Source organism: Lysinibacillus sp. 10T31 (assembly GCF_056394365.1).
Genome location: NZ_JBFTHS010000001.1, coordinates 57,672 through 115,342 on the forward strand (window position 1 = coordinate 57,672; position 57,671 = coordinate 115,342).

At 37.1% G+C, this 57,671-nt stretch carries 57 protein-coding genes and 1 riboswitch (1 of these 58 only partly in view); of the genes, 12 read left to right on the top strand and 45 right to left on the bottom strand.

The annotated features are described in order from the left end of the window. Positions 1-651: the 5' portion of a manganese-dependent inorganic pyrophosphatase gene (locus AC1DCY_RS00310; protein ID WP_477346403.1), read on the bottom strand. Its footprint begins 276 nt before the window's first position; the window shows 651 of its 927 coding nt (coding positions 1-651); the start codon lies at positions 649-651; its stop codon lies off the left edge, out of view. A 388-nt stretch (positions 652-1,039) separates the two neighbouring features. Here AC1DCY_RS00310 and AC1DCY_RS00315 point away from each other — a divergent pair, with 388 nt between their 5' ends. Then, the gene (locus AC1DCY_RS00315) at positions 1,040-1,840 is read left to right on the top strand and encodes an N-acetyltransferase family protein (protein WP_477346405.1); all 801 of its coding nucleotides are present in this window, start codon (positions 1,040-1,042) and stop codon (positions 1,838-1,840) included. Between the two features lie 107 nt (positions 1,841-1,947). Here AC1DCY_RS00315 and AC1DCY_RS00320 read toward each other — a convergent pair whose 3' ends face one another. From AC1DCY_RS00320 to AC1DCY_RS00330, 3 genes are all read right to left on the bottom strand, one after another. Continuing rightward, entirely contained in the window at positions 1,948-2,814 is an 867-nt protein-coding gene (locus AC1DCY_RS00320; RefSeq protein ID WP_477346407.1) for a MurR/RpiR family transcriptional regulator, read from the bottom strand. 140 nt (positions 2,815-2,954) lie between these two features. Then, positions 2,955-3,080 carry a hypothetical protein gene (locus AC1DCY_RS00325; RefSeq protein WP_477346409.1) on the bottom strand — a complete coding sequence of 42 codons (126 nt, stop codon included), beginning with the start codon at positions 3,078-3,080 and terminating at the stop codon, positions 2,955-2,957. A gap of 436 nt (positions 3,081-3,516) precedes the next feature. Further along, on the bottom strand, positions 3,517-4,746 hold the full coding sequence (locus tag AC1DCY_RS00330; protein WP_477346411.1) for an MFS transporter: 1,230 nt from the start codon (positions 4,744-4,746) through the stop codon (positions 3,517-3,519). A gap of 205 nt (positions 4,747-4,951) precedes the next feature. Here AC1DCY_RS00330 and thrC point away from each other — a divergent pair, with 205 nt between their 5' ends. Genes thrC through AC1DCY_RS00345 form a run of 3 tightly spaced genes read left to right on the top strand, consistent with a single transcriptional unit; the run spans position 4,952 to position 7,626 of the window. After that, positions 4,952-6,004: a threonine synthase gene (thrC, locus tag AC1DCY_RS00335; protein WP_477346413.1), complete on the top strand. Its 1,053-nt coding sequence runs from the start codon at positions 4,952-4,954 to the stop codon at positions 6,002-6,004. Next, positions 6,001-6,915, top strand: a complete 915-nt coding sequence (gene thrB, locus AC1DCY_RS00340; RefSeq protein WP_477346415.1) for a homoserine kinase — start codon at positions 6,001-6,003, stop codon at positions 6,913-6,915. Before thrC ends, thrB begins: the two co-directional genes overlap by 4 nt. Before the next feature lie 27 nt (positions 6,916-6,942). Next, positions 6,943-7,626, top strand: coding sequence for a 2-hydroxy-3-keto-5-methylthiopentenyl-1-phosphate phosphatase (locus AC1DCY_RS00345; RefSeq protein WP_477346417.1), 684 nt, complete (start codon positions 6,943-6,945; stop codon positions 7,624-7,626). 109 nt (positions 7,627-7,735) lie between these two features. On the opposite strand, the gene AC1DCY_RS00350 is transcribed toward AC1DCY_RS00345, so the two are convergent. The 7 genes from AC1DCY_RS00350 to AC1DCY_RS00380 all read right to left on the bottom strand — a co-directional run bounded on the left by AC1DCY_RS00350 (position 7,736) and on the right by AC1DCY_RS00380 (position 13,977). Further along, positions 7,736-8,341, bottom strand: coding sequence for a phosphatase PAP2 family protein (locus AC1DCY_RS00350; protein WP_477346419.1), 606 nt, complete (start codon positions 8,339-8,341; stop codon positions 7,736-7,738). A gap of 179 nt (positions 8,342-8,520) precedes the next feature. After that, complete coding sequence (locus tag AC1DCY_RS00355) at positions 8,521-8,649, bottom strand: hypothetical protein (protein WP_477346732.1); 129 nt, start codon at positions 8,647-8,649, stop codon at positions 8,521-8,523. A gap of 29 nt (positions 8,650-8,678) precedes the next feature. After that, the gene (locus tag AC1DCY_RS00360; protein ID WP_477346421.1) at positions 8,679-9,578 is read right to left on the bottom strand and encodes a hypothetical protein; all 900 of its coding nucleotides are present in this window, start codon (positions 9,576-9,578) and stop codon (positions 8,679-8,681) included. Positions 9,579-10,005: 427 nt separating this feature from the next. Further along, positions 10,006-10,620, bottom strand: coding sequence for a response regulator (locus AC1DCY_RS00365; protein ID WP_232733125.1), 615 nt, complete (start codon positions 10,618-10,620; stop codon positions 10,006-10,008). Beyond that, positions 10,604-12,868, bottom strand: a complete 2,265-nt coding sequence (locus AC1DCY_RS00370; RefSeq protein ID WP_477346719.1) for a sensor histidine kinase — start codon at positions 12,866-12,868, stop codon at positions 10,604-10,606. The genes AC1DCY_RS00365 and AC1DCY_RS00370 overlap by 17 nt, the downstream gene beginning before the upstream one ends. 35 nt (positions 12,869-12,903) lie before the next feature. Beyond that, complete coding sequence (comX, locus tag AC1DCY_RS00375; RefSeq protein WP_477346423.1) at positions 12,904-13,062, bottom strand: competence pheromone ComX; 159 nt, start codon at positions 13,060-13,062, stop codon at positions 12,904-12,906. Between the two features lie 12 nt (positions 13,063-13,074). After that, positions 13,075-13,977, bottom strand: a complete 903-nt coding sequence (locus tag AC1DCY_RS00380) for a polyprenyl synthetase family protein (protein ID WP_477346424.1) — start codon at positions 13,975-13,977, stop codon at positions 13,075-13,077. Between the two features lie 505 nt (positions 13,978-14,482). On the opposite strand from AC1DCY_RS00380, the gene AC1DCY_RS00385 reads away from it, so the two are divergent. From AC1DCY_RS00385 to AC1DCY_RS00395, 3 genes are all read left to right on the top strand, one after another. Further along, positions 14,483-15,136 carry a hypothetical protein gene (locus AC1DCY_RS00385; RefSeq protein WP_477346426.1) on the top strand — a complete coding sequence of 218 codons (654 nt, stop codon included), beginning with the start codon at positions 14,483-14,485 and terminating at the stop codon, positions 15,134-15,136. Between the two features lie 89 nt (positions 15,137-15,225). After that, the gene (locus tag AC1DCY_RS00390; RefSeq protein ID WP_477346428.1) at positions 15,226-15,390 is read left to right on the top strand and encodes a hypothetical protein; all 165 of its coding nucleotides are present in this window, start codon (positions 15,226-15,228) and stop codon (positions 15,388-15,390) included. Then, positions 15,387-15,758, top strand: a complete 372-nt coding sequence (locus AC1DCY_RS00395) for a hypothetical protein (RefSeq protein WP_477346430.1) — start codon at positions 15,387-15,389, stop codon at positions 15,756-15,758. The genes AC1DCY_RS00390 and AC1DCY_RS00395 overlap by 4 nt, the downstream gene beginning before the upstream one ends. A 158-nt stretch (positions 15,759-15,916) precedes the next feature. Here AC1DCY_RS00395 and AC1DCY_RS00400 read toward each other — a convergent pair whose 3' ends face one another. The 13 genes from AC1DCY_RS00400 to putP all read right to left on the bottom strand — a co-directional run bounded on the left by AC1DCY_RS00400 (position 15,917) and on the right by putP (position 30,471). Then, the gene (locus AC1DCY_RS00400) at positions 15,917-16,231 is read right to left on the bottom strand and encodes an antibiotic biosynthesis monooxygenase family protein (RefSeq protein WP_477346432.1); all 315 of its coding nucleotides are present in this window, start codon (positions 16,229-16,231) and stop codon (positions 15,917-15,919) included. 1 nt (position 16,232) lies between these two features. Beyond that, complete coding sequence (locus AC1DCY_RS00405; RefSeq protein WP_477346434.1) at positions 16,233-17,240, bottom strand: siderophore ABC transporter substrate-binding protein; 1,008 nt, start codon at positions 17,238-17,240, stop codon at positions 16,233-16,235. A gap of 57 nt (positions 17,241-17,297) precedes the next feature. Further along, complete coding sequence (locus AC1DCY_RS00410; protein ID WP_403005291.1) at positions 17,298-18,059, bottom strand: iron ABC transporter ATP-binding protein; 762 nt, start codon at positions 18,057-18,059, stop codon at positions 17,298-17,300. Beyond that, positions 18,056-19,009: an iron chelate uptake ABC transporter family permease subunit gene (locus AC1DCY_RS00415; RefSeq protein ID WP_477346436.1), complete on the bottom strand. Its 954-nt coding sequence runs from the start codon at positions 19,007-19,009 to the stop codon at positions 18,056-18,058. The genes AC1DCY_RS00410 and AC1DCY_RS00415 overlap by 4 nt, the downstream gene beginning before the upstream one ends. After that, positions 19,002-19,952, bottom strand: a complete 951-nt coding sequence (locus AC1DCY_RS00420; RefSeq protein WP_100544944.1) for an ABC transporter permease — start codon at positions 19,950-19,952, stop codon at positions 19,002-19,004. Before AC1DCY_RS00420 ends, AC1DCY_RS00415 begins: the two co-directional genes overlap by 8 nt. Before the next feature lie 548 nt (positions 19,953-20,500). Beyond that, entirely contained in the window at positions 20,501-21,553 is a 1,053-nt protein-coding gene (locus tag AC1DCY_RS00425) for a YkvI family membrane protein (RefSeq protein WP_477346439.1), read from the bottom strand. A 36-nt stretch (positions 21,554-21,589) separates the two neighbouring features. After that, complete coding sequence (locus AC1DCY_RS00430) at positions 21,590-21,826, bottom strand: hypothetical protein (protein ID WP_477346440.1); 237 nt, start codon at positions 21,824-21,826, stop codon at positions 21,590-21,592. Between the two features lie 150 nt (positions 21,827-21,976). Then, positions 21,977-23,080 carry an o-succinylbenzoate synthase gene (gene menC, locus AC1DCY_RS00435; RefSeq protein ID WP_477346442.1) on the bottom strand — a complete coding sequence of 368 codons (1,104 nt, stop codon included), beginning with the start codon at positions 23,078-23,080 and terminating at the stop codon, positions 21,977-21,979. A 22-nt stretch (positions 23,081-23,102) separates the two neighbouring features. Next, positions 23,103-23,927 carry a GNAT family N-acetyltransferase gene (locus tag AC1DCY_RS00440; protein ID WP_477346444.1) on the bottom strand — a complete coding sequence of 275 codons (825 nt, stop codon included), beginning with the start codon at positions 23,925-23,927 and terminating at the stop codon, positions 23,103-23,105. After that, positions 23,927-25,072, bottom strand: coding sequence for a M20 peptidase aminoacylase family protein (locus AC1DCY_RS00445; protein ID WP_477346446.1), 1,146 nt, complete (start codon positions 25,070-25,072; stop codon positions 23,927-23,929). The genes AC1DCY_RS00440 and AC1DCY_RS00445 overlap by 1 nt, the downstream gene beginning before the upstream one ends. Before the next feature lie 596 nt (positions 25,073-25,668). Further along, positions 25,669-27,156: a peptide MFS transporter gene (locus AC1DCY_RS00450; RefSeq protein ID WP_477346448.1), complete on the bottom strand. Its 1,488-nt coding sequence runs from the start codon at positions 27,154-27,156 to the stop codon at positions 25,669-25,671. A 407-nt stretch (positions 27,157-27,563) separates the two neighbouring features. After that, positions 27,564-28,850 carry a GTPase HflX gene (gene hflX, locus AC1DCY_RS00455; RefSeq protein WP_477346450.1) on the bottom strand — a complete coding sequence of 429 codons (1,287 nt, stop codon included), beginning with the start codon at positions 28,848-28,850 and terminating at the stop codon, positions 27,564-27,566. Between the two features lie 133 nt (positions 28,851-28,983). After that, positions 28,984-30,471, bottom strand: a complete 1,488-nt coding sequence (putP, locus tag AC1DCY_RS00460; protein WP_477346452.1) for a sodium/proline symporter PutP — start codon at positions 30,469-30,471, stop codon at positions 28,984-28,986. Between the two features lie 218 nt (positions 30,472-30,689). On the opposite strand from putP, the gene AC1DCY_RS00465 reads away from it, so the two are divergent. Continuing rightward, positions 30,690-31,850, top strand: coding sequence for a class I SAM-dependent methyltransferase (locus AC1DCY_RS00465; protein WP_477346454.1), 1,161 nt, complete (start codon positions 30,690-30,692; stop codon positions 31,848-31,850). On the opposite strand, the gene AC1DCY_RS00470 is transcribed toward AC1DCY_RS00465, so the two are convergent. Genes AC1DCY_RS00470 through AC1DCY_RS00480 form a run of 3 tightly spaced genes read right to left on the bottom strand, consistent with a single transcriptional unit; the run spans position 31,841 to position 34,137 of the window. Continuing rightward, the gene (locus AC1DCY_RS00470; RefSeq protein ID WP_477346456.1) at positions 31,841-32,071 is read right to left on the bottom strand and encodes a hypothetical protein; all 231 of its coding nucleotides are present in this window, start codon (positions 32,069-32,071) and stop codon (positions 31,841-31,843) included. The genes AC1DCY_RS00465 and AC1DCY_RS00470 overlap by 10 nt on opposite strands. Before the next feature lie 58 nt (positions 32,072-32,129). Then, positions 32,130-33,449, bottom strand: coding sequence for an ABC transporter permease (locus AC1DCY_RS00475; RefSeq protein ID WP_477346457.1), 1,320 nt, complete (start codon positions 33,447-33,449; stop codon positions 32,130-32,132). A 1-nt stretch (position 33,450) separates the two neighbouring features. Next, on the bottom strand, positions 33,451-34,137 hold the full coding sequence (locus AC1DCY_RS00480; protein ID WP_477346721.1) for an ABC transporter ATP-binding protein: 687 nt from the start codon (positions 34,135-34,137) through the stop codon (positions 33,451-33,453). Between the two features lie 490 nt (positions 34,138-34,627). Between AC1DCY_RS00480 and AC1DCY_RS00485 the strand changes: the two genes are divergently transcribed. From AC1DCY_RS00485 to AC1DCY_RS00495, 3 genes are all read left to right on the top strand, one after another. After that, positions 34,628-35,248, top strand: a complete 621-nt coding sequence (locus AC1DCY_RS00485) for a DUF47 domain-containing protein (RefSeq protein WP_079562474.1) — start codon at positions 34,628-34,630, stop codon at positions 35,246-35,248. 19 nt (positions 35,249-35,267) lie between these two features. Further along, a complete protein-coding gene (locus AC1DCY_RS00490) occupies positions 35,268-36,284 on the top strand; it encodes an inorganic phosphate transporter (protein WP_477346460.1) in 1,017 nt (338 codons plus the stop codon). A gap of 112 nt (positions 36,285-36,396) precedes the next feature. Beyond that, positions 36,397-38,508: an MMPL family transporter gene (locus AC1DCY_RS00495; RefSeq protein WP_477346462.1), complete on the top strand. Its 2,112-nt coding sequence runs from the start codon at positions 36,397-36,399 to the stop codon at positions 38,506-38,508. 54 nt (positions 38,509-38,562) lie between these two features. Here AC1DCY_RS00495 and AC1DCY_RS00500 read toward each other — a convergent pair whose 3' ends face one another. From AC1DCY_RS00500 to AC1DCY_RS00570, 15 genes are all read right to left on the bottom strand, one after another. Continuing rightward, positions 38,563-39,174: an alpha/beta hydrolase gene (locus tag AC1DCY_RS00500; protein WP_460014005.1), complete on the bottom strand. Its 612-nt coding sequence runs from the start codon at positions 39,172-39,174 to the stop codon at positions 38,563-38,565. 18 nt (positions 39,175-39,192) lie between these two features. Then, a complete protein-coding gene (locus tag AC1DCY_RS00505) occupies positions 39,193-39,384 on the bottom strand; it encodes a hypothetical protein (RefSeq protein ID WP_477346464.1) in 192 nt (63 codons plus the stop codon). A 22-nt stretch (positions 39,385-39,406) separates the two neighbouring features. Beyond that, positions 39,407-39,871 (bottom strand): hypothetical protein, encoded by a 465-nt coding sequence (locus AC1DCY_RS00510; RefSeq protein ID WP_477346465.1) that lies wholly within the window; start codon positions 39,869-39,871, stop codon positions 39,407-39,409. A gap of 575 nt (positions 39,872-40,446) precedes the next feature. Continuing rightward, positions 40,447-41,058 (bottom strand): NUDIX hydrolase, encoded by a 612-nt coding sequence (locus AC1DCY_RS00515; protein ID WP_477346467.1) that lies wholly within the window; start codon positions 41,056-41,058, stop codon positions 40,447-40,449. Between the two features lie 11 nt (positions 41,059-41,069). Further along, the gene (locus AC1DCY_RS00520) at positions 41,070-42,149 is read right to left on the bottom strand and encodes an AI-2E family transporter (RefSeq protein WP_477346468.1); all 1,080 of its coding nucleotides are present in this window, start codon (positions 42,147-42,149) and stop codon (positions 41,070-41,072) included. A 528-nt stretch (positions 42,150-42,677) separates the two neighbouring features. After that, positions 42,678-44,375: a M3 family oligoendopeptidase gene (locus AC1DCY_RS00525; RefSeq protein ID WP_477346469.1), complete on the bottom strand. Its 1,698-nt coding sequence runs from the start codon at positions 44,373-44,375 to the stop codon at positions 42,678-42,680. Between the two features lie 74 nt (positions 44,376-44,449). Next, positions 44,450-45,025, bottom strand: a complete 576-nt coding sequence (locus tag AC1DCY_RS00530; protein WP_477346471.1) for a YdcF family protein — start codon at positions 45,023-45,025, stop codon at positions 44,450-44,452. Positions 45,026-45,113: 88 nt separating this feature from the next. Continuing rightward, a complete protein-coding gene (locus tag AC1DCY_RS00535; RefSeq protein ID WP_477346473.1) occupies positions 45,114-46,856 on the bottom strand; it encodes a methyl-accepting chemotaxis protein in 1,743 nt (580 codons plus the stop codon). Positions 46,857-47,117: 261 nt separating this feature from the next. Then, entirely contained in the window at positions 47,118-48,413 is a 1,296-nt protein-coding gene (locus AC1DCY_RS00540) for an arsenic transporter (RefSeq protein ID WP_477346475.1), read from the bottom strand. A gap of 59 nt (positions 48,414-48,472) precedes the next feature. Further along, positions 48,473-49,192 carry a YebC/PmpR family DNA-binding transcriptional regulator gene (locus AC1DCY_RS00545; RefSeq protein WP_477346477.1) on the bottom strand — a complete coding sequence of 240 codons (720 nt, stop codon included), beginning with the start codon at positions 49,190-49,192 and terminating at the stop codon, positions 48,473-48,475. A 200-nt stretch (positions 49,193-49,392) separates the two neighbouring features. After that, complete coding sequence (locus AC1DCY_RS00550) at positions 49,393-49,857, bottom strand: low molecular weight protein-tyrosine-phosphatase (protein WP_477346478.1); 465 nt, start codon at positions 49,855-49,857, stop codon at positions 49,393-49,395. 153 nt (positions 49,858-50,010) lie between these two features. Then, a complete protein-coding gene (locus AC1DCY_RS00555) occupies positions 50,011-50,619 on the bottom strand; it encodes a lysophospholipid acyltransferase family protein (RefSeq protein WP_477346480.1) in 609 nt (202 codons plus the stop codon). A 78-nt stretch (positions 50,620-50,697) separates the two neighbouring features. Then, positions 50,698-51,534, bottom strand: a complete 837-nt coding sequence (locus tag AC1DCY_RS00560; RefSeq protein ID WP_477346482.1) for a putative RNA methyltransferase — start codon at positions 51,532-51,534, stop codon at positions 50,698-50,700. Further along, entirely contained in the window at positions 51,534-52,919 is a 1,386-nt protein-coding gene (locus AC1DCY_RS00565) for an MATE family efflux transporter (RefSeq protein ID WP_477346484.1), read from the bottom strand. Before AC1DCY_RS00565 ends, AC1DCY_RS00560 begins: the two co-directional genes overlap by 1 nt. Positions 52,920-53,104: 185 nt before the next feature. Then, positions 53,105-53,872, bottom strand: a complete 768-nt coding sequence (locus AC1DCY_RS00570) for a tyrosine-protein phosphatase (RefSeq protein ID WP_477346486.1) — start codon at positions 53,870-53,872, stop codon at positions 53,105-53,107. A 155-nt stretch (positions 53,873-54,027) separates the two neighbouring features. Here AC1DCY_RS00570 and AC1DCY_RS00575 point away from each other — a divergent pair, with 155 nt between their 5' ends. Beyond that, positions 54,028-54,405: a hypothetical protein gene (locus AC1DCY_RS00575; RefSeq protein ID WP_477346488.1), complete on the top strand. Its 378-nt coding sequence runs from the start codon at positions 54,028-54,030 to the stop codon at positions 54,403-54,405. A 94-nt stretch (positions 54,406-54,499) separates the two neighbouring features. On the opposite strand, the gene AC1DCY_RS00580 is transcribed toward AC1DCY_RS00575, so the two are convergent. The 3 genes from AC1DCY_RS00580 to AC1DCY_RS00590 all read right to left on the bottom strand — a co-directional run bounded on the left by AC1DCY_RS00580 (position 54,500) and on the right by AC1DCY_RS00590 (position 57,196). Next, positions 54,500-55,462: an ABC transporter substrate-binding protein gene (locus AC1DCY_RS00580; RefSeq protein WP_477346489.1), complete on the bottom strand. Its 963-nt coding sequence runs from the start codon at positions 55,460-55,462 to the stop codon at positions 54,500-54,502. Position 55,463: 1 nt separating this feature from the next. Next, positions 55,464-56,006, bottom strand: a complete 543-nt coding sequence (locus AC1DCY_RS00585) for a hypothetical protein (RefSeq protein WP_477346491.1) — start codon at positions 56,004-56,006, stop codon at positions 55,464-55,466. Positions 56,007-56,207: 201 nt separating this feature from the next. Next, a riboswitch (cobalamin riboswitch) is annotated at positions 56,208-56,413 on the bottom strand. A gap of 234 nt (positions 56,414-56,647) precedes the next feature. Further along, entirely contained in the window at positions 56,648-57,196 is a 549-nt protein-coding gene (locus tag AC1DCY_RS00590) for a hypothetical protein (RefSeq protein WP_477346493.1), read from the bottom strand. Positions 57,197-57,671: the final 475 nt, after the last annotated feature.

A 57,671-nucleotide genomic window follows, 5' to 3' on the forward strand; every position in this document is an offset into this window, starting at 1 on the left:
AGCTACTACAGATTTATATTCACCAAATTGGAATTCTTTTGCATCTAATGATAAAAGATCTTCTAATGATTTGTCTGAAAGGTCAGCACCTGCTTTAAGCATTGCTAAACCGTATTCAGCGGCATCAACACCTGCAATTTTCGCTAGTTCCTCACCAGCTTTTACATCTTGCTCTGTGCAAGTTGGAGATTTGAATAATAATGTATCAGAAACAATAGCAGAAAGCATTAATCCAGCAATGTTTGCAGGAATTGCTACGCCATGTTCTTTGAAGATTTTGTTTAAAATCGTTGCAGTACAGCCTACAGGTTCTGCACGATAGTATAGTGGATCAGCCGTTTGGAAGTTTGCAATACGGTGATGATCAATTACCTCTGTAATTTGTACTTCTTCAATGCCATCAGCTGATTGTTGGAATTCATTGTGGTCTACGAGGATTACTTTTTCTGCTTCTCCAACTACTGATGAAATTAATCGAGGTGCCTCAAAGCCAAATTTATCTAAAGCAAATTGTGTTTCGTTATTTACTTCTCCAAGGCGTACCGCTTCAGCATTAACGCCAATTTGCTGTTTTAAATATGCATATACAATTGCAGATGTAATTGTGTCTGTATCTGGATTTTTATGACCAAAAACTAAAACTTTACTCATTGAATATATTCCTCCTGAATGGCAATAACATTTATATTTTATTTTATCATACCTTATGAGCAAACATCATATAAAGTGAAAGTTTATCTATAAAGGATCTTCTACCAATACCCCAGGAAAGTGCACAGTCAAACGGAGATCAACCTCACTTTATCGAGATGATCTAAAAATTACTCTAATACTAATTATGGATTATTATTAAATTTAATATATTTATCTGTTAATAACATCCTATTTATAACATTTAATAATAATAATGCATATTTTATAAAAAATATTTACTTTAAATAGATATATAGTTGTGTTTTTATATTTAAGAAACCATAATTTTATGCTATCATCAGGTAGTCTATATATATATTAGGATATACAGGAAATGGGGATCACGATGACAAAGAAGATGGAAAAAAAGTATATTCCTTTAGCAAATTATTTTGATGTAGCTTTACAACAAGAAATTACTTTATCATTTAGCGAACTCGAAAATATTATGGGACAGGCCTTGCCAAATGCAGCTTACTTGAATAGGAGCTGGTGGAAGAAAACAAAGCCCCCTCTCTCTCACTATTTGTCATGGACAAATGCAGGCTACTATGTCATTGATGTTAAGCTCGGTAGCAGTGTAACTTTCTCGCGCACACAAATAAAGACTACGAGCAATATTTCTAAAAATGACGAAAACCCATCAGCATACATAATTCGAGCAATTGAAGCATCAGATGCTAGATCATTTATTCATTTGCAAGAAGAAATTTTTCAACAAACTGACTTCATGTACAACATGCAAAACGAATTAGACCTCACAGTTCAACAGCTTCGTAAAGATTTAGGCTATTGGAAACAATTAAAAAACCGTACGATTTTACTTTGTATATTAAATGGCATTTTTGCCGGTTATGCCGTTATTCATGGATATAAACATTCTAAAGCTAAGCATGTTGCATCAGTCCACCTAGCTGTTAAAGAAGAGCATCAACGACAAGGTATCGGTTCAGAGCTGATGAAGGCGGTTGAACGTTGGTCTATACAGCGGGATATTTCGCGCTTAGAAGTATCTGTTATGGAGCATAATGATAGTGCTTTAAATTTGTTTAAAAAACTAGGTTTTCAGCAAGAAGGTATCCGACAAAACGCCATTAAATTAAATGATACCTTTATTAACGAACATAGCTTAAGTAAAATTTTATAAACTTGTTTTTCAAAGATGTCTAAAACTTATTTGGACATCTTTTTTATGTTTGCATTGTTAAAAACGCATAGATCAGTATTTTACGTTTTCTACGCGTTGTAACATTTTTAGAAAACTTGCTTTTCTCTAACTGCGTCTAAGAATAACAAATTATTTTCTAATTGCTCATATGATTGCTGATACTTCTCATATTGTGCTTTATCCTGACTGACCATTTCCTCAATTAGCGCATGTAAAAACGAAAACAATACTGGAATAACGTCCAATGAAGATTGCTTTTTCAGACCAAGTGTAAATAACGCACTTGCATATTCCCGAATAGAAGACAACGCCGAACTAGTAATAGCAATAATTTTAGCCTTTTTCTTCTTGGCAATTTCTACAATCGTTTGAATGTCGTTAGAATATTTGTCCCATAAAAAAACTATTAATGTCGTCTGCTCCCCTATACTGTTAATTTGTTGTACAATATCTTCGGATTCTGAGCTAAGCTGTTTTACATTTGGACGTAAAGTTTTCATTGTAGACGATAACCAATTTGCAATGGACGCAGCTTGACGAGTACCTAAAATATAAACATTCTCTGCTTCATGCATCCATTTTGAACTTTTTTGAAGCATGTTATCGTTAATCAAATGAATCGTGTCTTGAATATTTCGAATATCACGTTGCATCACCTTACCAAAACTTGGTATATTCCGTTTACTTGAAGAATATGTAGGCTGGATACTCGCACCATCATTTTGAGCCATTAAAAAGCTTCTAACTTTGTCTTGAAGATCTATATAGCCCGATAAATCCATCGCATAACAAAAACGAATAACTGTCGATTCACTAACATTAGCCTGTCTACCAACTTCTGCTGCTCCGTTACCGATTATAATTGTAGGATTATTCATAACGAATTGTGCAACTTTACGCTGCCCCTTCGACAGCCTAACAAATCTTCTTTCTATTTCTTCATTAATGCTCATTTCTAACAACCTTTCTTTCAATGAAATTATCACGAATGGAGATTGTTTCCTATTGATTCTAAATTCGGATCAATTATGCCTCGGCATAATTTTGCATCCGGAATCCGCCAGAGGCTTTGGGCCAACGTGATGTTGGTCACTCAGTCGTGTGTTGCTGTCGCTTCGCTTTCGCACAGATAAAACCCGATTGTTGCTGCCGCTTCGCTTTCGCACAGATAAAACCCGATTGTTGCTGCCGCTTCGCTTTCGCACAGATAAATTGCCACAGACCGTGGCGTTCTTAGACTGAGTTCCTATATTTCAGCAATTATTTTCTGTACCTGTCGCTTCTCTTTCGCTACAGAAAATAATTGCTGAAAGAAGTTAAAAATACAGTATCACGATTGCAATCTGAATACAACGACTTTTCTGAAAAATCTTCAATGCTTTAACTTGCTAATATGATGATTCGCAATAAAAAGACATAAAATTGTTCTATTTCCTTTATCAAAGTCGATTAATGAATCATCACTATAGCTCTATATCCACATGATATACTCTTTAACAAAATGTCATCTCCATTTTCAGTGATGTACCTTATTGATTGTGATTTTAACAGATTTTTAGAAATATTTGTATAAAAATTAATAACTTCTAATTTTTATGTAGTCGAATAATAAAAATGTCTTGGATTATAATTCATCCAAGACATGATTATTTTTGTTATTCTAATTCAATTTGTTTCGTTTCTTGACCTAGGAATATTACCCCAACAACACCGATAATAATCGCTCCACAGAAAATAGTAAAAATAAAGCCGATATCATAACCTGCTGTTAATAAAGAACCTACTAACAATGGTCCAAAAATACCACCGATACGCCCAACAGCTGCTGCCATTCCTGCACCCGTTCCACGAATAATTGCTGGATACTGCTCTGGTGTATAAGCATAAAGTGCACCCCATGCCCCTAAGTTAAAGAACGATAAAAACATCCCAGATGTTAATAGCACTACTATTGTTTCCGCATTACCAAAAATGAAAGCACTTACTGCTGTACCAATTAAATAAGAGACAAGTACAAACTTCCGTCCGAATTTTTCTATAAACCATGCAGCTGTAAAATAACCTGGTAGCTGTGCAAGCGTCATAATGAGAACATACTTAAAGCTCGTAATCATATCAAAGCCTTTCCCAACCATGACACTTGGGAGCCATAAAAACATACCGTAATACGAAAAAACAACCGTAAACCATAACACCCATAACATAAGTGTCGAGCGTGCATATTTTTTCGACCATACTTCTCGAATATTTTGCATAACACTTCGTTTCTTAGACTCGGCCTTTACTGTAAATTGTGGTGAATCTGGCAAATGCCAACGGAGATAAATTGCATATATTGCTGGAATTGCTGTTAACAATAAAGCACTACGCCAGCCCCATGAAGGAATAACAAAATACGAAATCAATGCAGCGATTAACCACCCCGCCGCCCAGAAACTTTCCAGCAAAACAACCACTCGCCCACGCTCTTTGGCTTCTACACTCTCAGAAACTAGCGTCGAAGCGACTGGCAATTCTCCCCCTAGCCCCATGCCTACAAAAAAGCGTAATGCCATAAAAGCAGCTAATGTAGTGGTAAACGCAGACAAGCCACTTGCCAACGAAAATAATACAAGCGTCCACATAAAAATTTGCTTACGTCCCACTTTATCGGCAAGCACGCCGAAAACAAGAGCTCCTATAGCCATCCCAATTGAGTTTATACTACCTATCCAGCCCGACTGACTTGGCGTTAATCCCCAATCAACTGCTAAAGCTGCAATAACGAATGATAGTATTCCTACGTCCATTGCATCGAAAAGCCAGCCTACCCCCGCTACCCTCAATAGTTTATTGCGAGAAATAGATTGTTGAGACTTATTCGTTGTTACTGTATTTATTGTCACCTTAATCACCTGTCTTTACACTTGACTTTACATCATAAGTTTACTATACAGTTGTTTCAAGAAAGTGACAAGCAAAATTCAAATTACCGAATTGTTTCGACAATTTATGAAATGCTATTGAAAACATAGGGCAATTTGCGTTAAAATGTCTTTTATACAAAAACAACTGTTCTTTCTATGAGAACAAAAGGAGATCGTAAACGTTATGTGGAAAGGCCTAATTGAGGAATATAAACAATTTTTACCCGTAACAGAAAATACACCTGCTCTAACTTTAAACGAAGGCAATACGCCTCTTATACATTTAGTAAATCTATCTAAAAAACTAGGCATTGAGCTTTATGGAAAAATCGAAGGTGCAAATCCAACCGGTTCATTTAAAGACCGTGGTATGGTGTTTGCCGTTGCAAAAGCGATTGAAGAAGGTAGCAAATGCGTTATTTGTGCTTCAACTGGTAACACATCAGCCGCAGCAGCAGCTTATGCAACACGTGCTGGAATCCAGTCCATAGTCGTTATCCCTAAAGGAAAAGTGGCCCTAGGTAAGCTAGCCCAAGCAACAATGTATGGTGCAAAGATTATCGAAATCGACGGTAATTTTGATGATGCATTAAATATTGTTCGTCAAGTAAGCGAAACAACTCCAGTGGCACTTGTAAACTCTGTGAATCCATTCCGCATAGAGGGGCAAAAAACGGCATCATTTGAAATTGTAGATGCTTTAGGAAAAGCTCCAGACTATCTTTGCATCCCTGTTGGTAATGCAGGTAACATTACTGCGTACTGGAAAGGCTTTAAAGAATACGATGCAGCGAAAGACTCTGGTTTACCAAAAATGTTTGGCTTTGAAGCTGAAGGTGCAGCAGCAATTGTAAAAGGTGAACCTATTGCTAATCCTGAGACAGTGGCAACAGCTATTCGTATCGGCAATCCTGCAAGTTGGAAATTTGCAGAAGCAGCTCGCGATGAGTCTGGTGGAATTATTGATTCGGTTACAGACGAAGAAATTTTAGCCGCTTACAAATTAATTGCTGGTACTGAAGGAATTTTCGTTGAACCAGGCTCAGCTGCATCATTAGCAGGTGTTATTAAATCAGTTGAAAATGGCAAGATTGCGAAGGGCTCTAAAGTTGTGACAATTTTCACGGGTAATGGATTGAAAGATCCTGATACTGCCATGAATGTCTCAACTGTAGATGTTGTTTCACTTAAAAACGATGAGGAAGAAATTCGAAAATACATCGAGGGCGTTCTATGAGTAACATGTGGGAAATCACGGTTCCCGGGAGTACAGCCAATCTAGGTCCTGGCTTTGATTCAATAGGGCTTGGCTTATCTCTTTACTTAAAGTTAACCGTGTCTTTACAGGATGGTTGGGAAATTATCCACCTCGATGATAATGGTCCTAAAGAGTTTGAGCTGGAAGAGCACTTACTATACGTGATTGCCAAAAAAATTGCGGATCAATATGGTAAGCAACTACCTGCCTGCCGTGTAGAAATGGCAAGTGAGCTTCCATTAGCCCGTGGTTTGGGGAGCAGTGCAGCGGTCATCGTTGCAGGAATTGAACTAGCTAACCAAGTCTGTGACTTAAGCTTAACTGTACAGGATAAACTCAATTTATCCTCACAAATCGAAGGTCATCCAGACAATGCAACAGCCTCAGTATTAGGGGGATTAACAATTTCCTCAATGGATGATAATGGTGTTGTTGATACATTTCATGTCAATGATTTAGATGCTTCCTTTGTTGTGTATGTGCCCGATGTCGAACTAAAAACAAGTGAATCCCGTTCTGTATTACCAGAACAATTTGACCGTACATATGCAGTGAGGGCCTCTGCAAATGCAAATATGCTAGCGGCATCATTAATGGTTCGTGATTTTGAGAGTGCAGGTCGTTATATGGAAGCTGATTTATTCCATGAACCTTTCCGCGCCAATTTAATTCCACAGTATACAGAAATTCATGCCGCAGCAAAGGCTAATGGGGCATTTGGAACGGCTTTAAGTGGAGCTGGACCAACACTGATTTCCATCATCCCTACTGCTATTGCGCAAGATTTCGTAAACGCCATGAAAAATCAATTTCCAGAGCATGAAATTATCTTAACAAAAGCCGATGAATATGGTGTACAGGTAAAATTTGAACGTCTACTGCAAAAGTAGACGTTTTTTCTTGAAGGGGGAAGTAGCTTGAAACCAATTATTTTCTGTGATTTTGATGGCACTATAACAGAAACCGATAACATCGTCTCACTAATGACTCAATTCGTTCCAGAGGAATCTGAAAAAATTGCTAAAGCAATGATGGAACAAACTATAACCTTTAAAGATGGCGTTTCAGCAATGTTCGAGCTATTATCAACTAAACAAAAGGATGCTGTGATCCAATATTTATTAGATACGGCCATTATACGTGAGGGCTTTGGCGATTTCGTTCGTTATGCACAAGAGAACCATATTCCGTTTTATATTGTTAGTGGAGGTGTGGATTTTTTCATTGAGCCACTAGTAAAAGAATACGGTCCATTTTCCGGTATATATTGTAACAGTGCTGATTTTTCCGGACAGCAAATTAAGCTCATTTTTCCAAATAGCTGTGATGAAGAATGCACGAAATTTGAGACACAGGGTTGCGGTTGCTGCAAGCCAAGTGTTATGCGAAAAGTTGCACAGGGTAATCATTTTAAAATCGTAATCGGAGATTCACTTTCTGATTTTGAGGCTGCAAAACAGGCAGATTTAGTACTTGCTAGGGATCATCTTATTAAACGCTGTAAAGACCTTCATCTTCCTTATAAGCCATTTGAAACATTCTATGATTGCTTAGAAGCTGTAAAAAAGCTTATAGAAGCAGAAAAGGTTGTTTCCATGTAATTGAAAAGATTAGAGAAATGAGGGCGGTCTGTTAATACGGATCGCCCTTATTTTTACATAACAAAGAGAGCCACCTGCAATTAGATGGCTCCCATTTTATGTTCATGATTTAATTTTTCGCTTTAAAAAGCCTTTTTCGACGTTCATACCAAATAACACAAATGATAAACCACGTATAACCCATACTCCATCCGGCCAATACATCTGAAGCAAAATGACGGGCTCCAGCAACTCGAGACAAACCAATAAGTACAGTTAAAACAATTGCCCCGAGCCAAAGGAATGTCTTACGTCCCTTGCTATTGTTCTCCGAAAAAATATAAGCTATTGTAAATAAATACAAGATACCGGTCATAGCATGTCCAGAAGGAAAGCTAAAGGATGTTAATTGTTCTTCAATCTCAGGTCTTGGACGCTGCACCCATTTTTTCAATAATTGGTTAAGTACATTTCCACCTGCAACCGTTAACAAAACAAATAATATCCCTCGATTATTTTTTACCTTCCATGCTAAATACACTATTAAGACTATAGCTACAGACACTACAAATGCCGGTTCTCCTATATAGTGAAAAAATTCTATAAAACGATTACCGAAAAATAAATCAGCCATTTTTGTATCAAAAGTATTGATTACTTCACTTTGAAAGGTAACTCGTAACACAAAAAAGATAATGAGCGTTAATACCGCTAAAGGATAAGCCCATTTTTTCATATAATACTTCACCTCAAAACCTTATGCTATTATATTTTTCACATCATATCATATTTAAGTCAGTTAGAGGTGAATTTGGCTTTTTATCCCGTGTACAACTCCCAACGAAAGTTAAATGGACACAAAGAAGTTAGGTACAAGATTAACTACCCGTAAATGCCTGCTTGGTGAAACTTTACCTAACCCAATGCGCCCCCTCTTTCTTGGGGTATAACAAATGATTTTTCTTCTGCCTTATTAAAATGATTTGAAAGAGCTAATGCAACGATAAATAAGATTGCAACGATAGGTATTATTTTTCTAAACAAAATATACACTTCCTCACCTTCAGTTTGAATTATTTTAATAATACTGGATCGAATAACCAATCCTTCGGCCCAAAGTTTTTATCTTTCTCTCCTCTTACCTCACGAGATATATTGTTTTTAATAATTAATTCTCTAAACTTTCTACTGAACAAAGTCTTTCGATATAAATATCTTCCGTCATGGCTCCATTCTGCTGATAAGAAAACATCTTTATCTATATTGATTATATCTTTGCGATTATAAATATCAGGACCATTGATTACCCCACTTAATCCACAACGACATGGAGGTTGTTCCGTCGCAAAATACAATTTAACTCTTTCAGCGCTACTCTCTGGTAATACTTGTGTCGGTATAATTTGAAAAGCTTTTTGCTTCCCTTCTTTCGGTCCTTGATGAATAACCTCTAACAGTTCATAGCCTTTAATATCCTCTTGCTTCATTAATGTTGCTAATTCCTGTGAAGCAACCCAATATCCGCTCACATGAACTAGATGACGGTCATTCATTTCTGTTGTATCTATCACTAATGGAGAAAGTTGCTCTTTTTCCATTAGTCCGCAATGCTGGCAATGGGTGTTTATAGAAAATAAAGTTCCTCTATCATCTATAAACATATCAGGTGAATTACCTGTTGAGTTTAGTGTGAACAATGGTGCTTGCTCATATTCGCTATCCGAAAAGTCAAAGTAAAAACGTTCTCCGATTGAAACTATTCCTAATTCGTGTTCCAATGATTTATATAATGCTGCTACATGTTCATATGTTACGTCTTCATTTAATGTAAAAACAGGATTAAAAGATGCTTTTAAACTTCTTTTTCTTATTTTAGGTGCACCAATAAAAATACCATAGCGATTATAAACATTAATAACTTGATCTTGACTAGATTCATCTATAGAAAATAAATTTTCAAGTTCTACTTTCAAAATACACGCCTACCTTTATATAAAGTTTTATGGTGAAGTATGTTGACTAGCTAGTAACTTTAAAAAAATCTACAATCTCTACTTTCTTCATAGATAGCCAGGCACTTATTTTAAACAAAATCTTATATAGTATTACTTACTATAGCAAATCTACTTAACCACGATTATCTTAAGCGTACCAGTACTTACACCGATATTTCAATGTTGGATTTACGCCAAATTTTTGGCGGTCTTCGGCCAAATTTTCGGCGTGATTTGGCGGACATACAAAAAACACCGCCATAATTTGGCGGTGTTATAAAAAAATATAGGTATTTAAAATTAAAATTCAGGTATAATTAACCAAGTTAAAATATGGTATTAAAAAACCACTCAAACCTTACCTTTTTATTGGAAAATATACCAGTAAGTATAACATACAGACAATCTATAGTAAATTCATTCTTTCTGCGAGATTTACAGCCTCTGTCCGTGAATCTACATTCAACAAAGAAAACAGCTGAGTTAAATATCTTTCGGTTGTTCGCTGAGGAATATTTAACTCTATAGCAATTGCTTTATTTGTATGTCCTTCCGCAATCAGTCTTAAAATTTTCTTTTCTTTTTCATTTAAGTGAATATCGAGTTTTGCATCCTGCAATTTAAATTTATTATCGAGAAAATCCAAGAAATTTTGAGGCAACACAATTTCACCATTTGCAATGGCTCGAACAGTACGTAAAATTTGCTCCTTAGATGCTGTTTTAGCTAAAATACCTTCTATTTTCCGTTCTAAAATAAGTGGATAATAATCAGTTATATCATCACCAGTATAAAGAATAATTGAAGCATTTGACTGGATAGCTTTAATGTTTCGTCCTAAATTAATGCCATTCTCTAACGGCATATTTATATCAATTAAGTAGATATCATATGGTTTATTTTTAATTCTCTGTATGACATGTGTTGCATCACTTTCTGTATCAACTATAATATCTTCATTTTCTTGAAATAAATTTTTTGTTCCCTCTAACACAATAGGGTGATCATCCACTATGAGCATCGTAATCAAGTGTATCACTTCCTTCTTTTACTGTAATTCTAATAAACATTCCTTCACCAACTTGTGTATCGATGCAAAATTGCCCGTTAAAGGCCTTTACACGCTCTTGCATACCTTGAATTCCCATCGAATCTGCGATAATAATATCATTAATATTACAGCCTACACCATCATCCTTATAGATGATTTCGAAACCATCGCCCATTTCCTGCAAATGTATTTCAACTGTTGTTGCAAAGGAATGTTTTAAAGCGTTGTTGAGTAATTCTTGAAATAATCGATAAATCATTAAATTCATACGCTCATCCTCTAAATATAGACGATCTATCGTATAAATTAACACAAAACTAGACCTTTCTATTACTTTGCGAATTAGCTTTTCTAATGCAGCGTTTAACCCTAATGTATCTAATAATGGAGGCTTCAAATTTTCGCAATAAGCTCTTAAATCATGTAGAGATGTAACCATCTGCTGATGAATTTTCGCAAGTTGCGGCTGAATATCTGCTGTATCCTTCGTATTGACTAGGACATCAACCTCACGGGCAATATGGAGCTGCTCTTGCAAATTTGTATCATGTAATTCTTGAGCTAATTGATATTTTTCCTCTTCAAACCTTAACCATAATAATTTGCTTAACCAAGGCAATTGACTATCATCTGCTTGCCTCATATGCTTTAGTTCCTCTAATAATTCTTCCACCATCTTGGTATTTTCAATAAAATTATTTACATATAATAAGAGCAATTCAAGCCATAGAAGCTCTTCATCTTTCAAATGAATCGAATTATTATGTCCCAATACTAAGGCTCTTTTATAATGAGCATCTTGATGGAGGAAGGCTAAGTAGACTTTGTCAATTCTCCGTATTTCTCCTAATTTTAAATCCTCTATTAACGTTGGAGTAATTGAAAGCCTTCCCTCAACCGTTGAAGTAAATTGATTTGTGTCATAGTTATAGGTTAATACAAACACATGCTCTAGCTCAAGATGTAAGGAAACCTCTTGAGCAAACTTCTCTAGAAGCTCATCTATTTTAATCGTTTTACCAATCCTATCTACAGCAGTGTATAGCTGATGTATATAATCCCCTTTTGTCGAAAATAAAATTTTTCGTTTTCGATAATCTACCTTCTCTTTTATGTAAAAAAGAACAACTAACGATGTAAAAGTAAAGAAAGAAACACCTGTTATTACGGATATAGTTAAATAATTTCCTGCAATCCAATACAAACCAACTATAAACCATAAAGTAAATATCAATGAAAAGATTACATAATAACGAAGTCTTGTAATATGGTATTCAATATCAAATAATCGTTCTGCTACCTGTGTAAAGATAAAGCTAAAAGGAATAAACAATAAAAATAAAGAGCAGACTTCACCTGAAAGAATATACGTATCAAACAAAATCTTAGGGAGTGAATATAATAAAAGAAATGGCAGAAACGGTATCAATATACTACTTAACAATATTTTCAACTGAGGTGATTTATATTTGAAATAGCTTAGTAATAAAATACTAAGAATAATAATAAGGAGAATGAAGAAAAGGACTAACACTACTTCAGAAAGATAATAATAAGAAGCAGGATAGAAAATCATAATACAACCCAGTGAAAAAGCGATTACAGGGAATGTATAAAAGAATTTGATATTGTTTGTAAACAGCCAATTTATTTTTGCAAATGAATAATAATCTCTTAAAAAATGTAAGAGTATGACTAAACACAATACCATACTACTTCGATTTACTATTATCCCAATCCCATTTACTCTACTAGATACTCCACTGCTTACATAAGCCAACGAAACAGTTAACATAAAAAAAACAAGTAAGTTAGTAAGCTTAAGCTTTGTGTTTTTTTGATTAAAATGTAGATAGATAGTAATAAATAGAGTTAATAAATAATAACAAGCTGGAAATAGTAATATATAGTAAAGTTGATGAGGAATATCTATATGCTTAATATGTATGTCTTTTATTTCTCCATTTGGCTTCATTATCGTTATTTTATTAGCAGCTACTATTGTAGATTTATACTTCAACTGATTTAGATGATCGATAGGCACATCATCTACTCTTAAAATAACATCAGATGGCGAAATACTTTTCCATTCTTTCCATTCTTTATAGTAAGGTTGCGTTACTCCCCACTTGCCATTCTCTTTTTCTACCCCAATTTCCAATAACGGCCCGCTATAATTCACATAATTCAGATAAAGACCAATCACTAAATAGAGCATTATAACAGGCCAAAATAACTTACTACTCAACGATTTTATAACCAAGCAGTATTGTCCAACTCTACTTCACAACTAAACGCATCTAAAATTGCTTTTTGTTCTAAAGATGAAATTCCGATCAATGATGCTTTTTGTGCTTTTAATAGAGCAACTAGGTCTGGGTTTTTTTCTAGATATTGAATGACATTCATCATACATATCTCTCCTCATTTCATTAGTTTTTCTAAGAAGTCTTTACCTACTTCATTTATAGCTACATTTTCAAGCGTCTTCAATGCTTTAAACTTGAAAACATTTTTAATTGTAATTGCATACCGTATTGCACCACCATTTGTCAACTCATTTTCCGTAGCATTATTATCCAAAAATGCAACTATATCATCATTATAATAGTTTACAACAGAATTTGAAACATCATTTCCCTGTGATAAAAGATAAATAATAGGCAATGAGTATCTTTTATTTAGTAAATCATTTTTGGGTCCCCAAGTTTTTAAACTGTGAATATCGTTTTTTATTTGTTGGATAATACCTATGTTTTTCCCATACTCCTCAACCTCAGAAGATGTCTCTCCTTTTGCAAGCACTTCGCCAATTAAGCAGCCCATTGCTGTTAAAGAACCCGACTTTTGTTCAATCATTTGTATATATGATTGCTCATCTCTACAAGTATTGAGTAAATCTAGTTGCTGACCGTTTATACTTCGTAATGCATAATCCTCTAGTATTTGAATAGCAGTACTTTTGTGTTCAAAGGAAGTCTCACGTATAGTTCTAGAAGCCATAACTAGCATTGCTAAAGCAACATTTAATGATAATTCAGGTGTTTTACTCCAACTGTAGTCTGAATCCTTGTCCTGCAAGTCGTCGATAATATCAAACGATAAAATTAAAAGTTCGATAGCTGCGGCAACTTTATAAATGTCCTCATTCAAACAATCTGTAAATGCTTCATAATGCCAATAACAAAGCTTACCAAATGAATAGCCAACTGCCTTTTTTTCTTCTTTAAAATTTTTTAGCATCGACTGTAGTTCATAACCTATCAATGTCTCGTTTTCAATTAGGATGTCCAATGCTTCATTAATTTGTTCGTCAAGCTCCTTCAATAGTCCTCTCCTCCCTTAAGTATGTTATTAAATAGTATACAGATTAATGGGAAATAGTACTAGACACATAAATACAAAGGAAATATTTTACATTATATCATTAGCACAATATACCGCCAAAAAGTGGCGGTATTTATGGAAAGCACGCCATTTCTTTATTTAGGGATAGTAAAATAAGTGGCGGTGTTATATTATTGACCGCCATTTTTTGGCGTAAACTCAGCATTGAAATGGCGTCCTCACTGATGATACGCTTAAATAGGCTAAGATAAATTTGTATTTTGTTCATATATCAATTTTTGATTAATTCCAAGTTATAAAGTTCATTAGAAACGAAACAGTATGCTATGTTATCAGTTGATTGGAGAGAAGACTGGGCGGCTTCTCGGGATATGAGTTACATTGAACAACTATTCAGAACGGAAATCCCCTACATTTATCGTGATGTGCCGTTTTCGTTTAATCAATTAACAAGGAAATTCTCGAAACACTGGGAGTGATTGAAATGAAAAATGAAGTAAATGAAAACGTTTTAATACTTACAGCTAATTTTTCCTGTGCAATTTTTGTCTCTGAAGAAGAAATCACTATTAAAAAACCTTCGAAAGAACAACAATATATTGAGCAAATAATTATTGATGCCGAGCAACAGGCTTTTAAAGAAACATTAGCGGAGTATAAAAGCAAATCTACATTTTCAAATTTTATTTGCAATATTCCTGGATTCGAAGATACTTTTCAGCAAAGGCTGGACAGTTTTATAGAACAATATGGAATTATAAGAGTATCTGAAGAAAGTCTTTCTATGTTGCCTTTAGTAAGTCCATTTACCTCAGAGTTAAACATATCTACACCTATACTCTATACATCACCAAGCTTTAGTATTATAAATGCAAGAGGTAATTGCTCTAGCGCTTCCTCAATTGAAAGTACCGTAAAAATCGGAGAAATAGTCGGCTTACCTATTTATCCCCTTAATTCAGAATTAGAAATGGAAATGTCCCCTTTAGGGAAATTTACTGCTGTAAAAAAAGCAAATTGGACACATCATCAACAATCAACTGCTACTTTCACCAGGGTTTCCATTAGTGACAATGGTATTTCTTTAAATATTACTACAGCATTTAATGCATGGAATAGAGCGTCCATTAAACATTAATACTAGATTGGGTATGGCGATATGTACCTCGCCCTTCTTCCTTAATATCGTTCTATATGCCATATTAATAGTTTTATTAGGTCGCATTGATGGTTTATTTACGTCTCTCTGGAGGTTTTTCCATTGCTCTGACGGTTCTTTCCGTCGCTTTGACTTCTATCCGTCACTCTGGCGGTTCTTTCCGTCACTTTGACCTTTCTTTCCGTCGCTCTGACTTCTATCCGTCACTCTGGCGGTTCTTTCCGTCGCTTTGACCTTTCTTTCCGTCGCTCGAACCATTCTTTCCGTCGCTCTGACTTCTATCCGTCACTCTAGCCATTCTTCCGTCGCTTTGGCCTTTCTTTCCATCGCTCTAGCCTTTCTTTCCGTCGCTCTAGCCTTTCTTTCCGTCGCTCTAGCCTTTCTTTCCGTCGCTCTGACTTCTATCCGTCACTCTAGCCATTCTTCCGTCGCTTTGACCTTTCTTTCCGTCGCTCTAGCCTTTCTTTCCGTCGCTCTAGCCTTTCTTTCCGTCGCTCTGGCCTTTCTTTCCGTCGCTCTGACTTCTATCCGTCACTCTGGCGGTTCTTTCCGTCGCTTTGACCTTTCTTTCCGTCGCTCTGACTTCTATCCGTCACTCTAGCCATTCTTTCCTTCACTCTGACTTCTATCCGCCACCTTCGCTCCTCTATCCTCCACTTTGTCTATCTATCATTGCATTTCTATGGTCAATGCGAAGCTTTATGTTCTATTCAAAAGAATAAAGGTGCCTCAAATGAACTTTGAGACACCTCTAAATTATTAACCTTTTACATAGTAAACTTCTTGGCCGCTTTCGATGATATGATCAGGCTTCGGTTTACCAGCATTGGCTTTATGACCAGCAATATGTTCAGGACTCTTCTCCCAGTTTTTCCATGCCTCTTCTGATTCCCATCGAACCACAATTAGCACTTCTTCATCTCCACGTCGTACTTTTTTTACAAGTACTTGCTTATCAACAAAGCCTGGCTGTTGTTCAAGCAATGATGAGCCATCTTTTTTGGCGCCAAAACGCTCAACAACTTTATCCGAATTCCCTTCCGTAACGACAATACGTTTAATTTGTACAAACATATTAGTTAAACACCTTTAGAACATCTTCAACTTTTTGAGTTTCAGAAGTTAAACCGCCACCAGATAAATACCAAACTTGTGGATCTAAATAAACGATTTTACCATTTTTCGCAGCGTTAGTAGCACCAACGATTTCGTTTTCAATAGCAGCTTTTGTACCAGACTCACCTTCTGGATTTACAGCAGCATCACGGTCAACTACGAATAAAACATCTGGGTTCGTGTCACGTACATATTCAAAGCTTACATTGTCACCATGTGTATTGACTTTAATTTTTTCATCAGCAGCTTTTACACCGTATACATCATGGATAACACCGAAGCGTGAACCAGGACCATATGCAGATAATGAACCTTCATTTGCTAAAACGATTAAAGCTTTTTCTTTAGCTGAAGCTGTTTTAGCTTTAACTTCTTCTACTTTTGATTCGTATGCAGCAAATGCATCAGCAGCTTCTTTTTCTTTACCAAAAATTTTACCAGCTAATTCAGTTTTTTCTTTGAAGGATTCCATAAAGTTTGTATCATCTACACCTACAAATACAGTTGGCGCAATTTTAGATAATTCATCGTAAGCAGGTGCTTGACGACCAGAGATGAAAATAATGTCTGGATTCATAGAAGAGATTGCTTCAAAATCAGGCTCTTTTAAAGAACCAACATTTACGTAATTTTTATCAGTATATTTACTTAAGTATTTTGGAACTGATTTTTGTGGAAGACCTGCAACTTCAACACCTAAAGCATCTAAAGTATCAAGGAAACCATAGTCAAATACAACAATATTTTCAGGCATTTTATCAAGTGTTACTTCTTTAAAAGTTTCTTCACCATCTTTGATAGTTGGGATTGTTAGTGGGTAAGCTGTAGCTTCTCCTTTTTGATCTTCAGCAGGCTTGTTATCTGAAGAACCTTTATCTTCTTTTTTTGCTTCGTCCTTAGAACCGCAAGCAGCTAATACTAATAGCATCATGGCCATTAAAACAGTAAGTAATTTCCAATTTTTCATTGTAAAATTGCTCCTTTGAATTTATTTTATAGATGGATAATTCCATCTATTGCTTTTTTAAGAGTTAAAATACACACAAATGCGACAGCCATCCTGTTCTTGGACAGGGATATCCATATCATAGATTTCCTTAAGCGCATCAGAGTTGATGATGTCATTTGTTGGACCGTCTTTGACAACACGTCCATTTTTTAGTGCCACAATATGATCTGAGTATACGGAAGCAAAGTTAATATCGTGCAATACGATGACAACTGTTTTCCCTAACTCATCAACGAGCTTACGCAAAATTTTCATGATTTGCACAGAGTGCTTCATATCTAAATTGTTAAGCGGCTCATCAAGCAAAATATAGTCTGTGTCCTGTGCAATAACCATAGCAATAAATGCACGTTGACGTTGACCACCCGATAATTCATCCAAATAATTGTGTTGAAGATCTTCTAAATTCATATATTGAATTGCTTCATCTACCTTTAGTTCATCTTCAGGCTTTAAATTCCCTTTCGAATAAGGGAAGCGACCAAATGAAACAAGCTCACGAATTGTTAGGCGTACATTCATATAGTTTGACTGTTTTAAAATGGATACACGCTTCGCAAAATCGTCCGATTTCCAACGACGTACATCTGATTTATCGAGTAATACTTCTCCAGTATCTGCATTAAGTAAACGGCTTACCATTGAAAGCAATGTTGATTTACCTGCACCATTCGGTCCGATAAAAGACGTAATTTTCCCTGGTGCAACGTCGACACTGACATCTTGAATGACCGGTTTTTTCCCAAAAAACTTGGATATTTCTTTTACTTGGATCATCCTGCTGACCTACTTTCCTTCAATAATAAGTAGATGAAGTACACGCCACCTACAAAGTTTATAATAACGCTTAGTGTTGTATCGAAATTAAAAATACGTTCGACCATCCACTGTCCACCGACTAAAGCTACAATACTCATTACACAAGAACCTGCGATTATCACAGAGTGCTTGTACGTCTTGAAAAATTGATACGATAAATTTGCTACGATTAAGCCAAAGAACGTAATTGGCCCAACAAGAGCTGTAGAAACAGCAATTAATATTGAAGATAAAATGAGCATACGCTGTACAAGCTTGTCATATGGCACCCCTAAGTTAATTGCTGTATCACGTCCAAGAGACATGACGTCTAATTGGTTCATGTGACGCCAGCCATAAATAAAGGTAATGATTATGACGACAGCTGCAAGCCATACTAAATCCGAATTGACATTGTTGAAGCTTGCAAACATTTTACTTTGTAAGCTTAAAAACTCATTCGGGTCTATTAACACTTGGAAGAACGTCGTTACGCTTCCTAAAAACGTTCCGACAATCATACCGACAAGCAGCAAGAAATAAATCGGACGTTTTCCTTCCTTGAACAATACGCGATAAAAAATCACCGCAAAGACAACCATAGCTAAAACAGCTAGTAAGAAATTGTATTTTGCATTAATTACGAATATCGACATAGATCCAAAGAAGAAATAGATGAACGTTTGAACCATCATATATAATGCATCAAGTCCCATTACACTCGGCGTTAAAATACGGTTATGTGTAATCGTTTGAAAGACTACTGTTGAATAAGCAATCGCAATCCCTGTTAACGACATCGCTACCACTTTAATAAGGCGACGAGGGAACGCGTAATGATAGTTACCATTAAGTCCATAAAATACATACAGTAAAATAGATGCTACAGCCAAACCTAGTAAAATCAACATTTTTGTACGGTTACGCATATGCTTTCCCCCTAAATAACATAATTAGGAAGATCGCACTTCCGATGACCCCGACTGTCATACTAATCGGAATTTCATAAGGGAAAATCAGTACACGCCCTATAATGTCGCAGAATAATAAGAACGACATACCTAGCAATGCTGTATGAGGCAATGTCTTAGCAAGGTTATCCCCTTTGAACAGCGAAATTATATTTGGAATGATTAAACCAAGGAACGGTATCACACCAACTGTTAGTACCACTGTCGTCGAAATAAGTGCTACTAACACTAGACCTAAATTCACAACGAATTTATAAGAAAGACCAAGGTTTTTTGCAAAATCCTCACCCATTCCTGCCACTGTGAAGCGGTTCGCATAAATGTAAGCTAAAATCAGCACGGGCACACTTATGTATAAAAGCTCATAACGACCTTTCATCATTAATGAGAAATCTCCCTGTAACCATGCAGAAATGTTTTGGATAATATCCGCCTTATACGCAAAGAACGTTGTAATTGATGAAAGGATATTCCCAAACATTAAGCCAATAAGCGGTATAAAGATCGCATCTTTAAACTTTATTCGATTTAATATTTGCATAAACAATAATGTGCCGGCTAAGGCAAATATGAAAGCGAAGGAAATTTTTTGAAAGTACGTGACATTTGTGAAAAACATCATCGAGATTAGTACCCCCAACTTTGTAGCATCTAATGTACCTGCCGTCGTTGGTGACACGAACTTATTCCTACTTAAACTTTGCATAATTAAACCAGCAATACTCATACCTGCACCTGCTAATAAAATTGCTACAAGTCTCGGTATGCGACTAATAAAAAATAGTCTAGTTTCTTCTGATTCGAAGTCTAATAGATCACTCGGTTTTATATCAACTACTCCGATAAATAGTGAAACTATAGACAGCACAACAGTTGCTGTTAAAAGATATCTTTTTTTCATTGTAATCCCCGGTAGATTCATTTTTGCTCGTAACATTCATTGAAAACGATTATCATTACTCACGATTCTCATTATAAGGGTGTTTTCATTCTCAGTCAACCTCCAATTGAGAATTATTCTCGTTTTATTTGAGATTCATTAAAAAACGAGCATTTTCAACGGAATATCTGTGTTTTGTATTATGCCCGAAGTTAAATATCTCTACATTTTTTACACAAATAAAAAGGTAATTGAGAATAAAATACTAATTTTTTCTCAATTACCTTATCAAATTAATTATGCCTCGGCATCATAGTAGCTGTCGCGCAGATAAACAATGCGTCCGGAATCGTTTGTGCTTAGGCCTGCACGAGGGCCGACACGATGTTGGTCATTTCAGTAATGCCACAGGACGTGGCGTTCTTAGACTGAGTTCCTCTATTTCAGCGGATGTCTTTTGTACCGAAAGCGTAGCGACAGGTACAGATGTTTAGACACCCACTAAAAAGTGACTTAAAACCACATTCATCTCACCACATATAGAAGTGGGATACTTCAGCCGAAAAAAGTTAAGCTATTCGTCGAACGCCTTTGAACCATGCAAAAACAATTAAAACTATTAATATAAAGCCGACATACCCCATCACTGCATATAGCTTGGCTACAAGCGTCGTAAAACCAGCAAGACTTGCTAAAAAGCCCAAACCACCGATAAAAACGGCAGTTACCTTAAAACTGGCCTTATTAGGTTTTAAAAATCTCACCATAAATGAATAGAACATCCCCACTGCGGTATTATAAATCATCCCTAATAAAGAAAAGGACATCAATAGACCAACGAGAGGATGGATTTCATTTGCTAATGCTAGCATCGGAATATCTATACCAACGATAACATTCATTTTTGCAAGAAGAGACAGGTTAATAAGTAGAATTAAAGCTCCAAGCAAAATCCCACCAATAATGCCTCCCATCCCCGCCACTTTTTCATTGCGAATAGATCCACACATAACAGTTAAAAGCGAAAAACACACACCGATATTAAAAGATAAATACAGTAAAGCAGTAACCCACCAGCTTTTAGAACTTACTTGTGCTTGTTGTGCAATAACAGCTTGTTCAACAAAGGTTAAATCCATCGTAGCTAATGAATAGACCGCTATTATCGAGACAATTGCTAGCAAATAGGGTGTAGCAATAGCAATAACGTTTATGATACTCTTCACATCCATCATAACTGTCGCGATAGTAAGTACAATCATACAGATGCTCCCCAGCCAAACAGGTAGTCCAAACATTTGATGAAGCGTAGCACCTGCTCCCGCAAACATGATTACCGCTACACCGAATAAGAAGAGCGACAGTAAATAATCCATCACCAAACCTACAGCATTACCTGAAATTTGATAAATTAAATCCTTGTGCGATGTCGTACGCAACCTCGAGCTAATTTGAGCAATGCACATTCCTACCAAGGCAAATCCAACTGTAGCAATAAGTGCACCATAAATTCCACGAAAACCATAGCTCGTAAAATATAGTACGATTTCCTGTCCTGATGCAAATCCCGCACCGACGATAATCCCTACATAGGCACCACCGATTTGCAAACTTTTTTTCAATCAGTTCTCTCCCTGTTTATCCTATTATTGGGATCATCACCAAAACGTGTGGTTGATTTCCGTTCCGACTGGGCGCTTTGTTGCTGACGCTTCGCTTTCGCACAGATAAAACATTTGCCGCTGACGCTTCGCTTTCGCGCAGAGCAGAGCTTCCTGGGGGCGTCCGATGAGCCGCTTCACTCGCGATGCTCGCTCCAGGGTCTCGGGCCAACAGATGTTTTTTGCGCGAAAGCGTAGTGCTAACGCAGCGTCAGCAGCACCGATGTTGGTCACGAAGGCGTTATCACAGGACGTGATGGTTTTAGCCTTCGTACCTCTAATCGCTAATCCCCAAGGAGTCGCCCAGCCTCCACTCCAATCAACTTATTTACATAGTAGACGTTTACCAAAAGTCATCCACAACATTTGGTGATGAACTTATTATTAATAGACCTTCTTACTGATTGTTAACTTATCAATTATCTTCATATTAGGTGTATATCCAATTCCAACCGTTTGCGGCACATGAATATAACCATCCTCTACAATTACTTCAGGTGTAATGATATCCTCATACCAATAATGACTAGATCCTGCAGTATCCCCGGGCAACACAAAATTAGAGAGTGACGTTAATGCAATATTATGCGCTCGTCCGATTCCTGCCTCTAACATACCGCCACACCAAACCGGAATATCATTTTCCTTACATAAATCATGAATTCTTCTTGCTTCTGTTAATCCGCCTACGCGTCCTATTTTTATATTAATAACACCGCAACTACCAAGCTCTATCGCTTTTCGGGCATCTTCATAAGAGGTGATGCTTTCATCTAAGCAAATAGGCGTCTTTAACTTCCGCTGTAGCTTAGCATGATCGACAATATCATCTACAGCTAATGGCTGTTCAATCATTAATAAATTAAATGCATCAAGTTGCTGCAATACATCCATATCGCTCAATGAGTAAGCCGAATTAGCATCTACCATCAATGGCAAATCTGGCATTTCAGCTCGAATAGCACGAATAACGTCTACATCGTGGCCAGGCTTAATTTTCACTTTTACTCGTTTATATCCTTTATCTACATGGCCTTTTAATAAATCAATTAATGCTTCTGTAGAAGATTGAATACCTACGCTAACACCTACCTCTATTTGCTCCTTATCTCCGCCTAACGCTTGGGCAAGTGATTGTTTCGTTTGTTGAGCATAAATATCCCATATGGCCCCTTCAATAGAGGATTTCGCCATGCAATTACGACGAATAGAGGAGAACAAAGCACTGACTTCGTCTGGATGCCCAACCTCTTTATGTAACAAGATGGGGATCAAGAAGTCTTCAAGCATATGCCATGTTGTTTTTACTGTCTCCTCTGTATACCAAGGCGCTGCAAAGGCAACAGCTTCTCCCCATCCTACAGTTCCTGATTGATCTATCGCTTCTATAAGTAAGAGTTCTTTTTCTTCAATTGTGCCAAAACTCGTTGTAAACGGTGCTTTCATAGGCATTTTTATATGTCTCACTGTAATCTGTTCTAGTTTCACAAGATTTCACTCCTTATCCTTATTATAAAGCTAATAAGGAGCGTCTGACTAATAGATAGCTATGAACATATTCCTTATTCTTTTTTACTCGAACAATTGCATAATTTTGTTCAAACAATGTCGTTAAAATAGTACGTACTTTATAACGCCAGTCCTCAGCAAGCTTAGGACTCTCCACTTTCATCTTTTGTAAAAATTGAGGAATGGGCAATAAATAGGCGTCCTTATAATATAATTGCTCTTGCTGAAATTCACCATCAATATCGAGCACTGGTAAGCCATCTACCGTTAAAGACCACGGTACAATTTCTTCAGCTTCTTCTTCCAGTTCATCCAAGGAATCCTCCACTCGATTGCGTTCAATCCACCACTCTACAACAATTCGATCTGAAGGTAGCCCATCGTTGAAATCATCATTGAGCGGACCATAATAATCATTTTCGTACTGAAAACTAAAGGCATTGAGCTTCAAAAATGATAAATTAGCCATACATGCTTCTAGCGGATCAAATAACCAAATCACAAGCTGAAACCCATGTTCTTTTGCATATTCCTGTTGGGCATGCTTTAGTAATTCACCTACACCTTGTTCACGATATGTTTTATCCACACCAATCATGTGTGAGTGTAAATACATTTTTCCATGGCGACAGCCAACAAAGCAGTAGTTAAAGCCAATCAGCTTTTCGTCTAAATACGCTCCAAGGATTAATCCACCATTTTGTACAGCTGCCAACAATTGATGTGAGGGAATAGCCTGACTCCCCCAAATACTTTCATTCAAAATTTGTACTTCTGCAATCTCTGTAGGTGCCATTATTTTTTGAATACGTACTCTCTCTAACATTATGCTGATCCCTCCTTTGTATTCTCCGACTCCAATGCTAACAATATCGCTCTTGTAAGGATTTCAACCCCTGTTACAAGCCTCGCCTGCTTAAATCTCATCTTTGGATGATGTAGTCCTGGTGTTACACCACAGCCTAAACCTAACATCGTAGATTTTAAATGCGGGCGTTGAACAGCATAGTGATGAAAATCTTCTCCTCCAGGTGTATGAACTGGCTTTCTTAAATTCGACAACCCGGTTGCTTGCACGATTGCCTGCTCCATAATGTATTGAGCAGTTGGGTCGACCTCAGCAGCTACTATATTCGCTACTGTACGTAATTCAATCTGCACTTTATGCAAGACCTTGGAAGAATCAATAACTCTTTTTACTCCCTGTGCCAGTGCATCCATCACATCATTTTGCTGAGCTCGTATATCAATGGTGAACGATGCACTTCCAGGAATAATATTGCCGGACTCTCCTCCAGCATGGAATTTGGTCATCTTAATTGATACAGGAACCATTGGGTCTGTATGAAGCGTTCTTAAATCTTCGATAATAGTTGCGCCTACTTCAATGGCGTTTACGCCGAGATGCGGTCTTGCAGCATGGGCGTCTTCTCCAATGATTTCCCCCTCAAGTAATCGAGAGGCTCCATGATACAACGCAGCACAGTATGTACCGTCTTCAAGCTCATGGACAGGTCTTACATGGACACCAAATAAAAAGTCTAAATCATCAATGATTCCTTCCTTTAAAATAGATAAAGCACCTGTTCCTTTTTCTTCAGCTGGTTGAAAAATCACACGAATTGTACCGTTGAATGATGGAGCAAGCTCTTTCAAAAGTAATAGAGCACCGATTGCCATCGTCATATGTCCGTCATGGCCGCAGGAGTGATTCGCACGAAATTCACCATCTACTTCCTGCCATAACGCATCAATGTCCGTACGCAAACCGACTTTAGGACTACCATTTCCTACGTCAACATAAAGCCCCGTACTGTTTTTAAAGCGTATTGGTGAAAAACCTTCACGTGTTAGTAAATCAACAATATAATTCGTTGTTTCTACCTCATGCCAGCTTATTTCTGGATTTGCGTGCAAATACGTGAAAATCTCCATTAATCTTGGCCTCAAACGACTTAAAGCTTCCTTCATAGCACCCAACCCCTCGAAATGTCATACTATTAAGAATATTATAACTGAAATAAAATCTTTTCTACACAAAAACATATTCCCTCATTCAGCAAATTTACTACACGATAAGATTAAATGCTTTCAGACGGTTGATAAATGGCTCATCGCATCATGTGTGGTTGATTTCCGTTCCGGCTGGGTAACAACACGATGTTGGTCACGAAGGCGTTATCACAGGATGCGATGGTTTTAGCCTTCGTTCCTCTATTTCTATTCCCCAAGGAGTCGCCCAACTCCACTCCAATCAACCTTATCCTCATGGCATACGTTTTAACAAATATCATCCCCAACTTTTGATGATGAGTCAAATACAATAAGAGTCATAAGAAACGTTTATTAGTCCCTTAACATTATAAAAAGTTGTTCTTCATTATATATGTTTGAATGCTTTATGACGTTCTATCCGTCACTTTTGTTTCTACGGGCACAGTGTGAGGCTTTCAACTTTCTGACGAATAGTTGCCACCTCCTCGGTTTGTTAATACAAATCAAATGCTCTTTAATACAAAAAAAGATGCAAGTACAGTTATTTGAATAACTGTACTTACATCCTATTATTAGTTAATACCTCGCATCGCTTTTGAAATAATAGGCGAAAGTACTAATATTATTATTCCTAAAACAATTGATAATGAGCCTAAGAAACCGAAGTATGTGAATTCACTTACCACTTCATAGACTTTTACAAGTTGTGCGTTGATTGCTTGCGCTGCTGCGCTTGTTAAAAACCAAAGCGACATCGTTTGTGCAGCAAAAGCCTTTGGAGCCAATTTTGTAGTAGCCGATAAACCTACTGGCGATAATAATAACTCCCCAACTACAACTAAAAAGAATGATAATACTAACCACAATGGACTTACTAATTCTTCACCACCAGATAAATATGCTGGAATCATCATCACGACGAATGACATTCCTGCAAAGAACAATGCATAAGCAAATTTACGCGGTGTAGATGGTTGCTTATCTCCCCACTTCAACCACAACATGGCAAATAACGGAGCCATTGTTACGACGAATAAAGGGTTTAACGATTGGAACCAAGAAGATTGAATATGGAAACCACCAATATCTAATTGTGTACGACCATCTGCAAACGTTGCTAAAATAGTTGCCCCTTGTTCTTGAATTGCCCAAAACATTACAGCCGATATAAACAAAGGAATATAAGCGAGTATGCGAGACTTCTCGTCCTTCGTTGTTTTCTCACTGCGATACATATAAATAAAGAACAATGTTGGAATTACAATACCTAGCGTCGTAATAATTAAACTAAAAACATTCATTGTCAGTACGCCAGTTTTAATACCAATTGCCCCAACAATAATAATAAGTAAAGCTATAATCCCAAATCGTGTAAAGACTTTTTTACGTTCTTCAGGCAATAATGGGTTGTTTACTTGTAACCCTGCTATCCCTAAATATTTTTTCTCTGTTAATTTATAAATAATTAAACCAACAAACATTCCGATCCCTGCTACACCAAAGCCTAGGTGGAAATTATACTTTTGTCCAATTGTTCCGACAATTAAAGGTGCAAGGAATGACCCCATATTAATACCCATATAGAAAATTGAAAAACCTGCATCACGGCGACTATCTGTTTCAGCATACATATCTCCGACAATGCTTGAAATGTTCGGTTTTAATAAGCCTGTCCCAATGACAATAAAGAACATTGAAACAAATAACATGCTTACACCACCAGGTAACGCTAGCAGGAAATGTCCAAACATAATGAACACTCCACCATAGAAAATGGTTCTACGTGTACCTAGTATTCGGTCAGCAATCCAACCACCGAGTATCCCGGACATGTAAACCATTGATCCGTAGATGGCCATAATTGAGTTTGCTGTTCCACGATCTAGGCCTAAACCGCCTTCATGCAATTCATAATACATAAAGAAAATCAGAATTGCTCGCATACCGTAGTATGAGAATCGTTCCCAAAATTCAGTGAAAAATAATGTAAAGAGCCCTTTAGGGTGTCCGACAAAGCCATTTTGAGGGACGGATTTTACAATTTCATCTTTAGTAGACATAAAAATACCCTCTCCCGATTTCATTATTCAATAATAATATTATTACCCAAAAGTAAGGATAAAAACTTTATTTCATCATACTAAAGCGTTTTCAAAACTTTTTCAAGAGTTTTAAAAAATGTTGGAATTTTACATATTTTCTTTAAATTCAGAATGAATTTCATAGAATTGTACCAAACCTGTTGATATTCCTAAGTTTTCTGATTCTTTAATATCCACTTAATTATAAACCGCAGTGAAATTATTCTAAAATATTTTATAATCAGATTTTTTACTTTTTAAACAAAAAAGCTAGTATTATCTATAATTTCATTCACAGCGATATAAATTCTCTTTTTCGATTACAAAAAAGCACGCTAGAAACACGAAGTGCTTTTAGCATGCTTTTAAAACAATGATGTTATTCATTATTTAATTACGTATTGTTGGAATTTTGCATAATCCGCTTCTTTTAACTCTAGCGTTAGCAGCGTTCCATCTTCTTCATATGCGGTTTCATAGACAGAGGCATGTTCATTTAAATAAGAGACAATATTCCCCTGTTCATACGGAATGAGCATATTACATGTTACATAATCAGAGAAAATATGCTGACGTATCATTTGCAATAATTCTTCTAATCCAATCCCTTGCTTCGCAGAAATCCAAATATTATCACCGCTAGTAACAGGATAAGGAACGTTTGCTATATCCGCTTTATTATACACATAAATTGTCGGAATCCCTTCAACGCCAACTGCCTTAAGCGTTTCATTTGTTACATCCATCATAAAGCCGTGCTCAGAATTGGAAACATCTACAACATGGAGTAATAAATCGGCATCACGAGCCTCTTCCAATGTTGAGCGGAATGCCTTCACTAGATGATGCGGTAATTTGCTAACGAAACCAACTGTATCTGTTAATAGGAATGTCTTTTTATCAGGTAATTCTATTTGACGGACGGATGTTTCAAGTGTGGCAAAAAGCATGTCCTTCTCAAACACTTGTTTATGATCTTCCTGCCCTATTTTCGAAAGCAACTGATTCATAATAGTTGACTTACCAGCATTCGTATAGCCGACAATGGAAACAACAGGCACGGCATTTTTACGTCGTTGTTTACGCTGCGTCTCTCGTTGCTCCTTTACATGCTCTAGCTCCTTCTTTATTTTCGAAATCTGATCCTCAATTTTTCGACGGTCTAGCTCGAGCTTTGTCTCACCAGCACCACGGTTTTTAAAGCCACCACCTGTGCCACCGCCTTGACGGCTGAGAGATGCATGCAAGCCGACTAAACGAGGTAGCATATATTGCAATTGTGCTAACTCGACTTGCATCTGTGCTTCACGTGTTTTAGCACGACGTCCAAAAATATCTAAAATCAACATCGTTCTATCAATAACTTTCGTCTCTAAATCACGCTCTAAATTACGAATCTGTGAAGGTGATAATTCATCATTAAAAATCACTAAATTTGCTTGTGCTTCATCATAAAAGTTTTTTATTTCTTCAATTTTCCCAGTGCCAACATAATGAGATGGCGTAACGCGCTCTAAATTTTGTGTGACAATGCCGGCAACTTCAACATTTAAAGCTTCAGCTAAATTTTTCAGCTCCTCCATTGAATAATCAAAATGCTCATCATTCCGTAGATTTACGCCAACTAAAATAGCTTTTTCCAACAATATATCTACTTCTTTAATTCTATCCATCCACAAACCTCCCACCAACACTTGGGTGCTACTACGACAAATTTTCTTCATCTTACCATATAATGTCCTAATTCGTGTCGTTTAACATATATATCGTAAAAAATGCGCCTTTATGCAAAAGGCGCACTTCATTTTACTTACGTTCTTCTTTTAGTAATACTTCCGTGCGATTGAATTCGTCTTCAATAACTTTATTCGGTCTATACGTTAAAATACTGACAATAACCGCAACGATTAAGCATACTATGAAGCCTGGAACAATCTCATATAATGTATCAGCTAAGAACTTTATTTTTCCCCAAACAAAGGCAGTTGCAGCACCAGCTATCATCCCACTGAGTGCCCCGTAATTCGTTAATTTCCTCCAATACAGCGACAGCAATATTACAGGACCGAACGCTGCACCGAAGCCAGCCCAAGCAAAGCCCACTAAGTCCAAAACAGATCTATCTGGATTCCATGCTAAAATCCCTGCGACAATAGCTACAACTAAAACAGCGACACGGCCAATAAAAACATAATGCTTATCATCTGCTGTTTTATTAAATAAAGCTTTATAAATGTCTTCTACAAGCGCAGACGAAGTAACAATTAATTGAGATGAAATTGTACTCATTACTGCGGCTAAAATGGCAGCAAGCATTATACCTGCAATAAATGGATGGAATAAGATTTGGCCAAGTACAATAAATACAGTCTCAGCGTCCTTTAACTCTCCTGCATGTTGCTCATAATAAGCCACACCTACTAAAGCTGTTCCAATCGCTCCGAATAGGCTTAACATCATCCAGCCAATACCAATACGACGAGCTTGCTTTGTTTCTTTTACTGAGCTTATTGCCATAAAGCGTACGATAATATGTGGTTGTCCAAAATAACCTAGTCCCCATGCAAGTGATGAAATGATTACTGCAGCAGTTGCATTTGAGGAAAATAAGCTTAGGTGTTCAGGATTTACAGCTTTAATGGATGCTATTGTGTCTCCAACTCCACCTGTTAAAAACAATCCGAATAACGGTACAGTTATAAGTGCTAAAAACATAATAAGCCCTTGTAAAAAGTCTGTATAACTAACCGCTAAAAACCCTCCAAACAATGTGTATGCTACAACAACAGCAGATACAATTAATAAACCAGTATGGTATTCATAGCCAAATGAGCTATCAAAAAACTTGCCCCCTGCAACCATTCCTGAAGAAACATAAAATGTAAAGAAAATTAAAATAATGATACCTGATGCAATTCTTATTAGCTTTGTGTTGTCACGTAAACGATTATCTAAATAACTCGGAATAGTAATTGAGTCATTAGTAACTTGCGTATATACACGCAGCCTCGGTGCTACCAATAGCCAATTCAAATATGCGCCAATCGTTAAACCAATGGCAATCCAAGCCTTGGAAAGTCCAGCTAAATAGATCGCACCCGGTAGACCCATTAACAGCCAGCCAGACATATCTGCTGCACCTGCACTCAGCGCTGTAACAGCAGGGCCTAGTGAACGCCCCCCAAGCATGTAATCCGTTAAATTTGATGTTTTCCTAAATGCATACCAACCGATTCCTAGCATGGCGATCATATAAATAATAATCGCAAGTAATTGATACATGTTTTCAGACATATTTTTCCCCCTGTTTCCCCTTTGGTGTGTTTGTTGTTGCTGACGCTTTTCTTTCGGACAAAAGACAATTGCTGAAATAAATTAAAATGTCAGTATAATTAAAATACCACAAATATACAAAATAACCTATAAATATTCAAAGTGTGAATTCTAGCATTGCACTTCATAAAGTGTGTTAAACTAGTGCCATCTATAACACGATAAAGTAGGCGAAATATATGACATTTGAAGAAATGAAAGCTCAGTTAATGGAGCGTATTTTACAACAGCAACTCGTTACCGCTACAATCAGTCAACCACGTATGAAATCAAACGAAGTAAAACGTATAAAGCTAAAACCTTTATTACTTAAAGATGCTTACCATATACAAGTTGAATATCAATTGGAACGCATTTTAAAACATGAAAATGTTCTATTAGAAAATTTTAGTGAGAAGCTAGAAACATTTTTTAACGATTACCGTCAAGCACATGTTGATTTTATTGATGAAAATATACAAATACAGCTATCAAAAAAGAACAAAGTATTATGGAAATCCGATAAATCCTCAACGCCAAAGCAAGTCAATTTAGCGCATAATCGCAAGAAAAACTATTTACTAGCCGAGGATAAACCATATCCGTTTTTAATTCGTCTTGGTGTACAAACAGAAGAAGGAAAAATAAAAAAACAAAAATACGATAAATTTAAACAAATTAACCGCTTCATCGAATTTATTGATGATGCATTAACCTATTTGCCAAAGGATCGACAAGTTCGTATTTTAGATTTTGGTTCAGGCAAATCCTATTTAACATTCGCGCTATACCATTATTTAAAAATAGAAAAAGGCTTAGACATTCGTGTCACTGGTTTGGATTTAAAGAAGGAAGTTATTGAAGAATGCTCACGAATCGCACAGGATTTAGGCTATGAGCAGCTCGAATTTCTAGTAGGAGATATTAATGATTATAATGAGGAGTCTGCTGTTGACATGGTGGTGACTCTACACGCTTGTGATGTTGCCACTGATATGGCATTAGCCCGTGCTGTAAAATGGGGAGCAAGTGTTATTTTAAGTGTCCCTTGTTGCCAGCATGAGCTAAATCGCCAGCTTAACACACCCGAACTGGATATCATGCTTCAACACGGTCTCGTACGCGAACGTTTTGCAGCGCTCGCAACAGATGCAATCCGAGCGGAAATTTTATCACTCGTTGGCTATGAGGCACAATTGCTAGAGTTTATAGATATGGAAAATACACCAAAAAACATTTTAATACGAGCTTATCATACAGGTAAAAAGCCGAGCTCTGAACAGCGCGCTAACTATGATGCCTTTTTAAAGCTGCTAAATGCCAAGCCGTTTTTAGCGAATGAATTACAAGCTTACCTATAAAATCGCTGTTTTATGGTCGGCGGGTATCCACTCTCCTTTCGCGGGTATTTCATGGGGACGCTCGGGTATTTGTTATCCTTCCGCGAGTATTTCATGAGGATGTGCGAGTATTCTCCATCCTTCCGCGAGTATTTCATGGGGATGCGCGAGTATTCTCCATCCTTCCGCGAGTATTTCATGAGGATGCGCGAGTATTCTCTACCCTTTCGCGAGTATTTCATAGAGATGCGCAATTCAAATTAACAGGGCGGTCCAATAACTTCTGGACCGCCCTTTCTTTTATAGTTCTTGTCGTAATGCTTGAATAACGTCAATTTTTGTGGCCTTACGTGCTGGACGATAGCCTGAAATCATTGCTACCCCAATACTAATCGCTGAAGCAATTAGAACAAGCTGCCAAGGAATAAGGGAGAATGTAATGTCATTTCTACTAAAAGCATCTTCCCCTGTTGCTGCTTTTAGAATTAAAGGTAATGTCGCATTTGCTACAAAGCTAATAACATATGAAATGGCTACCGCTATCAAAGTACCAATAATACCAATGAATGTACTTTCCATTAAGAACAATCGTTGAATAAGCTTTGGACTTGCTCCAATCGCCTTTAAAACACCAATTTCTCGGGTACGTTCTGTAACAGCCATTGTCATTGTATTGAAAATGCCAATCGAGGCGATCAAGACAGCAATTGTTCCTACAAATATTAAACCAATTTTTAAAACTAGGAAAAATACATTCATTTGATCCAATTGCTCAGTAACTGAATAAACGCTATAGCCCTTGTCTTTTAGTTTGTCTAATATCGGCTTTACATTTTCCATGCTATTCGCAAAAATATTAAATTCCGAATAAAACATTTCATCCTCTTTAACATTACCAGGTGCAGCTAAATTTGTAGCTATCATCGGCTTTTGCTCTGTATCCATATAGATAGAGTTATTGATCATCCAATCATAAGAAGGCTTCTTCATAACACCGACAATCGTATATTTCATTTTCTCTGTCTCTTCTGCCCCATCAGTATGTGGCATTAATGACAATTCGATCTCTTTACCAATTAATGAGTCCTTATAACCTTCCTCATTACCATTATAATACGTGCCTTCTGCTTCAGCTTTTTTACTCTTTTCTTCAATAATTTTACGCTCAGCATCATTTATTAATGTTTGAGCAAAATGATAACCTACAACGATTTCGTTTGGCTTTGTTGGATACTTCCCTTCCTCAAGCTTGCCATTCACTTGCTCAAAATCCTGCATAATAGCAACGAATAAATCAGATTGTGTATCGCGGTCCTCAAAAAATGAATGGGCAGATGCATTGACAGTAATCGTCTCGAGTACTGTTTCCACATGTTCTATACCTTTTATTTCATGTATTTGGTCCTTTGTAAATTGACCATTACCAAACACTTGAATTTTTGTCACTTTTTCATCTGATAATATTTCATTACGTATGGAATCCTGAAGCCCAAACCCAACTGATGCAAGGACAATCAAAAATGCGCAGCCCATTGTTGCCGCTAGTACTGTCATAAACACGCGTAATTTATTTTTCTTTATATGCTGTTTAACAAAATCTAATTGATCTTTAAATAACATGTTATGCTTCCTCCTTTACAAGTTCCCCATCGTACATGCGGAAACGTCGATGTGCTATCGTTGCTACTTCCTCGTCGTGAGTAATGATGACAAATGTTAAACCCAGCTCACGGTTTAGGCTTTGAATGAGCAGCAATATATCTTGCTCTGTTTCCGAATCAAGACTTCCTGTCGGCTCGTCTGCCAACAAAATAGGAGGATTTGTAATTAAGGCTCTTGCAATACTAACACGCTGTTGCTGACCACCCGATAATTCATTTGGGTAATGGTCTGCCACTTCCGTTAAACCAACCTTGTCCATTAGTTTTTTTACCTTTTCTGTACGCATAGCTTTTTTGATACCCTGCAACTTCAAAGGTAGTTCAATATTTTCAAACGCCGTTAAGCCGGGCATTAGTTGAAAGTTTTGAAAAATAAATCCGAACTGTTGCAAGCGAAAAGCTGCACTTTCTGCTTCAGTGAGATGAGCTGTTTCCATTCCGTTTACCTTAATAGATCCTTGTTCAGATTTCATAAATCCAGCTAATATTTGTAATAAAGTTGATTTCCCGGAGCCACTTTTACCAACAATTGCGACAATCTCTCCTTTTTCCACCTCAAAATTGACACCTTTTAATACTGGAACCTGCTTTTCCTTGCCTTTCTTTCCAATTAAAAATGTATGTTGTAAGTTCTCGACTTGAATCATTTTCAAATAAACGCCCCTTTTTCACTCTTTAGATTCATCACCATAACGTAGGTTGATTTCCTTTCCTACAAAAGTCATCCTAAATTTTAGGTTATGAGCCTTTCCTTCTCCATTGTAGTAAATAATTCTTAATAAAGTTGAAGGATAAAAATGAAGATATTCTTAAGAAAATGGAAAACTATTAGCAAAACAATTTCTTTACATTCCCTTTACAATTCATCTGAAAATTTTTCGGAATTTTATGTCCAAATAGTATCTTTTTGTATCAAACAGAGGAGAATATCTTTATAAAACCTATTTTCAAGGCATTTCTCTGTATTAGTAAAAACAAACACAGCGATACCTTTATTATTTTGTGTACAAATTGTATATTACAGGATTGTAAAGTTTTCTGTAGAATAGAAGAATTTTATGTAGATAATTTAAAGATTTTGTTATGATAGTAAAGTTTAGAGGCCAATTTATTTATATCCAGGAGGATTCGATTTACATGCTTAACTCAAAAAAACAAGACCCTTTCTTTATAGCTTTGCATAAAATTGCTGAGAATATGAGAGAGGCCGTACATTACGCAAATGATTTTCGTATTAACAGTGTAGCTGACCTAAAAGAGATTAGCATTACTATGAAAAATTACGAAACAGCTGGTGATAAGCTCATTCATGAACTAATCGTGATGCTAAACAAATCATTTATGACACCTATCGAGCGCGAAGACATTTTAGAATTTGCAATTCGTATGGACGACGTATTAGATGGTACGGAGCATTGTATCGCTCATTTTGAAATGTTCTCTCTAACTGAGGTTGATGAATCAATGCGTACTTTCTTAGGCTATATTTCAAAAAGTGCTGATGAAATTGTTAAAGCAACAGAAGAGTTAAAGAAAAAGAATCTTATTGGCATGCGCCCACACGCAATTCTTATTAAGGACTATGAACGTGAATGTGATGAAGTACAACGTTCGTCTATTAAACAACTATTTTTAAATGAAAAAGATCCAATTCGACTTATTAAATATAAAGATATATATGAACAACTTGAAGATATCGCTGATCATTGTCAAAACGTTGCAAATACAATGGAAACAATTATCATGCGTAACGCGTAATTAGGAGAGGGCACTTACAATGAACACAATCATTATACTAACTGTACTGGTCGTTATCTTTGCCCTAACATTTGACTTTATCAATGGCTTCCATGATACAGCAAATGCTATCGCAACTTCAGTTTCCACTAGAGCATTGAAACCTCGCGTAGCTATCATGTTGGCTGCGACGATGAACTTTATCGGAGCTATTACTTTCGTCGGTGTTGCAAAGGCTCTTACTAAGGATATTGTAGATCCATTTGCTTTAAATGCCTTTCAAGGAGACACGACAGGCTCAGTCGTTATTTTAGCAGCATTAATTTCGGCTATTATTTGGAACTTACTAACATGGTATTTCGGTATTCCATCGAGTTCTTCACACACTCTGATTGGGTCCATTGCTGGTGCAGCAGTTGCATCTGCCGGCTTCGGAGTTCTAAACTATGGCGGTTTTACTAAAATCATCATGGCCCTAGTATTATCACCAATCCTTGCGATTTGCGCTGGCTTTATTATGATGACACTGTTTAAATTATGGTTTAAAAACTTAAATTTATATCGTACGAATAAAGGTTTCCGTACGATGCAAATTTTCACTGCCGCCATTCAATCTTTTACACATGGTACAAACGATGCACAAAAGGCAATGGGGATTATGACCATGGCGTTAATCGCTGGTGGTTTGCATACAGGAGATGAAATTCCGTTCTGGATACGAGCTGCAGCAGCAACTGCAATGGGGCTTGGTACTTCTATCGGTGGCTATAAAATTATTAAAACAGTCGGCGGTAAAATCATGAAAATCCGTCCTGTAAACGGAGTTGCAGCAGATTTAGCTTCTGCATCCATTATCTTCGGTGCTACATTAATTCACCTACCAGTATCTACAACACACGTTATTTCTTCCTCTATCATGGGCGTCGGCTCTGCACAACGTGTACGTGGTGTGAACTGGGGGATGGCGCGTAAAATCGTAACTACTTGGGTTATTACAATGCCAATTTCTGCAGTTATGGCAGCTATTATTTACTTTTTATTATCGTTATTCTTCTAATTTGATCGCATACTAAGACTCCTGTTCCTTGTTGAACAGGAGTCTTTATATTGTCACACGACAAAACATGACACATCCTTTACACTATTTTAAAAGGAGGATAGTACCTACAATGAAAACTTTTTCAGCTTTTATAACAGCCCACGCTAAAGCTATCGTAGCCTTATGGTTCATAATTTTTATTACTATGGCTATGTTTGCCATACAACTTCCAAGTAAGCTTCATGGAGACGGTTTTTTTGTTAAAGGCGATCATACCTACGTTACAAATGAGCTTGCAAAAACATTTGATTTGCCTTCAGATACAATTTTGGTCGTTTTCAATCCAGCTGACGATAAGAAAATTCAAGATACATTAAAAAAATTGCAAAAAATTAAGGAGATTCATTCAATCCAGTCACCACTTGATGATGCTTCTTTAAAAAAGAATGGTATAGCTTATGCCATGGTTCATATGAAAAATAATGTTGATCATCTACCTGATGTTGTGAAAGACATCCGTTCATTAATAGAGAATGACGGTGTGAGCATTACAGGCGGACCTGTTATTTCAGCAGACATCAATACAGCAAGTCAAAAGGATTTAGCATCAGCGGAAGCAATAGGCTTACCAATCGCTATCATCGTGCTATTACTCGCTTTCGGGACTGTCGTTGCCTCAATCTTACCTATCATTATCGGCATTGTTACCGTTGTAACTGCGTTTGGAATTTTGACTTTGTTTAGCGGTCATGTCAATTTATCGATTTTTGTGTTAAATATAGTACCAATGCTTGGACTTGCATTAAGCATCGATTTTGCGTTGTTGTTTATTAATCGATATCGCGAAGAACGTACCCATACATCCATTGTACAGGCTATTCAAACAGCTATACAGACAGCTGGCCGTTCTATCATCTTTTCTGCTGTTTGTGTCATGATCGGCTTAGGTGCCACGATTGTCATTGACGTCGAAATTTTTCACAATATTGCTTTAGGAGGCACAATTGTTGTATTCCTTGCAGTACTTTCTGGCTTAACCCTGCTACCTGCTACGATGATGCTAATAGGAGATAACCTAAATAAATGGCGCTTATTACGTGTAAAGTCTGGTGGAGCAAATCGTTGGCGTGGCTTTGCTGGCTTTGTCATGAAACATCCTGTGACCATCATTATTGTGGCATCAGTATTACTAGGTATTGGTATGATTCCATTAAAAGATATTAAACTTACAATCCCCCAGGTGGATTCATTACCAACAAAATATGATGCACGTGCAGCTTATGATCAGTTAGACGCAACGTTCGGACTTGGCGATACCTCAACTTTATATTTGTTAGCAGAACGTAAGGAAGGCTGGGAAGATAGTGAGGCAAGAGAGCTTATTTTCAATATTCAAGAAAAATTACTTAATGACCCTCTAGTGAGTCATGTATCAACCATTTATACGACGGCTAACATTAAGTCTCCTGAGGAACTGACCGCTTCTTTGAAAATTCCTCAAATGGCAGAACAATTAAAACCAATACTAAATACGTTTTCTAAAAATAAGCAACTCTTTATCCCAATTACATTGGATGCAGCCGGTCCATCAACTACCGCTCAACAATTCGCTCGAACATGGAAAGATAAAGATTTAGGTGTCGATTTTGTTCTTGGAGGTCATGCGAAATTCAATCAAGAAATTTTCGATGAAATCTCTAATAAAATTTTCTTGGCTGTTTCGATTATTATCGTATCAACGTTCTTTATATTAATGCTCGCTTTCCGCTCTATTTTAATTCCACTGAAAGCGATTATTATGAATATCATTGGACTTTCCTCAGCCTTCGGTATTCTCGTCTATATTTTCCAATACGGACATTTTGGGATTGAAGCCGGTACGATTGTTCTTATTATCCCAGTAATTGTATTTTGTCTTGTATTCGGCTTAAGTATGGACTATGAAGTCTTTTTAATATCACGCATTCAAGAGGAATATCAAAAAGGAGCGGATAATACACGTGCTACGATTGACGGTCTAACCTCTACAAGCCGTATCATTACGTCAGCAGCGCTTATTATGATTGTGATAACAGGGGCGTTCGCTTTTACAGATGTAATGCCTGTGAAGCAAATTGGGGTTGGTATAGCAATTGCGGTCGCCATCGATGCAACTATAATTCGTCTCATGCTCGTTCCAAGTCTTATGAAGCTCTTCGGGGACTGGAATTGGTGGCTACCCTTCGCGAAGAAGCAAAAATAAAAAATCCGTAACCTTTCGTGAGCTCTCCCTCACTCAAAGGTTGCGGATTTTTCCTTATTTTGAATAAATACGGTCGTACCATTCTTTAGCTGCTTCTACCTCGGGCATTGTTAGCTGATGACCATAATTAAACCATACAGTTGTCACATCTGCCCCAGCCGACGTTAAAAGCGCCTCTAAATCCTCAGATTCCTGAGCAGTACACATTGGATCATTCGTTCCAGCACCGATGAAGACAGGGATTGAAGAAAGTGTAGGCAATTCAATATCACGTCTAGGCACCATTGGATGATGCAGTATTGCACCTGCTAGAGCATCCTTATAATGGAATAATAGGCTAGCAGCAATATTTGCGCCATTAGAGTAGCCGATAGCAACCACTCGATTACGGTCAAAGCCATACTGCTGTGCTGCTTCTAATAAAAAGTCATTTAATTCCTTCGTACGGAAAATTAAATCCTCTATATCAAAAACACCTTCCGCTAAACGACGGAAAAAGCGTGGCATACCATTTTCAAGGACATTTCCACGAACACTTAAAATACTTGCTGTATCATCAATTTCCTTTGCAAGGCCAATTAAGCTTTGTTCATTTCCGCCTGTACCATGTAACAGTAAAAAAATCGGTTTTGTTTCATCTGTTCCTTTATGAAAAACGTGCTGCATTTACAGTCCACCTCTCAATTATCTTGAATTCGAGATAATTGTAGCCTGTGGCAAAATTAAATTCAAGCTCTTTGACTTATTAATTTCTCGATTTTCACTATTTGGCTGTTTCTCATGATCTTTATAAAATTTCGTAATCGTAAATACAGAAAATATACAAACAGCTATAACAGCAACAATAACTATTCCTACTATTTTTTTCCCATTCATTCGTTCTTATCCCCCGAATTACTTATTTCTTTTTACGAAAACCTTCTTCTAGTAAATATTCTTTCGCAGCTTCTTGTGTACCAAAGGCTTCCTCTAAATTTTCACCATGATAGACATTCCACGAACGTTGCTCAAAGGCTAGCTTTAATTGAATACCTTCACGATTTTGCCAAATCTCTTCAATCGGCTCTTGATCTTCTTCTTCTTCCGATAAATATTGAATGGCATCTTCAATAATTTCACGAAGTTGTTGTTCATCGTAGTCACGAATATTGACTAGACCTTTATCGTTTGCTTCTTTCTCGTAGCGCAATAAATCACCAACAAAGACGAAGCCGTTGCCATTTGGGTGTAGTTTTTCCACAACAATGGTCTTTTCGTAAAGGCTATCCATAAAGTGATAATTTAAGCGTTTCAATGAAATTTCCTTCTTCGTAAGTTCAGGAAATGAGTCGATAATGGCTTGCTTTTGTTCAAATGTTAGCATATAATAATGCTCCTTTTCTATTCAATCTACCTTACAGTATAACTTATTTTTTCTGTTATATCGAAGTAAAATAGGTAGTACTAAAAGTAAAAGTAATGTCTCCTCTTCTATAACGTGTGGTTGATTTCCGTTCCGACTGGGCGCTTTGTTGCTGTCGCTTCGCTTCGCTCCAGGGTCTCGGGCCAACAGATGTTTTTTGCGCGAAAGCGAAGCGGCAGCAGCACGAGGTTGGTCACGAAGGCGTTATCACAGGACGTGATGGTTTTAGCCTTCGTTCCTCTATTTGCTAATCCCCAAGGAGTCGCCCAGTCTCCACTCCAATCAACTTATTCACATAGCATACGCTTTAAAAAATAATAAACCTAACATTTGATGATGCGACAAAAATAGTAATATATTTATGAAAGTCAGAGCCTAATAATTATCTAATATAAGGTAAAAATCCGCTTAAGCTCCCTGCGGATAGAGCAAGAGCGCACCAATGCGGCTCATACCTTGTCCACGGAAAGCGAAGCGGATCTTATCTTTTACAATTATGCTAGAATTCCTACGAAGAGCTTTTCAGACACCAAAATTCATAACATTTTTTCTTTTACAAACTGAATAACATGAGCAACGTATAGTTCCCTGTAAGGGACAAATTGTGCTGTACTTACTGGACGCACAACTTTCGCTCGCTGACCATCAGGGAAATATTCATAGCCTTCAATATTCAGAGTAGCTGTTTCTCCTAAAAAGAATGCCTCTGCCTCATCAAGCTTTGCTCGAACGACCCCTGACACTTCCTCATACTGCAGCTCAAATGATTCCCAATCATGTTTGAATGGATATATAAAAACATGACAAAATTCATTGTCTATCATGTTTTCTGAAACGATGCTACAAGATGTCATGCCCATTTTAACAACTTCGTGTACGTCGACATCGAGCCCTAGCTCTTCCTTCACTTCACGAATTCCTGATTCTACTGTCTCTACGGCTAATAGATGCCCTGCCGCTGTAATATCAAGCAAGCCAGGGTAGTCCTTTTTTTGTGAACTACGGATTTGGAAATAGATATAGTCCTCATTGACAAGCCAACAGTGGAATGTTTCATGCCATAGTCCTTTTTCATGTACCTCTGCTCTCGTTGCTGTCCCAATCTGTTCATGCTGTTCATTAAAAACTTTCACAATTTCTTGTTCCATTTTTCCGACTCCTATACCGACTTCGTAGCCTTTTTCTTAATCACGTTACGTTCATCATAAATATTGGATACGATCACTTTTAATACTGCATAGAATGGTACTGCAATGATAATACCGATGAAGCCTGCAATATTACCTGCTGCTAAAATAACTGTAATAACTGTTAACGGATGGATATCGAGTGTTTTCCCCATTACATTAGGAGTTATAAAGTTACTATCAATTTGCTGCGCCACGAGTGTAACAACAGACACCCATATGACTAATACTGGATCCTGAACAACAGCCACAATCAGTGCTGGTGTAAAGGCGATCCATGGTCCAATAAACGGAATCATATTCATAAAGAACGCGAATATAACAAGTAGCAGCGAATAGTCTAGACCTATAATTAAATACCCGACATACATAATGAGTGCTAGTAAAAAACTAATTTGCAGTTGCCCTTGAATATAGCTACGTAAAACAGCGTCGATTTCACTTAATGTCTTTTTCACCCATTCTCGACGTTCACCACTAAAATACTTATAAATCGAAGGTGCAAATTTTTCATGATCCTTCAACATAAAAATAAAGAAAAATGGAATTAAAATAGCTAATAAAGAAACGGATACAACTGATTGTAAAAACGATACTAACCCCTTACTTGCCACAACGGCAAAATGCTGCGCAGAATTTGCCATATTGTCGATAAAATCTTTTAACTGTGGTGGGAAGTTATCCTTGTTTTTAAACACATAATCAGTTGCGTCCTGAATGCTAGCACTAATCGTTGGTATATTTTTCACTAAATTATTTACCTGTATTGCAATCGGATTACCAACGATCCAGCCAAAGCCACCTACAAGCGCTATTAATCCAATGACTATCGTTAATATACTTGCCCATCTCGGCCAATTACGCTTTTCTAAAAACCTCTGAATCGGCTCCGTAACATAATACAAAACACCACCAAGCAACAAAGGTATAAAAATAGCCTTTAAGATAATAACAAACGGCGAAAAAATCCATTGAATCTCTATAAAATATTTTATGACTAGAAGAGCAAGTAAAATCCCTACCCCTACTTGAAACCAAACTTTCCTCGTCACTTTTATTCACTTCCTTTTTTATCACAGTTAATGAAAATACTACTTATATATTTACCATTTCGCAAGTATTCTATTAAATATTCAAATAAAAGAGTTTTTGACAATCAATTATGCCTTGGCATAATTGCGTCCGGAATCGGCTTTGGGCCAACACGACGTTGGTCACTCAGGCGTTTTCACAGGATGTGAAGTTCTTAGACTGAGTTCCTCTTTTCAGCGAATGTTTGGACACAGCTGAAAAGTGACTTTAAACCTATTCATCTCACCACCTATAGAGGTGGGAGAATTCTATAGCTGACGCTACCAAAATATTTGTAACTGCCGTTTCACTTTCGTTACATAAAAAACTTGTAACTGCCGTTTCACTTTCGTTACATAAAATACTTGCTGAAAAAGTTAAAAAATCTGCAACTCTCCAACAGGCAATTCCGCAAGCCCCTCAAATGCTAAAGCATCTGAGGAGGCTCATATGGCTTGCCTTCCACAGGAGTGTCGCAAATTTTCATTAATGTTCTATAATGTAACAGTTTATAATTTTGTATCTTCTACTGAATTTAAGTAATCTTCAATATCACCAATAACCGATTCAACACAGCCGTCCTCAAATGGTGAAATTAAGCCTGCTTCTTTTACAAGCTTCGTAAAGGACATAGAGCCACCTAAACCACATAAATGAATATAGTCCTTCCAGGCAGCTTCAAATTCTTCACGTGAACGTTTCCAGAATTGGAATGCACAAATTTGTGCTAACGTGTAATCAATATAATAGAATGGACTTGCATAAATATGCGCTTGACGTTGCCATATACCGCCTGCTTCTAGATAGCTATTATGATCATAGTCACGATGTGGTAAATATGTCTCCTCAATTTTTTTCCACGCAGCTTTACGTTCAGCTGGTGTCATATTCGGATTTTCATAAATCACATGCTGGAACTCATCAACTGCAACACCGTAAGGAAGGAATAACAAGCCACTACTTAAGTGAGCGAATTTATATTTTTCTGTGTCTTCCTTAAAGAATAGCTCCATCCATGGCCATGTGAAAAATTCCATACTCATCGAATGAATTTCACAAGATTCATATGTTGGCCATAAATATTCTGGGATGCCGATGTTACGACTTGAATAGACTTGGAAAGCATGTCCAGCTTCATGTGTTAACACATCGATATCGCCAGAAGTACCATTAAAGTTCGAGAAGATAAATGGTGAGTGATAGTTTTCAATAAATGTACAATAACCACCACTCTCTTTACCTTTCTTCGCCACTAAGTCCATTAAATCATGGTCAATCATAAAATTGAAAAATTCACCAGTCTCAGGTGATAGCTCTTCATACATTTTTTTACCGTTCGCAACAATCCATTCCGGATCGCCTTTTGGTGTAGCATTTCCTGATAAAAAGTTCAATGCTTCATCATAGAACTTAAGATCAGCAATACCAATACGCTTTGCTTGACGTTCATATAATTTTGTGGAAATTGGTACGATTAAATCACGAACTTGGTCACGGAATTTCTTTACCATATCTGCATTATAATCAATGCGATTCATTCGAATATAACCTAGCTCAACATAGTTTTTATAGCCTAATTTAGTAGCGATTTCATGGCGCACCTTGACAAGCTCATCATAAAGTCGATCAAATTCATCTTCATGGTCAGCAAAAAAGCCAAAGCGTGCATCTGTTGCCGCCTTACGCATTGCACGATCAGTAGACTCCGCATATGGTCCAAGCTGTGCAAGTGTTAATGTTTCACCATTAAAGTCAATTTGCGCAGAGGCAACAAGTTTATTGTATTCTGAAACAAGCTTGTTCTCCTTTTGCATTAGATCTATGACTGCTGGTGAAAAGCCTTTAATTTGATAAGTTGCTAAATCAAATAATTGCTGACCCCATTTTTCTTCTAATTGCTCACGGAATGGTGAAGCGATTAGCGCTTTATAATATTCTGTTGTTACCTCTTCCAACTCAGGTCCAACCTCGTCAAAATAATCGCGTTCTGCATGATAAAATTCATCATTTGTATCAATAGAAGCACGAATGTACACTAAGTTTGCCATCGTAGCGTAGTCATTGCTCAATCCATTTAATTTCTCAATTATTTCACTTTGCTCGTCCATCGTTTGAGCATTTTTAAATTGCTCAATTAAAGATAGTTGTTGCTCTTTTAATGCCTCGATATTCGGACGGCTGTATTCATAGTCTTTAAACGTTTTCATTGAAGTCCCCTCTTTCTCTCATATACCCCGTTATATTTCTATTATATGCCAAATCTATACTATTAAGAAACAAATTAATAGCCAATTATATAGGTTTTTAATAACGCAGCCCTTTCACGTAGCTTTAATTTTAATTCTACTGATTTTGGCGTTTTTGCCCCAACGACATCTACTTCAAAACCTAAAGACTCAGCTAAATATTTTGCACGCTGTAAATGAAAATCATTGGAGAGAATCGTAATTTTCTTAGTTCCTTTAGGCAAAAGTTCTTTAGAAAATAGTAAATTCTCATAAGTTGAAGTAGATTGGTCTTCCACTAATATTCTGTTAGTATCTATACCCTTGTCTTGTAAGTATTTAAACATTACTGAAGCCTCTGTTCGATCTTCATCCGCCCCTTGCCCACCTGAAACAATTACTTTTACATCCGGATATTTGTTTAAATACTTTACGGCCTCTTCTAATCTATTTTCCAAAGAAAGCGATGGAATTCCACCTGGTTTTACCTTCGCCCCCAGGACAATCATGTATGTAGCTGTTCCATTTGCAGCCGGCTGGACACCTTTTTTCATCTCCTCGCCGAGCCAAATATAAACAACAAAACAAATAGCAAGTAGTATAACCCCTAACCTTTTTACCCATTTTCTCATAATTCATCCCTCCCCTACCAGTTATTAACGTAAGGTAGAGAAAAAAGATGCTTGTACTAGAATCACTGTATACAAACATCCTGATTGATTATCTTAATATAAAACGCTTAATAGATTCCTGTAGTGCCGATATTTCATCTGTTAAATCACTAGAAGATTCACTAACAAGCTGAATGGCACGCTGTTGTTCATCAACCGATGCCGTTACTTCCTCTGATGCAGCAGCATTTTTCTCACTAATCATCGCAATACTTTCGATAGATTGTATAATGTTATCCTTTGAGCTATTCAAATATTCTACTCCCGCAGTCATTTCTCCAATGACAGAAATAATTTTCTCTACGGCCAATTCAATGTCCTTAAAGGATGACTCTGTTATGGCAACCGAATCATTTTGCTGATGAACAATGACGTTTGTTTTCTTCATCTCATCGTTCACTAAATTAGTTTCACTTTCGATCCCCTTTAAGGTTGTGCGTACTTGCTCAGTTGCTACAGATGTTTGATCCGCTAGCTTCCTTACCTCTTCAGCAACAACTGCAAAGCCCTTACCATGCTCACCGGCTCTAGCTGCCTCTATTGATGCATTCAATGCAAGTAGATTCGTCTGATCAGAAATCTCGGTAATGGTACCGACAATGCCTTCAATTTCCCTTACTTTCACAATTAAGCTATTAAATACAGCATAAACATTATTAATCAATTCTGAAGACTCGTATGATTTCTCTTTTAAGCTGTTTAAATTTAAGAGCCCCTCTTGGTTTGACCGCTTCATATGTTGAGATGCATCAAGCATTATTTCATTTTTGTCATGCAATACTTCAATCTGCTGAGCAAAATCACTGGCAGTTCTATTTGTATCTTCAGCTTCTGAAGCTTGCTTTACTGCACCGTCCGAGACCTCATTTATCGCTTTTACTATTTCATCTCCATAAGCATTTGTTTCCTCTGCCACAGATGTTAAATTTGACGATGTCGATTGAATTTCTACAATAGCTTCCTCTACATCTATAATTAATGTTTTCAGTTGATCCACCATTTCATTAAACCCTTCATTTAACTGACCAATCTCATCTGAGCGTTGTAGATTTTCAATTTCTACAGTTAAATTCCCCTTTGCTACCTCACGTACACGTTTAGATAACTTTTGAACAGGTAAAGCTAAATGTCTTGAAACCATTATGACAACTACAGTACCTATAATGATGGCGCCTAATAATGTAATACCAATAACGAGTAATAATGAATTAGCTTCTTTATTAAAGTCTTGCATATATGTACCTGATGCAATGATCCATCCCCAATTAGGATCCTTTACAGAATAAATTACTTTTGGAGCTAATACATCTTGACCCGGTAGCGCAAACTCATATTGTGTAAATCCTCCACCAGCAAGTGCTTTTTCGATTACTTCTCGAATAAAGTAATTGCCGCTACTATCTTGATCGTTCCATAGGCTATCCCCTTCTCGAGTCGGATGGGTTGTTAATGTCCCTTTATCATCTAAAACATATATATAACCATACTTCCCTAAGTCTCCAGGATAATTAATTGGCCTCTTTCCTTCACTATCCTTTGGTCCTAGAAGTGCCTCCCGCACCCGTTCCTGTGCAACTTCCAAAGGAACGTCCCCTCTTTTAACACTCTCATTTGCAAGCTCGATTAATTGCAAAGTAGATTCAACACTATTTTTGATAACTTGTTCGCCAATATTCTCCATACCTTTATTCGCTTTGTTATAACTAACCAAACCTATTACTAAGCTAGGAATAATTAATAATGCTAATGAAATAATAATTAGTCTCCCCTGTATCGAACGTAAAAACCTCATTCTTTAGCCCCCTTTTCCTCTTCGTTCACTATGACTATTAATCTATATTATGTTATGATTTAAAATTTTTCACAATGGGTAAAACGTAATTTATGTATGAATTATTCGCCTTTTTCCCCAGATATGCTTGATCACCATAACGTGAATGGTTAGACTAGGGCGCTTTCCCGGAGGGCGACCGATTAGCTGGAATCAAAAAAACTATCTTTCTACAGCGATATGCCCTATAGAAAAATAGTTTTTTGATTGTATCGTATTTACCTAGGATATGATCATAATCCAAGCCACTAATGCTATTAAAGTAACGAAAAGAGTTGGGATTGTTAAAATAATACCTATCTTTAAATACTGAACCCAGCCAATTTTTATTCCTTTTTGCGCCAATATATGGAGCCACAACAATGTTGCAAGTGAGCCAATCGGTGTCATTTTAGGACCTAAATTAGTACCGATGACATTTGCATAAATAAGCCCATCTTTAATAATGCCAGTTGCACTAGTTTCAGCAATCGCTAATGCGTCAATCATTACAGTTGGTAGGTTATTCATAATAGCTGACAAAATCGCTGCTACAAATCCCATCGTTATCGTCGATACCATCAACCCTTGCTGGATCGCGTGCTCTAATAGACTTGCTAGCAATCCTGTCATTCCTACATTTTTTAAGCCGTAAACTACCACATACATACCGATAGAAAAGAACACAATATTCCACGGTGCACCTTTCACAACTCTCTTTGTATCTACGATATGGCTACGTCGTGCAAGTAAGAAAAAGATGGCTGCTACACCACATAAAATAAATGACACAGGAATTTTGAAAAACTCACTTGTAAAGAAACCAACTAATAATATCGCTATAACATACCATGATAATAAAAATAATCTCGTATCACGAATTGCCAGTTTTGGATTATCAACTGCCTCAAGTGAATATTCTTTTGGAATCGAACGGCGAAAGACCATATAAAGTACAGCAATGCTTGCCAGTAAAGAAACTAAGTTCGGTATCAGCATATGTAAGAAATATTCCATAAACCCAATACCGAAATAGTCTGCCGACACAATATTTGTTAAATTACTAATGACTAACGGTAATGATGTTGTGTCTGCTATAAAACCACTTGCAATAATAAATGGAAAGACCATTTTATCGGTTAAATTCAATTTACGGATTATCGCTAGTACGATTGGTGTTAGTATTAAAGCTGCACCATCATTTGCAAATAATGCTGAAACAACCGCGCCTAGACAGGAAAGATAAATGAATAGGCGGATACCACTTCCCTTTGCGATGCGTGCCATATGCAGGGCAGACCATTCAAAGAATCCTATTTCATCTAAAATAAGTGAAATGAAAATAATTCCTATGAACGATAACGTTGCATTCCAAACTATCCCTGTTACCTCAACAACATCTTGCCAGGTAACAACTCCGAGCATCAACGCAATTGCAGCACCAATACAAGCAGACCAGCCGATTGATATTTTACGTGGCTGCACTATTACAAAAAATAATGTTACTAAAAATATAGCAATCGCTAAAAGAGCTTGCACCGTTCTCCTCCCTAATTAAAAACCAGTAGCTTTATTTGCTACTGGTTTTATAATTTATATTATTCGCCTAAATCAGCATTATGGTAAACGTTTTGGACATCCTCTAAATCTTCTAATGCATCAATTAATTTTTCAAATTTCGCAACGTCGTCTCCAGTTAATGCTACTTCTGTTTGAGGAAGCATTGAAAGCTCTGCTACTGTAAATTCTTGAACACCAGCTGCTTTTAAAGCTTCTTGTGTAGCAAAGAATTGTTCTGGCTCTGCATAAATAATAACAGCCTCATCTTCTTCCAGAATATCACGAGCATCAATATCAGCTTCCATTAAAATTTCAAGAACTTCATCTGCTGATTTACCTTCTAAACCGACTACTGCTGTTGAATCAAACATGTAGGCAACAGATCCACTGACACCCATATTCCCATTATTTTTACCGAATGCAGCACGTACATCAGAAGCAGTACGATTAACATTATTTGTTAAAGCATCAACGATTAACATAGTACCAGCTGGTCCGAAACCTTCATAACGTAATTCGTCGAAGTTTTCATCGCCGCCACCCTTCGCTTTATCAATTGCTTTTTCAATAATATGTTTAGGAACACTGTATGTTTTTGCTCGTTCAAGAACAACTTTAAGGGCACGGTTTGACTCAGGATCTGGTTCGCCTGATTTAGCTGCCACATAAATTTCACGTCCGAATTTTGCATTGATACGGCTTGTGCTTTGGTCTTTAGACGCTTTCTTTTCTTTAATATTGTTCCACTTACGACCCATAGTTTCCACTCTCTTTCAAATTATAAGTTTATCAAAATAATAGATGCGCAGTTGCACATCTGCAAATGGTAATTAAATACTTCTCGTATCTTTACTCTGCAAATAATAACACAAAAGACGCTTGCAAAGCTAGATATCCCAATGTTTAAGGTGACTTTATTAAGCATTAATTGTAAAAAATTGTTTCACTTAGAGCCACTTTACAATTGGTTTTCTACTTTAATTTTTTCTAATAGTGCATGACAGCCTTCTAAAGCTAAATCATAGGTTTCTTGAAAATCTCCTGTGTAGTATGGATCAGGCACGTCTTTTCGATGGCCGGTTAAATCTAAAAAGCGGAAAATCTTTGGAGAATCAGGATTGCCAAGCATTGTTCGGATATTACGTATGTTGCTTTCATCCATGCCAATAATGTAATCAAAATTTTCAAAGTCAGCCTTTTGTAATTGTCGGCCCTGCATCCCTTTCGTTGAGATGCCATACTCTTTCAGCTTATTTTGTGTTCCTCTGTGAGGAGGTTCGCCAATATGCCAAGAACTTGTAGCAGCCGAATCTACTTCGACTTCATGACTTAAATGCTCTTTTTCTACTAAATCACGCATGACCGCTTCAGCCATTGGTGATCGACATATATTCCCCAAACATACAAAAAGTACTCGAATCATTTTTATGTCCTCCTACAACAAAGCACTCAAAATCAATGATTCTGAGTGCCTTCTAAGTTATCCAGCATACAACTGGCAGGAAGCTACTCCACTTCAAAACGTTGTGAAGGTTTGTATTCTTCACAGGGTGGCTTCATCTGAATATGTTTCACTTTATTTCTTTTCTGCTGCAATTCGCTTCTCTAATTCTTCAGTTAACGCTGCTAATTCATGCTCAAGACGATGCGTAAATTCCTCGCGTCCTTCTTTACCTTTACCAGTTACATAAAACGGCTCTCCGTAAATTAGATAACCCTTTCCACGCTTTAAAACGTCGCCAGCGTTACGCGCACCAACGTAAGCGGCTGGTACAATTTGAGCTTTAGACAATTGTGCTATAGTAATTGCACCTTGCTTTAAATCCGTACCCTCAGCATTTCGTGTACCAGATGGGAAAATCCCTACGATTTTACCCTCTTTTAATAACTGTGAAGGGATTTTAATAACACTTGGTCCTGGATTGTCACGGTCAACCGGAAAGGCATTTAAACGCTCGATAAGCCAGCCAAGGCCTTTTATATCAAACAATTGCTTTTTAGCCATAAAGTGAATTTCTCGAGGAGTCATTGAAACCCCAAGGTTTAAAATATCAACATAGCCCGTGTGTGTACATGCAATAATAAACCCACCTTCCTTCGGTAAGTTTTGCTCCTCATATACACGCGCCTTTGAGCCCGTTAATTTTAATATCACTTTGACAAGATTTGCTATAAATTTATACACTGTTTCATCCTACCTTATTCAATAGTTATCCCCATTGTAATCGAAAAGACCAGTATATCGCAATTACATATAAAATAACTAGACTCTTCCGACTAATACATCAACATCAATAGTAATTTCATTTAACTGTATATTGGCTTCTTCTTTTTTATGCCAGCCCATTGGTGTCATTTCAAGCAGTGCCGGGACAAGCTCTGTAGCTAGCGGTACTGTATAAGTTATACGTTCTACACTAACATCAGCAAAGCTTTCTTTAAAACGAGCAACTATTTGTTCATTTGAATATGACTCTTTTGTAGAATCCGCATATAATTGTGCTCGAAGCTCATGTAAGTATCCACTTTGAGGAACAACCTTAACAACACAACCATTGTGAGTTAATAGACGTTTAAATTCTTCGTAATTGGCGGGTGATAAAATATTTAATATAGCATCGAAGCTTGATTTTGCAAAGGGACTTTTCGCTAAATCGCCAACACACCAAATTTGCTCTGGATAATGTCGAGATGCAGCAAGTATGCCTTCTTTCGCTATATCAATACCAATGCCAATACTGTTACCTCTTTTATCCTCCATAATACGGGCTAAATGTGAACCCTCACCACACCCTGTATCGAGCACGGTTTCTGCTTTAGCAATTAGCTCTCCGATTTTATCTTCTACTAAATCATAGATGCCACTATCAATAACCGCTTTTCTAGATTCAAAGAGATCTTTACTGTACTTAGAAACCGCACCGTGTGTCAGCATATTGACGTAGCCCTGTTTGGCAATATCAAAAGAATGATTTGAGGAACATACTAATCTACCCTGCTCAAATATAACCATTGACTCCTGACAAATTGGACAAGCAAAAAGTGTCATATTTTTATCCATTAAGGCTGCCCCTGCAGCTCTTTTAGAAAGTGCTCCCATTAATTTGCCTCCTTCTGTTCTGTAGGTGAAACAAGTGCGAAACGCTCCCACTTACGACTTCTCCATCTAAAGTATACGATAATAGCTCGCATCCATTCATCTGCCGAAATCGCTAGCCAAATACCTACTAATCCCCAATCTAAAACGAAGACAAACAAGTAACCTAGTGGGAGGCTCATACATACCATTGATAAGAAACCGATTTTCACCGGGAATCTTGCATCCCCTGAGGCACGCAATGAGTTAATAACTACAATATTCATTGTACGCCCTGTTTCAAGTAGAATGCTTAATGCTAGGACAGAAGCACCTATGGCTATGACCTCTGGATTATCAGTGAAAACGTGCATAAGCTGCTTACGGAATATCGTCACAACTACAACCATAGTTATCGTAAAGGCAAAAGCTGCTCGTACACTTATCCAAAGCTGATGATAAGCTTGATCTTTTTTACCAGCACCGACATTTCGTCCAATAATTATAGCTGTGCCCGTCCCGATTGCAATCGCAAATAAATACGTAAACATCGAAATATTCATAGCATATTGTCTTGCAGCAAGTGTCTCTGAGCCTAAATACGTTGCATAATAAAGGAAGACAATCTGACAGAACTGATAAAGCACCTGCTCAAATGCTGACGGTAAGCCTATATTTAATATTTTTCGAACATATTCCTTTGAAAACTCGAAATAATACTCTAGCTTTACTCTTACTTCCATGACTTGATACAACAGCCAGAAAAACACAAGAACTGCTAATCCCCGACTTACAACTGAGGAAATAGCCGCTCCTTTTACACCTAACTCCGGTAATCCTAGGTTACCAAAGATTAAACCGTAGTTTAATACAACGTGTAGCACATTCATACCTAGTGATACATACATCGTTTGCTTTGTCCATCCATGTACACGGATAATCGCTGCTAACGCATTTATAATTGCCTGTAAAAAAATAAAACTTCCTATGATTACTAAATAGCTTTGTGCATACTTAAGCACTTCTCCCTGCAAGTTCATCATGGTCATTAAATGACTCGAAAAGAAGAAAAATAAGACACTCATCATTAGTCCAACGACCAAATTCATCGTTACTGCTAAAGCGGAAATTTTCGCAGCTTCAAAAAAGCGCCTTGAACCTAAGTATTGAGATACAACAATGGAAGCACCATTACCAACTACCTCAAGTATTAAAATTGCAATATGAATATACTGATTGGCTGCACCAACCCCTGATACTGCATTATCTGATAAAGCACTGAGCATAAAAGTATCTGCTAGTCCCATTAACATAAATAAAAATACTTCTAAAAAGATCGGCCACGTTAAATGGAACAAACTTAACTTATCCGTCTCTTTTATATCACTTTCTTTTAATGTGTCTGACAATTTCAACTTCTCCTATACGCTTCGCTTTCGGTACAAATAAATTACCGCCCATTACCGCGGGATTAAAATATATAGTATCGTATCATAGATTATTAGGGTGTAAAGAGTTTTTATTATGAAACATTGTAAAGCTAGTACAATACGTAAAAAATCCCTCTCACGACTTTATGTGAAAGGGTTTCTTATTATATTAAGCAATAGTCCTGCAATTGCTTTCGTTTTTCTGCTGTTAAGCCAAACTCTTGCTCTAAAAAAGCGGTCTTAGAGCCATATCGGTTATCCATCGCATTAAATGCTGCTTGTAAATAGTCCTCACGAGCAGACATCAAGGCGTAAAATTGCTGTAATTCTCGATCGCTATAATCATGCTGAATTGTCTGAGCCATTCGTTCTACTAAGGGACTTAGATGTACATTTGTATCTAAATAGTCCTCCATTATCGTTTCCTCAGGTACATCTAAAGCAAGTAAAATAAGTGCGCTGCCAATACCTGTTCGATCTTTCCCGACCGCACAATGATGAACAAGCCCTAAATTTTTAGGATGTTGAATCGTTGCTATTAACTTTTTAAACGAGTCATTATTAAAAGGCATTTGTGCATAAAATTCTCGGAACATCTCTGGACTTACAACCTTATAAAAATCTTTCCCACCAGTGTTTGTAGGCATCTCAAAAGCATGATTTCCCTTTGCTGGCATTTGAATATACTTGGCATATGAAAATACCGGATTAGGATTATTTTGAGCCTCATGGTTGTCTCGATAATCAAAAATTGTTTTCACACCTAACGTTTCAAATAGCTCTTTATCCGCTTTCGTCATTTTACCAAGTGCTGCTGAACGATATATCAAACCATTCTTAACAGCGCGTCCATCTCTCGACTTGTAACCACCCATATCACGAAAATTATAAACTGCTTCAAACGGAACAATCTTCATATCAAACCGTTTCACTCACTGCACCTCTCTCTGATAGCAAGCATTCTTATCTCTATTTTATAGAACAATTCGATATAATACCAATTTTCGCACTAGGAAATGTCATACGCTACTTAAAGCGATGAGGTGATTTATTTGAGCGCTTCTTTATCGAAGCGGAGGAGGTGGCCGTGTTACCTGATCACTTCTTCATCAAAGCTGAGCGGTTATCCACCTTACCCGATCACTTTTTCTCCAAAGCGGAGCAGTTATCCACTCTACCCGATCACTTTTTCTTCAAAGCGGAGCAGTTATCCACTCTACCCGATCACTTTTTCTTCAAAGCGGAGCAGTTATCCACCTTACCCGATCACTTTTTCATTAAAGCGGAGCAGTTATCCACTCTACCTGATCACTTTTTCTCCAAACCGGAGCAGTTATCCACTCTACCTGATCACTTTTTCTTCAAAGCGGAGCAGTTATCCACTCTACCTGATCACTTTTCTTCAAAGCGGAGCAGTTATCCACCTTACCCGATCACTTTTCCTTCCAAACGGAGCGGTGTCTAGGAATCTTCCTAGTAATGCGCTTTCTACCAGCGTAATCACCCATCAAAAAAGCTGCCCATAAAGGACAGCTCCAAAATACTCTTTTCAATATAGACTATTTAAATAACTCAGGGTATGCTGCTTTTGCTATTAACTCAACAGCTTCGCCAATACGTGGACCCGGACGATTTGAAATATCAGTATCTATATAGTAAACCGCTTTATTTTGAATGGCAGTGATTGAATTCCATCCATCACGAGAAAGGATTTCTGCCGCTGGGTTTTCCGTATAGTTTACTGTTGTTAAAATGATATCAGGGTTTTTCGCAATGACATCTTCCTCAGATACCTTTGCCCAGCTTTGAAGGTCAGCAAAAACGTTGTTCACTTTTGCAGCATCTAAAATCTCTTGTTGGAATGTACCAGAACCAGGTGTATATATGTCTGGCTTCGGACTAATTTCTAAATAGATATTTTTTGGTTCTTTCACATCTTTAACTTTTGCTTGGACTTCTGCAATTTTACCCTTAATATCATCATTTAACTTGTCGCCTTTATCTTTGATTCCCATAACTGTTGCGATTTGTTGGATATCCCCGTACACATCATCAAATGTTTTTGCCGATTGAATGGCAAACACTTTAATACCTGCATCTTCGAGACCTTTTAAGGCATTTAAGTTTTCTTCATCGCCACCAGTTGTATAGGCAATAACAACATCTGGCTTTAACGCTAAAATACGCTCGCTATTGAATGTTGTAGAATTAGAAACACGCTCAATTTTTTGCGCTTCTTCTGGATACGTATCAAACTCAGTCGCACCAACGATTTTATCACCTACACCTAGAGCAAATAAAATTTCTGTATTACTTGGTTGTAATGAAACAATAGTTTTAGGTACTGCATCAAACGCTACTTCTACGCCTCGGTCATCCTTAACTTTATAGCTAGTTTTTTCAACTTGTTGATCTTCTTTAGAAATAGTCTCTTTATTAGTATCTTCTTTCGCGCCACAGCCAACTAAAACAAGTGCCAGCATCAACACAGAAAGCCATTGTAGCTTAAACATTTTCTTCATTTTATCGATTCTCCTTTTTCTTTTTCATCGGGTATGACTTACTAATAAACGGTATTTCAGCAATACCAGCATGCTGATTCATAAAGACAGCCATTACAAAAAAAACATTGGCTAGTAATCCTAAATAATCAAAGAGAATAGCAGGTACTTCCCGTTCTTCAGATACTTTGTGCAAAACACGATATGATTTTTTCGCCTCACTACGGCATAAATGTAATGCAGTAGCAGCCTCTGTTCCTTGAGGTAATACAAAGTTTTGTATTTCCTCCCTAACATGACTTACATAAAAATCATAACGATCACTTAGCCAAGCCAAATCATCTTCGGTCACCGCTAATTTACCTCGGACTGAGCCATTTACATGGTAAGCCATTGGCAAAATAGCTAGTAAATCAACTTCTACTACCTCTACCGTTTCCTTTTTCACCGCCGCCAAGGCGACGCCAATATGTGTTGAAAGGCTATCCGTTCGAATTTCAAAATCTACCGTTGATGCCTTTTCACGCATAAATGGATAACAAGAATAACGCGCATCTTTTTTCAAATCTAAGTCCCCGCTTTCCTTCGTGAAAAATCCTTACTTTATTCACACCTTTTTTAGGATTTCATTAGGTGAAAGATAAGTGTACATAAAAAAACGTTGTTCCCACTCCTAAGGAAACAACGAAAATAACATAAATAGTGTCGAATAGACACGACATAGCCTATGTAATTGCCGCATATTCTCCTAGCTTCCGAAGAGTTATCATACGTTCAAACAAAGGTCGGTCTCCTGGCTTGTACAGTTCACTACATTCAATCAAGTTGTGGGTCATAAAAACCTTCCCATCAGATAAATTCGACAGTGGTATATCTTTATGATTCCTGTACTTACAGTTGCGGAAACAGCTTCGGTTTTCCACCGAATTCCCGATATGCTATAGTTCAGCACCCTTATTCTGCAAGAATTATTCACTTGTAAAGCAGTTTAACATAGATTAATAGGAAAAAATAGCTGTGGAATTAGAATAAACAAATACGATGGATAAAAATCATGCAGGTATTACCTTATGCACGCGGGTGGTTTCATTGCCCCCACGATATTTCTCATGCTCGTGCAGGTATTTGTTATACTTCATAGATTGAAGTTATAAAAGCTATCTCTCAACGAAAGAAATTGCGCAAAAAACAGCTATTTTATAACTTTTAACGGATGGCATTCTTATATTTCTTTTTGTATTTAACATCTTTTTCTTCTTCAATTAAACGCTGTGCAATCTCTAGTAGTTTCGGGTCTTTCGTTGCATCAAATAGCTTTTTAAAAGATACAATAATATCATAGCGTATCAATGACGGGTGCTTTTCGTCTAAGCATATTTGAAATCTTTTCGCCAAATATGACACGACTAAATCTCTTTGTACCTGCCCTGCTAAACCTATTCTCCAAATCGCCTGCAAAGTATGCCTCGCAGTTTCTGTTCTTTCATCATACGTTACTGCCCAAATCTTTAAAAAGTCCTCTAATACCCTTTCTTCAGGGTCGCTTTTTGCTGCCAATGCGCATAAAAATTGTGCAGCACTTGCACGCACATGCCCATTTTTGTATGTAAGAGCCTGAACAAGTTGTTCCCAAACTGAATATGTCCAATCAACTGGTTCCTGCATAATTTTCATTAATTCTTCGTATGATTTGTATTGAATATCACGGTCATGCTCTGTTAAATTACTAAAAAGTTGTAAAATCTCTTTTTCCATGATTCATCCCTACCTTTATTGTTTCAGAACGCAAAAATGGCAAACTTGTAAGTATTGTGTTAATTTCTATCATTTGTTACTTTACTACTGCGAAACTAAAGTCACAAATGATTTTAACTTCTTTCAGTAATTATTTTCTGTTATATTTCAAAATTATCAGAAATGAGGATCAATATGCAAGGAAACATTTCTTTCGGCTATTAAAGAAAAATTTTACGTGTTAGCTTTATGATTGGAGTTTGCCCCCAAAAACACACCATAACGATGACAATTATTATATGGATAATTGATGCTATACTTTTCATCGGCTCTATTTTCATTCTAGTAACTGGGAATATCGTAGTAAATATATCTACTTATGTAAATTTATTCATCACAGATGTTATTTTACTCATTATTCATTGAGTAGTCGAGCCTAAATTAATGGATAACTAATATCCGGTTGTATGATTGGTTTACTCGCAGAATCTTAAAT

Coding starts and splice junctions, on each gene's coding strand:
- AC1DCY_RS00315 (WP_477346405.1), top strand. CDS start 1,040: ATGACAAAGAAGATGGAAAAAAAGTATATTCCTTTAGCAAATTATTTT.
- AC1DCY_RS00320 (WP_477346407.1), bottom strand. CDS start 2,814: ATGAGCATTAATGAAGAAATAGAAAGAAGATTTGTTAGGCTGTCGAAG.
- thrC (WP_477346413.1), top strand. CDS start 4,952: ATGTGGAAAGGCCTAATTGAGGAATATAAACAATTTTTACCCGTAACA.
- thrB (WP_477346415.1), top strand. CDS start 6,001: ATGAGTAACATGTGGGAAATCACGGTTCCCGGGAGTACAGCCAATCTA.
- AC1DCY_RS00350 (WP_477346419.1), bottom strand. CDS start 8,341: ATGAAAAAATGGGCTTATCCTTTAGCGGTATTAACGCTCATTATCTTT.
- AC1DCY_RS00365 (WP_232733125.1), bottom strand. CDS start 10,620: ATGCTCATAGTGGATGATCACCCTATTGTGTTAGAGGGAACAAAAAAT.
- AC1DCY_RS00370 (WP_477346719.1), bottom strand. CDS start 12,868: ATGCTCTATTTAGTGATTGGTCTTTATCTGAATTATGTGAATTATAGC.
- comX (WP_477346423.1), bottom strand. CDS start 13,062: ATGATGAATGTCATTCAATATCTAGAAAAAAACCCAGACCTAGTTGCT.
- AC1DCY_RS00385 (WP_477346426.1), top strand. CDS start 14,483: ATGAAAAATGAAGTAAATGAAAACGTTTTAATACTTACAGCTAATTTT.
- AC1DCY_RS00390 (WP_477346428.1), top strand. CDS start 15,226: ATGGTTTATTTACGTCTCTCTGGAGGTTTTTCCATTGCTCTGACGGTT.
- AC1DCY_RS00400 (WP_477346432.1), bottom strand. CDS start 16,231: ATGTTTGTACAAATTAAACGTATTGTCGTTACGGAAGGGAATTCGGAT.
- AC1DCY_RS00405 (WP_477346434.1), bottom strand. CDS start 17,240: ATGAAAAATTGGAAATTACTTACTGTTTTAATGGCCATGATGCTATTA.
- AC1DCY_RS00410 (WP_403005291.1), bottom strand. CDS start 18,059: ATGATCCAAGTAAAAGAAATATCCAAGTTTTTTGGGAAAAAACCGGTC.
- AC1DCY_RS00415 (WP_477346436.1), bottom strand. CDS start 19,009: ATGCGTAACCGTACAAAAATGTTGATTTTACTAGGTTTGGCTGTAGCA.
- AC1DCY_RS00420 (WP_100544944.1), bottom strand. CDS start 19,952: ATGAAAAAAAGATATCTTTTAACAGCAACTGTTGTGCTGTCTATAGTT.
- AC1DCY_RS00440 (WP_477346444.1), bottom strand. CDS start 23,927: ATGTTAGAGAGAGTACGTATTCAAAAAATAATGGCACCTACAGAGATT.
- AC1DCY_RS00445 (WP_477346446.1), bottom strand. CDS start 25,072: ATGAAGGAAGCTTTAAGTCGTTTGAGGCCAAGATTAATGGAGATTTTC.
- AC1DCY_RS00450 (WP_477346448.1), bottom strand. CDS start 27,156: ATGTCTACTAAAGATGAAATTGTAAAATCCGTCCCTCAAAATGGCTTT.
- hflX (WP_477346450.1), bottom strand. CDS start 28,850: ATGGATAGAATTAAAGAAGTAGATATATTGTTGGAAAAAGCTATTTTA.
- putP (WP_477346452.1), bottom strand. CDS start 30,471: ATGTCTGAAAACATGTATCAATTACTTGCGATTATTATTTATATGATC.
- AC1DCY_RS00465 (WP_477346454.1), top strand. CDS start 30,690: ATGACATTTGAAGAAATGAAAGCTCAGTTAATGGAGCGTATTTTACAA.
- AC1DCY_RS00470 (WP_477346456.1), bottom strand. CDS start 32,071: ATGAAATACTCGCGAAAGGGTAGAGAATACTCGCGCATCCTCATGAAA.
- AC1DCY_RS00475 (WP_477346457.1), bottom strand. CDS start 33,449: ATGTTATTTAAAGATCAATTAGATTTTGTTAAACAGCATATAAAGAAA.
- AC1DCY_RS00480 (WP_477346721.1), bottom strand. CDS start 34,137: ATGATTCAAGTCGAGAACTTACAACATACATTTTTAATTGGAAAGAAA.
- AC1DCY_RS00485 (WP_079562474.1), top strand. CDS start 34,628: ATGCTTAACTCAAAAAAACAAGACCCTTTCTTTATAGCTTTGCATAAA.
- AC1DCY_RS00490 (WP_477346460.1), top strand. CDS start 35,268: ATGAACACAATCATTATACTAACTGTACTGGTCGTTATCTTTGCCCTA.
- AC1DCY_RS00495 (WP_477346462.1), top strand. CDS start 36,397: ATGAAAACTTTTTCAGCTTTTATAACAGCCCACGCTAAAGCTATCGTA.
- AC1DCY_RS00500 (WP_460014005.1), bottom strand. CDS start 39,174: ATGCAGCACGTTTTTCATAAAGGAACAGATGAAACAAAACCGATTTTT.
- AC1DCY_RS00505 (WP_477346464.1), bottom strand. CDS start 39,384: ATGAATGGGAAAAAAATAGTAGGAATAGTTATTGTTGCTGTTATAGCT.
- AC1DCY_RS00510 (WP_477346465.1), bottom strand. CDS start 39,871: ATGCTAACATTTGAACAAAAGCAAGCCATTATCGACTCATTTCCTGAA.
- AC1DCY_RS00515 (WP_477346467.1), bottom strand. CDS start 41,058: ATGGAACAAGAAATTGTGAAAGTTTTTAATGAACAGCATGAACAGATT.
- AC1DCY_RS00525 (WP_477346469.1), bottom strand. CDS start 44,375: ATGAAAACGTTTAAAGACTATGAATACAGCCGTCCGAATATCGAGGCA.
- AC1DCY_RS00530 (WP_477346471.1), bottom strand. CDS start 45,025: ATGAGAAAATGGGTAAAAAGGTTAGGGGTTATACTACTTGCTATTTGT.
- AC1DCY_RS00535 (WP_477346473.1), bottom strand. CDS start 46,856: ATGAGGTTTTTACGTTCGATACAGGGGAGACTAATTATTATTTCATTA.
- AC1DCY_RS00545 (WP_477346477.1), bottom strand. CDS start 49,192: ATGGGTCGTAAGTGGAACAATATTAAAGAAAAGAAAGCGTCTAAAGAC.
- AC1DCY_RS00550 (WP_477346478.1), bottom strand. CDS start 49,857: ATGATTCGAGTACTTTTTGTATGTTTGGGGAATATATGTCGATCACCA.
- AC1DCY_RS00560 (WP_477346482.1), bottom strand. CDS start 51,534: ATGGGAGCACTTTCTAAAAGAGCTGCAGGGGCAGCCTTAATGGATAAA.
- AC1DCY_RS00580 (WP_477346489.1), bottom strand. CDS start 55,462: ATGAAGAAAATGTTTAAGCTACAATGGCTTTCTGTGTTGATGCTGGCA.
- AC1DCY_RS00590 (WP_477346493.1), bottom strand. CDS start 57,196: ATGGAAAAAGAGATTTTACAACTTTTTAGTAATTTAACAGAGCATGAC.